This window comes from Bradyrhizobium sp. NBAIM18 (genome assembly GCF_020193825.1).
In the GTDB taxonomy this organism is placed as follows: Bacteria; Pseudomonadota; Alphaproteobacteria; order Rhizobiales; family Xanthobacteraceae; genus Bradyrhizobium; species Bradyrhizobium yuanmingense.
In genome coordinates this window covers 113988-171047 of record NZ_JADYVO010000009.1, presented here as the reverse complement: position 1 = coordinate 171047, position 57060 = coordinate 113988, and the positions used below count along the sequence as shown (strand labels likewise).

At 64.4% G+C, this 57060-nt stretch carries 50 protein-coding genes (2 of these 50 running past the window's edge); 19 read left to right on the top strand and 31 right to left on the bottom strand.

Annotation, left to right across the window (positions count from 1 at the left end):
• From I6F17_RS21330 to I6F17_RS21290, 9 genes are all read right to left on the bottom strand, one after another.
• Positions 1–367 carry the 5' end (the start) of a methyl-accepting chemotaxis protein gene (locus I6F17_RS21330; RefSeq protein ID WP_225124365.1) on the bottom strand. 1715 nt of this gene lie to the left of the window's left edge, so only the first 367 of its 2082 coding nucleotides appear in the window; its start codon is at positions 365–367; its stop codon lies beyond the left edge, outside the window.
• Positions 368–477: 110 nt separating this feature from the next.
• A complete protein-coding gene (locus I6F17_RS21325) occupies positions 478–1248 on the bottom strand; it encodes an enoyl-CoA hydratase (RefSeq protein WP_036041669.1) in 771 nt (256 codons plus the stop codon).
• Positions 1245–1712, bottom strand: a complete 468-nt coding sequence (locus tag I6F17_RS21320) for a MarR family winged helix-turn-helix transcriptional regulator (RefSeq protein ID WP_036041670.1) — start codon at positions 1710–1712, stop codon at positions 1245–1247. Before I6F17_RS21320 ends, I6F17_RS21325 begins: the two co-directional genes overlap by 4 nt.
• Positions 1713–1760: 48 nt before the next feature.
• Positions 1761–3422: a tannase/feruloyl esterase family alpha/beta hydrolase gene (locus I6F17_RS21315; RefSeq protein ID WP_036041714.1), complete on the bottom strand. Its 1662-nt coding sequence runs from the start codon at positions 3420–3422 to the stop codon at positions 1761–1763.
• Positions 3423–3563: 141 nt separating this feature from the next.
• On the bottom strand, positions 3564–4808 hold the full coding sequence (gene serA / locus I6F17_RS21310; RefSeq protein WP_036041671.1) for a phosphoglycerate dehydrogenase: 1245 nt from the start codon (positions 4806–4808) through the stop codon (positions 3564–3566).
• Between the two features lie 126 nt (positions 4809–4934).
• The gene (locus I6F17_RS21305) at positions 4935–6167 is read right to left on the bottom strand and encodes a rhodanese-like domain-containing protein (RefSeq protein ID WP_225124364.1); all 1233 of its coding nucleotides are present in this window, start codon (positions 6165–6167) and stop codon (positions 4935–4937) included.
• A 76-nt stretch (positions 6168–6243) separates the two neighbouring features.
• Entirely contained in the window at positions 6244–7440 is a 1197-nt protein-coding gene (locus I6F17_RS21300; protein WP_225124363.1) for a PepSY-associated TM helix domain-containing protein, read from the bottom strand.
• A gap of 2 nt (positions 7441–7442) precedes the next feature.
• Positions 7443–9776 (bottom strand): TonB-dependent siderophore receptor, encoded by a 2334-nt coding sequence (locus tag I6F17_RS21295; RefSeq protein WP_225124362.1) that lies wholly within the window; start codon positions 9774–9776, stop codon positions 7443–7445.
• Between the two features lie 200 nt (positions 9777–9976).
• On the bottom strand, positions 9977–10861 hold the full coding sequence (locus I6F17_RS21290) for a dihydrodipicolinate synthase family protein (RefSeq protein WP_036041715.1): 885 nt from the start codon (positions 10859–10861) through the stop codon (positions 9977–9979).
• Positions 10862–11026: 165 nt separating this feature from the next.
• Between I6F17_RS21290 and I6F17_RS21285 the strand changes: the two genes are divergently transcribed.
• Positions 11027–12439, top strand: coding sequence for an FAD-binding oxidoreductase (locus I6F17_RS21285; protein ID WP_036041677.1), 1413 nt, complete (start codon positions 11027–11029; stop codon positions 12437–12439).
• Positions 12440–12446: 7 nt separating this feature from the next.
• Complete coding sequence (locus I6F17_RS21280) at positions 12447–13112, top strand: GntR family transcriptional regulator (protein ID WP_036041678.1); 666 nt, start codon at positions 12447–12449, stop codon at positions 13110–13112.
• A 6-nt stretch (positions 13113–13118) separates the two neighbouring features.
• Here I6F17_RS21280 and I6F17_RS21275 read toward each other — a convergent pair whose 3' ends face one another.
• The 6 genes from I6F17_RS21275 to I6F17_RS21250 form a co-directional block, all read right to left on the bottom strand.
• On the bottom strand, positions 13119–13256 hold the full coding sequence (locus I6F17_RS21275; protein WP_162131255.1) for a hypothetical protein: 138 nt from the start codon (positions 13254–13256) through the stop codon (positions 13119–13121).
• A 160-nt stretch (positions 13257–13416) separates the two neighbouring features.
• Entirely contained in the window at positions 13417–14982 is a 1566-nt protein-coding gene (locus I6F17_RS21270; protein ID WP_036041680.1) for an ABC transporter substrate-binding protein, read from the bottom strand.
• 25 nt (positions 14983–15007) lie between these two features.
• Positions 15008–16036 carry an oligopeptide/dipeptide ABC transporter ATP-binding protein gene (locus I6F17_RS21265; RefSeq protein ID WP_063710677.1) on the bottom strand — a complete coding sequence of 343 codons (1029 nt, stop codon included), beginning with the start codon at positions 16034–16036 and terminating at the stop codon, positions 15008–15010.
• The gene (locus tag I6F17_RS21260; RefSeq protein ID WP_225124361.1) at positions 16033–17022 is read right to left on the bottom strand and encodes an ABC transporter ATP-binding protein; all 990 of its coding nucleotides are present in this window, start codon (positions 17020–17022) and stop codon (positions 16033–16035) included. Before I6F17_RS21260 ends, I6F17_RS21265 begins: the two co-directional genes overlap by 4 nt.
• Complete coding sequence (locus tag I6F17_RS21255; RefSeq protein WP_081493808.1) at positions 17019–17906, bottom strand: ABC transporter permease; 888 nt, start codon at positions 17904–17906, stop codon at positions 17019–17021. The genes I6F17_RS21260 and I6F17_RS21255 overlap by 4 nt, the downstream gene beginning before the upstream one ends.
• 20 nt (positions 17907–17926) lie before the next feature.
• On the bottom strand, positions 17927–18868 hold the full coding sequence (locus I6F17_RS21250) for an ABC transporter permease (RefSeq protein WP_036041720.1): 942 nt from the start codon (positions 18866–18868) through the stop codon (positions 17927–17929).
• A gap of 204 nt (positions 18869–19072) precedes the next feature.
• On the opposite strand from I6F17_RS21250, the gene I6F17_RS21245 reads away from it, so the two are divergent.
• The 6 genes from I6F17_RS21245 (at position 19073) to I6F17_RS21220 (ending at position 27280) form a co-directional block, all read left to right on the top strand.
• Entirely contained in the window at positions 19073–20107 is a 1035-nt protein-coding gene (locus I6F17_RS21245) for a LacI family DNA-binding transcriptional regulator (protein WP_225124360.1), read from the top strand.
• Between the two features lie 2 nt (positions 20108–20109).
• On the top strand, positions 20110–21522 hold the full coding sequence (locus tag I6F17_RS21240) for an amidase (RefSeq protein ID WP_225124359.1): 1413 nt from the start codon (positions 20110–20112) through the stop codon (positions 21520–21522).
• Positions 21523–21606: 84 nt separating this feature from the next.
• Positions 21607–23628: a YgiQ family radical SAM protein gene (locus tag I6F17_RS21235; RefSeq protein ID WP_225124358.1), complete on the top strand. Its 2022-nt coding sequence runs from the start codon at positions 21607–21609 to the stop codon at positions 23626–23628.
• Positions 23629–24319: 691 nt separating this feature from the next.
• The gene (nhaA, locus tag I6F17_RS21230) at positions 24320–25660 is read left to right on the top strand and encodes a Na+/H+ antiporter NhaA (protein ID WP_225124357.1); all 1341 of its coding nucleotides are present in this window, start codon (positions 24320–24322) and stop codon (positions 25658–25660) included.
• An 8-nt stretch (positions 25661–25668) separates the two neighbouring features.
• A complete protein-coding gene (locus I6F17_RS21225; RefSeq protein WP_225124356.1) occupies positions 25669–25902 on the top strand; it encodes a hypothetical protein in 234 nt (77 codons plus the stop codon).
• A gap of 130 nt (positions 25903–26032) precedes the next feature.
• Positions 26033–27280: a glycosyltransferase gene (locus I6F17_RS21220; protein WP_225124355.1), complete on the top strand. Its 1248-nt coding sequence runs from the start codon at positions 26033–26035 to the stop codon at positions 27278–27280.
• Between the two features lie 177 nt (positions 27281–27457).
• Here the strand turns inward: I6F17_RS21220 and I6F17_RS21215 are convergent, their stop codons facing one another.
• From I6F17_RS21215 to I6F17_RS21205, 3 genes are all read right to left on the bottom strand, one after another.
• A complete protein-coding gene (locus I6F17_RS21215) occupies positions 27458–30175 on the bottom strand; it encodes a cation-transporting P-type ATPase (protein ID WP_346656986.1) in 2718 nt (905 codons plus the stop codon).
• 50 nt (positions 30176–30225) lie between these two features.
• Positions 30226–30375, bottom strand: a complete 150-nt coding sequence (locus I6F17_RS21210; protein ID WP_225124354.1) for a hypothetical protein — start codon at positions 30373–30375, stop codon at positions 30226–30228.
• A gap of 179 nt (positions 30376–30554) precedes the next feature.
• Complete coding sequence (locus tag I6F17_RS21205; RefSeq protein WP_225124353.1) at positions 30555–31382, bottom strand: universal stress protein; 828 nt, start codon at positions 31380–31382, stop codon at positions 30555–30557.
• 695 nt (positions 31383–32077) lie between these two features.
• Here I6F17_RS21205 and I6F17_RS21200 point away from each other — a divergent pair.
• The gene (locus I6F17_RS21200) at positions 32078–33124 is read left to right on the top strand and encodes a lytic transglycosylase domain-containing protein (RefSeq protein ID WP_225124352.1); all 1047 of its coding nucleotides are present in this window, start codon (positions 32078–32080) and stop codon (positions 33122–33124) included.
• Positions 33125–33242: 118 nt separating this feature from the next.
• Here I6F17_RS21200 and I6F17_RS21195 read toward each other — a convergent pair whose 3' ends face one another.
• Positions 33243–33944 carry a formylglycine-generating enzyme family protein gene (locus I6F17_RS21195; protein ID WP_225124351.1) on the bottom strand — a complete coding sequence of 234 codons (702 nt, stop codon included), beginning with the start codon at positions 33942–33944 and terminating at the stop codon, positions 33243–33245.
• Positions 33945–34014: 70 nt separating this feature from the next.
• The gene (locus tag I6F17_RS21190; RefSeq protein ID WP_225124350.1) at positions 34015–35133 is read right to left on the bottom strand and encodes an aldo/keto reductase; all 1119 of its coding nucleotides are present in this window, start codon (positions 35131–35133) and stop codon (positions 34015–34017) included.
• A gap of 194 nt (positions 35134–35327) precedes the next feature.
• On the opposite strand from I6F17_RS21190, the gene I6F17_RS21185 reads away from it, so the two are divergent.
• The 5 genes from I6F17_RS21185 (at position 35328) to I6F17_RS21165 (ending at position 41367) form a co-directional block, all read left to right on the top strand.
• Positions 35328–36203 carry an AraC family transcriptional regulator gene (locus tag I6F17_RS21185; protein WP_225124349.1) on the top strand — a complete coding sequence of 292 codons (876 nt, stop codon included), beginning with the start codon at positions 35328–35330 and terminating at the stop codon, positions 36201–36203.
• A 242-nt stretch (positions 36204–36445) separates the two neighbouring features.
• Entirely contained in the window at positions 36446–38539 is a 2094-nt protein-coding gene (locus I6F17_RS21180) for a response regulator transcription factor (RefSeq protein ID WP_225124348.1), read from the top strand.
• Between the two features lie 187 nt (positions 38540–38726).
• Positions 38727–39587, top strand: a complete 861-nt coding sequence (locus I6F17_RS21175; protein ID WP_225124347.1) for a L,D-transpeptidase — start codon at positions 38727–38729, stop codon at positions 39585–39587.
• 238 nt (positions 39588–39825) lie between these two features.
• The gene (locus I6F17_RS21170) at positions 39826–40290 is read left to right on the top strand and encodes a hypothetical protein (protein ID WP_225124346.1); all 465 of its coding nucleotides are present in this window, start codon (positions 39826–39828) and stop codon (positions 40288–40290) included.
• Between the two features lie 54 nt (positions 40291–40344).
• The gene (locus I6F17_RS21165) at positions 40345–41367 is read left to right on the top strand and encodes an LLM class flavin-dependent oxidoreductase (RefSeq protein WP_225124345.1); all 1023 of its coding nucleotides are present in this window, start codon (positions 40345–40347) and stop codon (positions 41365–41367) included.
• Between the two features lie 199 nt (positions 41368–41566).
• On the opposite strand, the gene I6F17_RS21160 is transcribed toward I6F17_RS21165, so the two are convergent.
• The gene (locus I6F17_RS21160) at positions 41567–42886 is read right to left on the bottom strand and encodes an aminotransferase class V-fold PLP-dependent enzyme (protein WP_225124344.1); all 1320 of its coding nucleotides are present in this window, start codon (positions 42884–42886) and stop codon (positions 41567–41569) included.
• A 491-nt stretch (positions 42887–43377) separates the two neighbouring features.
• On the opposite strand from I6F17_RS21160, the gene I6F17_RS21155 reads away from it, so the two are divergent.
• The 3 genes from I6F17_RS21155 (at position 43378) to I6F17_RS21145 (ending at position 44912) form a co-directional block, all read left to right on the top strand.
• Positions 43378–43722 (top strand): DUF1236 domain-containing protein, encoded by a 345-nt coding sequence (locus I6F17_RS21155; protein ID WP_036026829.1) that lies wholly within the window; start codon positions 43378–43380, stop codon positions 43720–43722.
• Between the two features lie 72 nt (positions 43723–43794).
• Entirely contained in the window at positions 43795–44172 is a 378-nt protein-coding gene (locus I6F17_RS21150; protein ID WP_225124342.1) for a hypothetical protein, read from the top strand.
• 239 nt (positions 44173–44411) lie between these two features.
• Positions 44412–44912, top strand: coding sequence for a hypothetical protein (locus I6F17_RS21145; protein WP_036041710.1), 501 nt, complete (start codon positions 44412–44414; stop codon positions 44910–44912).
• A 112-nt stretch (positions 44913–45024) separates the two neighbouring features.
• Here I6F17_RS21145 and I6F17_RS21140 read toward each other — a convergent pair whose 3' ends face one another.
• Positions 45025–45303 carry a hypothetical protein gene (locus I6F17_RS21140; protein WP_225124341.1) on the bottom strand — a complete coding sequence of 93 codons (279 nt, stop codon included), beginning with the start codon at positions 45301–45303 and terminating at the stop codon, positions 45025–45027.
• A gap of 43 nt (positions 45304–45346) precedes the next feature.
• Here I6F17_RS21140 and I6F17_RS21135 point away from each other — a divergent pair, with 43 nt between their 5' ends.
• Positions 45347–45775 carry a hypothetical protein gene (locus I6F17_RS21135; RefSeq protein ID WP_128264962.1) on the top strand — a complete coding sequence of 143 codons (429 nt, stop codon included), beginning with the start codon at positions 45347–45349 and terminating at the stop codon, positions 45773–45775.
• A gap of 87 nt (positions 45776–45862) precedes the next feature.
• Here I6F17_RS21135 and I6F17_RS21130 read toward each other — a convergent pair whose 3' ends face one another.
• The 7 genes from I6F17_RS21130 to I6F17_RS21100 all read right to left on the bottom strand — a co-directional run bounded on the left by I6F17_RS21130 (position 45863) and on the right by I6F17_RS21100 (position 54742).
• Positions 45863–46321, bottom strand: a complete 459-nt coding sequence (locus I6F17_RS21130; RefSeq protein ID WP_036014019.1) for a hypothetical protein — start codon at positions 46319–46321, stop codon at positions 45863–45865.
• A gap of 10 nt (positions 46322–46331) precedes the next feature.
• Entirely contained in the window at positions 46332–46550 is a 219-nt protein-coding gene (locus tag I6F17_RS21125) for a hypothetical protein (RefSeq protein WP_036014021.1), read from the bottom strand.
• Positions 46551–46661: 111 nt separating this feature from the next.
• The gene (locus I6F17_RS21120; RefSeq protein WP_225124340.1) at positions 46662–48221 is read right to left on the bottom strand and encodes a hypothetical protein; all 1560 of its coding nucleotides are present in this window, start codon (positions 48219–48221) and stop codon (positions 46662–46664) included.
• 56 nt (positions 48222–48277) lie between these two features.
• A complete protein-coding gene (locus I6F17_RS21115; protein WP_225124339.1) occupies positions 48278–49441 on the bottom strand; it encodes a cellulase family glycosylhydrolase in 1164 nt (387 codons plus the stop codon).
• A gap of 2 nt (positions 49442–49443) precedes the next feature.
• The gene (locus I6F17_RS21110; RefSeq protein WP_225124338.1) at positions 49444–51603 is read right to left on the bottom strand and encodes a GumC family protein; all 2160 of its coding nucleotides are present in this window, start codon (positions 51601–51603) and stop codon (positions 49444–49446) included.
• 200 nt (positions 51604–51803) lie between these two features.
• A complete protein-coding gene (locus tag I6F17_RS21105) occupies positions 51804–53414 on the bottom strand; it encodes a gamma-glutamyltransferase (RefSeq protein WP_225124337.1) in 1611 nt (536 codons plus the stop codon).
• Positions 53415–53434: 20 nt separating this feature from the next.
• Complete coding sequence (locus tag I6F17_RS21100; protein ID WP_225124336.1) at positions 53435–54742, bottom strand: aspartate aminotransferase family protein; 1308 nt, start codon at positions 54740–54742, stop codon at positions 53435–53437.
• A gap of 101 nt (positions 54743–54843) precedes the next feature.
• On the opposite strand from I6F17_RS21100, the gene I6F17_RS21095 reads away from it, so the two are divergent.
• Complete coding sequence (locus tag I6F17_RS21095; RefSeq protein ID WP_225124335.1) at positions 54844–55707, top strand: LysR family transcriptional regulator; 864 nt, start codon at positions 54844–54846, stop codon at positions 55705–55707.
• A 30-nt stretch (positions 55708–55737) separates the two neighbouring features.
• Here I6F17_RS21095 and I6F17_RS21090 read toward each other — a convergent pair whose 3' ends face one another.
• Positions 55738–56781 (bottom strand): zinc-binding dehydrogenase, encoded by a 1044-nt coding sequence (locus I6F17_RS21090; protein ID WP_036041741.1) that lies wholly within the window; start codon positions 56779–56781, stop codon positions 55738–55740.
• 13 nt (positions 56782–56794) lie between these two features.
• Positions 56795–57060, bottom strand: the final stretch of a protein-coding gene (locus I6F17_RS21085) for a class I SAM-dependent methyltransferase (protein WP_212259583.1). 400 nt of this gene lie beyond the right edge of the window; only the last 266 of its 666 coding nucleotides appear in the window; the start codon falls outside the window, past its right edge — the gene reads right to left on this strand; the stop codon is at positions 56795–56797.

Below are 57060 nucleotides of genomic sequence, written 5' to 3'. Positions count from 1 at the left end.
CGGCCTCGCTCCAGCGCTGCTTCAGCGTGCTGGCGAGCTCGTCGCGGCGGGCGAATTCGACGGTGGAGAGCGCCGCGCTGATGGCGTCGAAGCCGGCCTGTTCCGCCTTCTCGGCAATGCCGAGCTTGGCGCGCGGGTCGTCCTCGACGAGCAGGGCGCTCTGGGCATCGCCACGATTGCTGCGCAGGGCAACCACGCCATGGAAGATCGACTTGTCGGCATTCGCGAGCCGCTCGGTCTCCAGACTGTCGCTATAGCGGCCGAAAGCCCCGACCATCTGGATGGCCGTGCTGGTCAGCGCGCCGGCCGCCAGCAGCGTCATCAGGACCAGGAGAAGCGTGCTTACCGATTTCTTAAAAATGGACATGGGTCAAGGGGCCTAACTCTCCGGAGAGGCCACCTTGCACCGCCACGTGCCAATGTTTCGTTAAGGTTTGAGTTGAATCGAAACGATCCAACCTGCACGCATTCGGAATACTATCCTATTCTGGTGAAATCCGGCGGGCGGCGCTCCGCAAACGCCGTAAACGCCTCGCGCGCTTCGGCGGTGCGCAGGCGCTGCGCGAACTGCTCGCCTTCGGCCTGCATCTGCGCGACCAGCGCCTCGCCGTTGCGCATCAGCCGCTTGGTCGCGATGAGAGCCCCGGCCGGCTGGCGGGCGAGACGCTGCGCCAGCGCAAGCGCTTCCGCATCCAGCTTGTCGAGCGGCACCACACGGTTGGCGAGGCCCCATTCCAGCGCCGACCTGGCCGGCACGGTTTCGCCGAGCGCGAACATCTCGTAGGCGCGGGCGTAGCCGATGCGCGCCGGCATCAACAGGCTGGAGGCGGCTTCAGGCACCAACGCGAGGCTGACGAACGGCGTCGATAATTGCGCGTTGTCGGCGAGCACGACGAGATCGCAATGCAGCAGCATCGTGGTGCCGACGCCGACGGCACGGCCCTGCACGGCCGCGACCAGCGGCCGGGTGCAGCGCGCCAGCGACTGGATGAAGCGCACCACGTTGCGGCTGCCTTCGGACTTGCCGGCCGCGACGGCCGCGAACTCGCCGACGTCGTTGCCGGCGGTGAACATGTCGCCCTCGCCGCGGATCAGGATCACGCGGGCGGATGGGTCGAACTCGGCGGATTCGATCGCGTCGGCAAGCTGGCCGTACATCGCATCCGTCAGCGCGTTCTTCTTGTCGGGGCGTGCCAACGTGAGGGTGAGAATTCCGCCGCTGTTCTCGATCCGGACCTGCTCGGTCATTGGTCTGCTCCGTTTTGTTCGTCTGAACGTCTTGGAAACTTGTCCTGAATGCTCGTCAGCCAGCGTGCGACGATGTCGATTTCCGCGGCCGTGAAACCTTCCGTCAGCGCCGCATTGACCTCCGCCGCGCTGGTCTTGGCCTGCGCCAGCGCGGTGCGCCCCTTCGGCGTCAGCCAGATGCGAAAGGCGCGGCCGTCCTCGCGATCGGCCCGCCGCTCGACCAGCTTCGCAGCCACCGTCCGGTCGACGAGACCGGAAATGCCGGCCGGTCCCATGTCGAGCGCCGCCCCAGCCTCGCCCATCAGCGCGCCATCCTGCTTGCCGAGAATGAACAGCAACCCCGCCTGCGCCGGCGTCACCGCGCTCTCGGGCCGCGCCGCCATCCAGCGCTGCAGCCGGCGCTGGGCGACACTCAGCAGGTAGATCAGCCGATGGTGCCGCGCGTCGTCCGTTTTATTTCGCATGCGAAATAGATAATCGAGCGCAAGCGCGTTGTCAAACGGCCCTCCTCGTTATGGCGCGCAGGTAAAGCTCGCCGCTTCCGTCACCGGGCCGCTCTTGTAGTGCGGCCAGGCCGGCCAGCGGCACAGCGGCAGCGCGCGCGTCGCTGCAAACGAGGGCGCCTCGACCTTCTGCTCCCTGACCTCTAAGTCGCCGGGCGCTTTGCCGTGCTCGACCCAGTCGACCAGCACGCTCAGCATGTCGACATTGGCGGGCGCGCCGGAGCCGACATGGTCGACGCCGGGCGCGGTGTAGAGGCGCGCGAACTCCGCGGTCTCGGCCTTGCCCATCTTGCGCTCGACGCTCTCGAAATAACGGATGCCGGCATAGGGGCTCTGGGCGTAGTCGGCCATGTGCTCGAGCACGATCAGGCGGCCGCCCCGCGCCCGGAACCGGCTGAGATCGGGATCGGTGGAATCCATCAGGTTGGACACTTCGAGCAGCCTCGCCTTGTGGTCCTCCACCTTGTAGGTGGTGACGTCGAGCTTCGGATCGCGCGCGAAGACATATTGGATGCCGCCGGCGCCGTAGATCCAGGCGATGCCGTTGTTCGGCGCGGGCGGCTGCGCCGGCGGCGCGGTGCCGAGCCACCAGGAGACCCAGCCGCCGGTCGGCCCGACCGCGGGGATGTCCTCGCCGGAGACGCCCCAGCCCGGATAATCGTCGAGACCATTGGCGAGCGCGAAGGGGAATTTGTAGGTGGCGTGCAGCGTGTTCACCGCCTTGATCTGTGCATCGGTGAGACACTGGTCGCCGCTCTGCCCGGCCGCGCAGCGCAGCGTCTCGACCTTGAACGCCGCCTTGCAGCCGACGGGATCCTGCACCAGCGCATCGTCGGAGCCGTCGGCCTTGTCGCAAGCCGCGCGCACGGCCTCGCCCACGAGCTTGACCTGCGCCGGGTTGATCCAGCCCTCGCTCATGGTGACGAGACCCGAACGCGTGCCGGCATGCTGCAGCCCGACCCAGTTGATCACGGGCACGCGGGCGAAGATGCCGTCGAAATCGTCGGGATAGCGCTGCGCCATGGTGAGGCCTTCGCGGCCACCCTCTGACGAGCCCATGAAGTACAGCTTCTCCGGCTTCCTGCCGTAGGCACGCTGCATCAGCCCGACCGCGGCGTCGCGCACCTTCTTGTAGGCGCGATGGGCGAAATTCTCGAACGCCTCGTCATTCAGCGCAAACACCTGCGGCGGCTCGCCCTGCTTGGTCTCGTGGCCGGAGTCGGTGCCGTAGGTGACGAAGCCGCGCGCCAGCGGCGAGGGCCTGTCGAAGGGATAGGCCGGCGGCAGGGCAAGGCCCGTGATCAGCACACCGTTGAAGCCGCCGCCGCCATATTGCAGCGAGCGCCCGTTCCATTCGACGGGAAGGTTGACCTGGAATTTGATCGGTGGCGCCTTGGGATCGGTGGGATCGATATGGCCGTGCACCTTGCAGAAGCGCGGATTGGCCGGCGTGATGCGTGCTGACGGCGTCGGCCCGCGCTCGGCCACGGCCAATTGCGACGGCGCCTGCAGGGTCGCGGAATCGATCTTCACGGCGTCAGCGCCGCCGAGGAGTCCCTTGCAGACGGTCTCCGCGTCTTCCGTCAATGTCGCGGCGCACGCGGCGTTCGCGCTCAACGCAGCTGCGGTCCCCACGAGCCATGCGCATAGCCTCGCCCTCGTCAGCGTCATCGTTTCCACCCAGCTTTTGTTAGTTCGATCTGTCCGGAGATCGCATTGAATGCGACCTCCCGATCGCCGTCAACAACGCAGGTTTGTCGTCTTGACGCGTTTTCTAGATGCGAACCGGTATCCCCTTCGCTCGAGAACGCTTCAGTGCTCGAACACCAGCCGCGCGCCGACCGTTCCCTCGAGGCCGCGGATCTGCTGCAGCAGCTCGCCGGAATCCTGACCACCGAGATCGGCGTCGAGCACGACGTAGCCGAGGTCGCCGGCGGTCTCCAGATATTGGGCGGCGATGTTGATGTCGCGCTGGAGGAAGACCTCGTTCAGCCGCCGCAACATGCCCGGCACGTTGCGATGGACATGGCTGAATCGTGCGCCGGAGGGACGAAGATGCAGCTGCACCTCCGGGAAGTTGACCGCGCCCATGGTCGAGCCGGTAATGAAATAGTCGACCAGTTTTCGCGCGACTTCCCCACCGATGCGCTCCTGCGCCTCCTCAGTCGAGCCGCCGATATGGGGGGTGAGGATGACGTTCTCGATGCCCTGAATGGGACTATTGAAACGATCGGCATTCGACGAAGGCTCGACGGGAAAGACGTCGACGGCCGCACCGGCGAGATGACCGTCGCGCAAGGCGCGCGCCAGCGCATCGAGATCGACCACGGTGCCGCGGCTGTTGTTGATCAGAAACGAGCCCGGCTTCATCGCCCGCAGCTCCCTCTCGCCGATCATGCCCGCAGTCTCCGGCGTCTCCGGCACGTGCAGGCTGACGACGTCGCTCTGCGCCAGCAGATCTTCCAGCTTCTCGACCGGCTCGGTGTTGCCGTGGCGAAGCTTGTCGGTGCGGTCGAAATAGATCACGCGCATGCCCATGGCTTCGGCCAAGGTGGAAAGCTGCGAGCCGATATTGCCGTAGCCGACGATGCCAAGCGTGCGGCCGCGCACCTCGCGGCTGCCGGTCGCCGACTTGTCCCAGCCCCCGCCATGGGCCGACACCGAGCGCGGAAAGATCCGGCGCAGCAGCATCACGATCTCGCCGATCACGAGCTCGGCGACGCTGCGCGTGTTGGAGAACGGAGCGTTGAAGACGGGAATACCGCGCTTGCGCGCCGCCGAAAGATCGACTTGGTTGGTGCCGACGCTGAAGCAGCCGACCGCGAGAAGCTGGCCGGCCGCCGCCAGAACCTCATCCGTGATCTGCGTGCGCGAACGGATGCCGAGCAGCGACACGCCCTCGAGCGCGTGCCGCAGATCCGCGCCGTCCAGCGCCTTGGTCAGCCGTTCGACATTGGTGAAGCCGGCGCTCGCGAACAGGTCGACAGCGCTATCATTCACGCCTTCGAGCAGCAGCGCCTTTGCGCTTCGCTCAGGGCTTTGGCCTGGGGCGGACATGGCATCTCCTAAAAATGGCGGCTTTGCCGCAGCTCATAGACCGCGGGCGACACGCAGCACAATAGGGAACGGATACGGGGAGAAGACGGCCGGAGCCGAGGATGCGCTTGGCATCCCAGAGCTCGGTCAAATCACATAGAACCCGTGCGTGCCGTCACGGCGGAGCTGCTCGACGAGGCCGTATTCCCAATCGAGATAGGCCTGCATCGCAGCTTCGGCCACATCGGTGCCTTCATAGGGCCGCCGGTAGCGGTGTGCCGGATCCGGCTTCGGCAAGACGTGCGGCGGGCCGACATCGAGCGCGCCGTCATAGCCGCCCTCGAGCACATAGACTTCCCAGCCCATCTGCGCCAGCCAGGATGCCGTCATGTCGGCGCGCACGCTTTTGTCGTCGGTCAGGACGATGCGCGCGCCGCGCACGGGCGCGGCCATGTCCGTTTCCTGCACGAGCTGGCCGCCAGGATAATGGCGGAAGCCGGGGAGATGCCCTGCTGCATAGTCCTCGGCATCGCGCACGTCGAAGCGATACAGCGTGCGATCGGTCTCTGCGACCAGCGCAGCCATCTCGTTCGGTCCGATATGGCGGACACCGGCGCGATAGGCGACATCGCGGGCATTGGCCAGACCGCCCTCGAACGGGCCGATCCCGCCGCGCCTGTCGGCGCCGTGATCGAGCCCGTGGCGCGCCAGCGTCCAGCCGATGGTGCCGTTGCGCAGCGCCCGCACCTTGTTGGGCACGCCGGCATTGATCAGCGATTGCGTGCCGATGATGGAGCGGGTGCGGCCGGCGCAATTGACGATGATCGTCGTTTCAGGATCGGGCGCGGCCCGGCCTGCCCGCAGCACCAGCTCCGCGCCGGGCACGCTGACCGAGCCCGGGATGTTCATGGTCGCGTATTCGTCGAAGCGGCGGACGTCGAGGATGGCGATGTTGGCCTTGTCGGCGATCAGCTTCGCCACCTCATCGGCACTCAGCGAGGGCGTGTGGCGACGCGACTCGACCAGCTCGCCGAAAGCCTTGGAATAGGAATTGACGTCCTCGAAAACCTCGAAGCCCGCATCGCGCCACGCCTTCAGCCCGCCCTCGAGTGCGCTGACATTGCTGTAGCCGAGTGCAGCCAGACGCTCGGCGCCGGTCGCAACCAGCCCCTCGCCGTCATCATAAAGCACAATCGCCACGTCCTTACGCGGCAGCCGCACCTCGGCCTCCACTGCGATCCGGTCCGCGGCCATGTTGGCCGCGAACAGCGGATGGCCGATGGCAAAGGCAGCCTCGTATCGGAGATCGAGCAGCGCGATTTCTTCGCGCAGGAGCAGCGCGCGGCGGATATCGGCGGGGGTGACGATCGGAAGCTTCATGGCGAAAACCTGACAAGGACGTGCCACGGGCTTTTGAACGATTGTCGAGGTGTTGGCTAGCCTCTTCGGCTGCAACTCACTCGCCCGGAACGAGCCGCCCAAGCGGCGCCTGCGCCGGGCGCCGCAGCTTGCGGCGCGACAGATAGAGCAAAATGCCGGTGACCGAGAACAGCGGCATCAGGGCCGCGGCAATCATGAAGGCGAGCTTGCCGGGCCAGCCCAGGACCGCGCCGCGATGGATATCGAGCATGTTGGCGATGATCTTCTCGCCGAACGTCTTGTCGGCGTAACGTTCGGCGGAGGCGACCTGACCGGTGACGGCATCGATCCGGAATTCATCGCGCGTGGTGTCCAGCGTCGAATCCTTCCCCCACGACCGGATCCGTATCGCCGTGCCAGGCTCCGGCGGCAGCGTCAGCAGAGCCCTGGCAAAGCGGTCGCCCTCCTCACGCCGGAACGTCGTCCATGCCAGGTCGAACCCGATCGGCTGAGCCGACTCGGAACGAGCCGCCGCACGCGGCGCCTTCGCGGACATTCTTGGCTGCATCTTCGCGGCAGAGACTTCTGGACGCGACAGCAGCCAGACGACGCCGTCCTTGTACCAGTCGAACGAGTACCACAGGCCCGTGAGCGTCATCACCAGATAGACCGGAAGAACCCAGGTGCCGATCACCGCATGCAGCGAGCGATGCAGCCCGCGTCCGCTGAGACCGAGATTGGGTTTGAGCCACATCTTCACGCTGCGCACGCGGCGGGGCCAGCGCAGCACGAGGCCCGAGACCAGCATGACGATCAGGCCGAGCGCGGCCACACCGGTGATCTGGCGTCCCCAGCCCTTGGCATCGCCAGGGATCAGCAACCAGCGATGCAGCTTCCGAACCGTCGCGAAGAACGCCTCGCCACGCGGCGCACCCAGCACGCGCGCATCATAGGGGTCGACATAGAGCGAATTCGGCCGCTCGCCCTGCTCGTCGCGCGCGAAGCGGACCCGCACGGCCGCAGTCGGATCGCTCGACAACATGACGGCCGAGACCTGACCGAAATTTTGCCCCGCCCCCAGCCGCGCGACCAGCTCGTCCGGCATCAGCGCCGGCATCTCGCGCGGCACGACGTGCAAGATGCCGGCGTTGAGATGATCGACGATCTCGTCCTCGAAACTCATGATCGCGCCGGTCAGCGCGATCAAGGCTAGCAGCAGCGCGAGCACCAGGCCTGCGATGGAATGGACCTGGAGCAGGACAGTTTTGATCATGTGCCCGGGCCGCGCGGCCATGGCTAGAACTTCACCGTCGCCGAGAGAGACACCCGGCGCGCGTCGCCGATAGCGACGTTTAAATTATTCACGGCTGAGGGATAGTAGACCGTGTCGAACAGGTTCTTGACGTTCACCTGGTACACCACCGGAAACTGCTCGTGTTTCGTCTCGTAAGTCGCAAAGAGGTCTGCGACGACATAGGACGGCAGGAAGAAGCTGTTGATCGAATCGCCGGGACGGTCGCCGACATAGCGCGCGCCGCCGCCGAGACGGAGCTGGCCGGGCAAGGCGGTGCTGAAGTCGTAGACCAGATAGAGCGAAGCGGTGTTCAAGGCGACGTTTTGCAGCTTCTTGCCGAGCAACGTCAGATCCTCGGAGGCCGTCACGCGGGCGTCAGTATAGCCATAGCTCCCAATCAATGCCCAACCGTCGATGAGCCTGCCGGTGACGTCGATTTCGAGGCCGCGCGAATGAGCGCGGCCGACGGTGTGAAGCTCCACCACGCCCGCGCTGTTCGTCTTCGTCGTTTGCACATTCTTCTTGTCGAGGTCGTAGAATGCGACGGTCCCGGAGATGCGCTGGTTGATGTCGAACTTCACGCCGGTCTCGTACGACACACCCTCCTCGGGCGCGACCCTGGAGTCGATCACCACGCCGATCGGCGCAATCGTCGAGTTCGGCTTCAGCGATTCGGTGTAGCTCGCATAAAGCGAGATCTGGTCGGTCAGCTTGAAAATCGCGCCGCCAAGCGGGAGCACCTTGTCTTGCGACACGTTTGTGTTGGTGTTGAACGGCTTTCCGCGTCCGGCGATCTGATCGTAGTCCATATAGCGCACACCACCGACCAGTGCGAACCGCTCGGTCAGATGCAGCGTGTCCTGGAAGAACAGCGACCACTGGCCAAGCTTGTCGGTCTGGGCGCTGTCGGGGTTCGACACCCTGGTTCCAGGCCCGATCAGCCCATAGACAGGATCGTAGACGTTGAAGGCGGGAGTTGTCTGCCGGATCAAGACGTCGCGGTAGATCGTGCGATACTGACCGTCGCCGCCGAATAGCACCTCGTTGCGCATGTCGCCGAGCCAGAAGCCGCCCGAGACATAGGATGTCCCATAGCTGACATTGCTCAGCGAGCTTCCCGTGCCGTCATTGCTGCGCGTCTCGACGCCGGTCGTGAAATTGATGCCGGTGATGCGGAGCTGGTTGGCGCTGAAGGTTTCGGTGTTGTAGCTGTAGCCTGCGTAGAGCTTCCAATCCTGGTTGAAACGGTGCTCGACCGAAGCCTGGATCAGATCGGACGTGCCCCAGGTGTTGTTGAAAGACTCATCCAGTCGGCGCGTAGCGGGCACGGCCAGCGGCGCCTTCGTCACCGGATTGAACGCGGTGCCGCGGTCGAACGGATAGATGAACTCGCGGTGCTCGTAGTTCAGCTGCACCGTGGTGTCCTGGCCGTACCACGCGAGCGAGGGCGCAACCAGCATCTCGCGGTGACGACCGAAATTCCGCCAATAATCCTCGCTGACGCCGTAGCCGATGAAACGATAGGCGAGCCCCTGGTCGCCGATCGGACCGGTGACGTCGAGCAGGCCGTCGGCACCGGTCTTGGAGGCACTGAAGGCCGAGCCGAGCAGCGTGACCGAGCCGTGCTGATAGAGCTCGGGCCGCTTGCTGATGGTGTTGACGATGCCGCCGGGATCCATGATGCCGTAGAGCAGCGAGGCCGGGCCTTTCAGCACCTCGACGCTTTCGACCGCAGGATTGAGACTGCGGCCCTGCACCAGCGGCATGCCGTTGCGCATGATCGATCCGTCGCGGTTGTCGCCGAAGCCACGGCGGATCACCGCGTCCTGGCTGCCGGCGAGCGTGTTGGTCTGGGTGACGCCGGAGACGTTGCTCAGCGCGTCGTCGATGTTGCGCGGGAGCTGGTCTTTCAGCACCTGCGCGGGCACAACGTTGACGGCCTGCGAGGTGTCGAGCGGCGAGGCGCCGCTGCGTAGCGTAGTCGCACTCGGCATCGCGCGGTAGCCGAGCTTGGCGGCTTGCTGTGCGGCGGCTTCGGCAGCGGCGCGCTCCGACAGCGTCGGCGCCGCGGGTGCGGGATTGCGGCTGGGCTGGCGGCGCGCCGCCGTTTGCGTGCGGCGTGACGACTGCTCCGATGCACGTGCCGGCTTCGGTCGTGGCACCGGCGCCTCCACCGTCACCGGCGGCAGAGCCGATTGCGCCTGTGCGCTCGTCGTGATGGAGGGATATTCGATGAGCAGCACCGCTGCTCCCATGAGAAGACCTGCACGGCTCTTGCCGGCACGAGTTCGATGGCCGTTGTCACGTTGGCCATCCACGAAGGCACGCACTTTCATTCCACTTCAAGTCAGGAGCATTGAAGTGTGCGCCTGTAACAGCCGCCGCGATCAAGGAGAACCGTAGCCGAGCTTGAATCGCTCTAGTGTTGAATTGTTCTAAGAGGAGGCGGATGCTGGACAGCAATCATGAATTGCCGGTACACCGCGCATGACACGCTGCACGCGAAATCGCGAGAGCGTGGCCCGATATTTCACGATCACGCGATGGCGGGAGCGATCAACTCGTCGAGCTTCCGCTTGAACGCACTGCCGTCCGACAAAGCGCGGAGCGGCGGACGCACGCGCAGCCAACCTGCATCGCCGGTCTGCGCCGCGAGGATCGCCTTCAGCGTTGCGACCAGGGAGGGCGTCTTCAGCACGACGTCGACCGCCGCCTGCATGCGCGCTTCGACGTCCTTGCCGTCGAGCATGCCCTTGACCAGCTCGGGCACGACGTTGGCCATGCCGCAGATGGTGCCGGCGCCGCCCGCGGCAATCGCGCGAGTGATATCGGCTTCGTTGCCGACGGTGATGGCGAGCTCGGGCGCGGCGGCACGGAATGCCTTGAACTGCTTGAAGTCGCCGCTGGAGTCCTTCAGGCCGGCAACCACTTGGCCGTAGCGCTTGCGCAGGCTTGCGGCGACTGTCGTCGGGATCGCAACGCCCGAGACTTGCGGAATGTGGTAGAGCGAGGCGCGCAGACGATCGTCGGCAACACCGTCGATGACGGCGGCAAAGGCATCCTCGATGCCTTCAGGCGTGACACTCCGATCGAAATAGGGCGGCAGCAGCAACACGTGGCGCAGGCCGAGGCCGAGCACGGCGCGCGTCAGCGCAATGCTGTCCGTGATGGCAGGAAAGCCGCCGCCGATTCCGATGCGCTCCGCCGCGATCCCGGCCCTGAGCATCGCCTCGATCGTCGCGATCCGTTCGGCGGCGTTGAATGAGGTCCCCTCGCCGGTGGTGCCGAACAGCACGACGCCGTCGACGCCCTTGCCGAAGAGGTGCTTGGCGTGAGAGGCGAGCTTGGCGGCGTCCACACTGCCGTCCGTCGCCAGCGGCGTCGCCGACGCCACCCAGAACCCGCGAATCGCCTCGGTCATCACACCACCCTTTGCTGCCGCCCCCGGCTAAGCCGCTGATCTTCAAAGATCTTCCGGACTTGTCGAGGCCTTGTTTTCACTTTACTTTCGCCCTTGTACCTTACATACAACGTTGATGCAAATTCTCCGCGCCATGTGCGCGGCCAGATCTTGAGGAGGTCTCGCATGGACATGGTGACCCCCACCGGACGCCCCGACCAATTGCTCGGCGTGTTGCGCGACAGGCTCGGCGCGGCGGCGGTGCTTGTTGGCACAGATGTGCCGGCGCGCAATTGCAACGACTGGAGCGCGAGCCTGCCGCAGACGCCGCGCGCGGTGATCCGCCCCGTCGATGCGCAGGGCGTTGCCGACGCGATTGCGACCTGCCGGCAGGCGCATTTGCCGTTCGTGCCGCAGGGCGGACTGACCGGACTGTGCCGCGGCGCTTCGCCGGAAGCTGGCTGGGTCGCAATCTCGCTGGAGCGCATGACCGGCATCGAGGAGATCGATCGCGCCTCGATGACGATGACGGTGAAAGCCGGCACGCCGCTGGAGACGATCCAGAAGGCGGCCGACGAAGCCGGCTTCTTCTTTCCGCTCGATCTCGGCTCGCGCGGCTCCTGCGCGATCGGCGGCAATCTCTCGACCAACGCCGGCGGCAACCGCGTGATCCGTTACGGCATGACGCGCGAGCTGGTGCTTGGTCTCGAAGTGGTGCTGCCGGACGGCACCATCATCACCAGCCTCAACAAGCTGATGAAGAACAATGCAGGCTATGACCTGAAGCATCTGTTCATCGGCTCGGAAGGCACCCTCGGCATCATCACCCGCGTGGTGCTAAAACTGTTCCCGAAGCCGCGCTCGACCATGGCCGCGCTGTGCGCGCTGAAGGATTATGCCGCGGTGATCGCGCTGCTCGACGCCGCGCGCTCAGGGCTCGGCCCGCTGCTGTCCGCCTTCGAAGTGATGTGGCCGGATTATTGGGACGTGATCACGAATCGCGCCGGCGTGAAGCCGCCGGTCGCCCCAGGCCACGGTCTCTACGTGCTGGCGGAAGCGCAGGGCACCGACGAGAGCGTGGATGCGCCGCGCTTCCAGAGCTGGCTCGAGGAGCTGATGGAGCGCGGGCTGCTGGCGGATGCCGCGGTGGCGCAATCGCTGGCGCAGACGCAGAGCTTCTGGCGCGTGCGCGACATCTGCGCCGAGTTCGGCCAGGTGCTGGGGCCGCACATCTCCTACGACATCGGCCTTGCGGTGGCACGGATGGACGAGTTCGTCACACGCTGCAAGGCCGCGCTCGCTGCAGGCATCAAGGGTTGCGAGAGTGTCTATTACGGCCATATCGGCGACGGCAATCTGCATCTCGTCGCCTGGGTCACCGGCCTTTCCGTCGCGCAGCAGCCGAAGGAGGAGATGGACGCGATCATCTACGGTCTGGTCCGCGAGCTCGGCGGCAGCGTCTCCGCCGAGCACGGCATCGGCACCTTGAAGAAGCAATGGCTGGGCCATGCGAGGGGCGAGGCCGAGATCGCGCTGATGCGCACGCTCAAGGCGGCGCTCGACCCCGATCACCTGCTCAATCCCGGCAAGGTGATCTGAACGCACCATGCGATCGCTCAAGCTCGATACGCCGAAATCGCTGTCGCAGCGGGTGATGCTGCGGCTGCGCCAGGCCATCATCGACGGCGAGTTCGCGTTAGGCGCTGCCATCTCCGAGGAGATGGTGGCCAACTCCTTCGGCGTCAGCCGCACGCCGGTGCGCGAAGCCATGGGCCAGCTGCAGGCGCAGGGACTCGTGGTGATCCGACCCCAGGTCGGCAGCTTCGTCTTCACGCCGAGTGCGGACGACATCCATGCGCTCTGCACCTTCCGCATTGCGCTCGAGCCCAAGGCCGCCGAGCTCGCCTTCGGCAATGACCGCGACGGCGCGATTGCGTCCATGGGCGCCGCGATCGCGGCGATGGAGCCGGCCGTCGCGGCAAAGGACAACATCGCCTATGGCCGCGCCGACACCGCTTTTCACGAGGCGCTGTTCGCCCATTGCGGCAACCGCTATCTCGCCGAATCCTATCAGCTCGTCTCCGGCCGCGTCGCCGCGCTCCGCACCAATCTGACCTCGCCGATCGACGTGCGCACCCGCACTTCCTTCGACGAGCACCGCAAGCTGCTCGATCTGTTCGCGCGCGGCGAGTTCGCCGGCTTCGAAGGCCTGATGACGACGCACATCACGAATTCGGGAATGGTCTATGCCACGGCGCTGAAGGTGGATTGAGCGCGTCTACCGCTTCTCCTTCGATCCCGGCCTGTCCAGAAAATCCAGAGCGGTGTTGATCTGCTCGAGCTGGTGCTCGATTCGGTCGCGATCCTCCACCGATGGCGCCGTTTCGAGCTGTTCGACCAGCTTCTGCTTCCGCATCAGCAAGTTCTCTATGACCGTACCCACGATTCCCCCATCGCCAGAGGCGACGTCACGAGCGCCGAAACGATGGAGGCGCGCGCAACCCGGGCCCGCGTCGAACCCTTCATCTGAATGTTGCTGGGAGCGATTGGTTCCTCCGGCGCCGTGCCGGATCGCACTACTTCTTGGTGATATTCCAGTAGACCGGGACCGCCCCCTTTACGAGGCCGTCAACGTTGCTGCGTACCGCCCGCACTAGATAGAGCTGTGCAGCAGGCCAATACGGCACATAGTCGACGGCGCGGAGCTGGAGGTCGGCTGCGATCTTCTTTTTCTGCTCGGGATCTGTCGCCAACGCGAATTCGTTGCGCAGCTTTTCGATCTGCTCGTCGCAAGGCCAGCCGAACCAGGCCTTGTCGCAGTTTGCGCGCAGCCCCAGGTGGCCGACCGGCTCGAACATGTCGGCGCCCGTCGGTCCCGACATGAACAGCGACCAGCCGCCCTTGTCGACGGTTTCCTTGGACGCGCGGCGTCCGACCAGCGTGCCCCAGTCCATCGCCTGCGGCTCGACCTTGAGGCCGATCTGGCGCATCATCTGCTCGGCGACGAGGCTGAACGTATTCGTCGGTCCGCTCTCGGTCGCGTGCAGCACCACGACCGGCGTACCATCATAACCGCTGTCGGCGATCAGCTTCTTAGCCTTTTCGATATCGGGCTTGGTCCAGCCGGCAGCCGTGAAATAGGGCGACGAGCACATGTAGAAGCTCGGGCAGCTCTTGTAGAGCTTGGGGTCGCTGACATAGGCTCGCGCGAACTTGTCCTGGTCGATCATGTAGCTGATCGCCTGCCGGACCTTTGGATTGTTGAACGGCGGGACCGAAATGTTCATGCGGAACACCATCTGCATGCCGAGCGTGTCCTGCGGCATCGTCTTGATGTCGGGATTGCCGGCAAGCGTCGGCAGGAAGTCCGGCGGCACCTCCTCGAAAATGTCGATCTCGCCGGCCTGGAGTGCATTGAGCGCGGTCTGCGCATCCGGGATGTAATGCCATTCGACCCGGTCGACCTTGGCGAGCTTACCGCCGGCAAGCCCGCTCGCCGGCTCCGCGCGCGACTTGTAGGACGGGCTCTTGACGTAAACGACCTTGGAGCCCGGAACCCACTCGTCCTTCTTCATGATGAAGGGACCCGAGCCGGTCGCATCCGTGATGGCGGTATCCGCCGGCGTCGCAGCGATCCCCTTCGGCATGATGAAGGGCACGTTGGAGCTCGGCTTGGAGAGCGCCTCGATCACCAGCCCCCACGGGCGCTTGAGCTTCAGTTCGAAGGATTTTTCGTCCCTGACCGTCAGGCTGTCGCTGACGGAGGCAAGCTGTTGGCCAAGGCCATCGCGCTGCCACCAGCGCTTCAGCGATACGACCGCATCCTCCGCGGTGACCGGCTGGCCGTTGCTGAAGGTCAGGCCGCCGCGCAGCGTGAAGGTGTAGGTGAGTTGATCGCTGCCGATCGCAAAGGACTCCAGCATCTGCGGCTGCGCGACGAGCTTCTCATCCAGCGAGAACAGCGTGTCGTACACCATATAGCCGTGGTTACGAACCATATAGTCGGACGTGATCACGGGATCGATCTGCTTGAGATCGCCGAAGGGGCGGATCTTGAGCACCGTCTCCGCAACGGCAGGCGATATTGCACCCAGCCAGCCTGCCGCCATCATGACCGCAAATATTCCGTTCGGCGATCTCATTTGATACTCCTCCCGTTTTCTGTTTCTAGGCAACTGCGTCGGGGGCTACTGCCCGGCCCGGACCCGGCGCGTCGAAGCGTGGCAGCGATCCTGCGTGATGACAGGCGACGGCATGGCCGGGCGTGACTTCAGTCATCGCCGGCGCCGCTTGCGCGCAAATGTCCGTCGCGAACGGACAGCGCGTGCGAAAGCGGCATCCGGACGGCAGCGAAGCGGCGCTCGGCACCTCGCCTTCGAGAGCCGCGCGGCGGCGCCGGTTGCGCGGGTGGACCGCAGGGACGGAATCGATCAACGCCCGCGTATACGGATGCACCGGTGCAGCGAACACGGCTTTCGCCGGCCCCTGCTCGACGATGGCGCCGAGATACATCACCGCCACGTCGTCCGCGAGATAGCGCACCACGGCGAGATCATGCGAGATGAACAGATAGGAGATCCCGATCTCGCGCTGGACATCCTTCAGGAGATTCAGGATCTGGGAGCGGATCGACACGTCCAGCGCCGCGACCGCCTCGTCCGCGACGATCAGCGCGGGATCCGCGGCGAGCGCCCGCGCGATGCCGAGGCGCTGCCGCTGTCCGCCCGACAGATGATGCGGCAGACGTGCGCGAAAATGTTGGGGCAGGCCGACCTGGTCGAACAGACGCGCGACCTTCCGCCGTCGCGACACCACATCGCCGATGCCGAAATTCTGCAAGGGCTCTTCGACGATCTCCGCCGCGGTCATGCGCGAGTTGAGGCAGGCGAAGGGATCCTGGAACACCATCTGCACCTGCTGGCGCTTCCTGCGCAGCGTCTCGCCGGAGAGATTGCCGAAGTCCTCGCCATTGATGTGGACGGAGCCGGCCGTCGGCCGCAACAGGCGCACGACCATGCGGCCGATCGTGGTCTTGCCGCAGCCGCTTTCACCAACGAGGCAGAAGGTACGTCCGCGCGCGACGACGAAGCTGACGTCGTCGACGGCGCGAAGATCGCGCCGGCCGAACAATCCGAACGGCCCCTGCCGTGAGGTGAAGATCTGGGTCAGACCTGAGACCTCGAGGACGGCGCTCATGCCGGCACCATCGCGCCGGCCTTGCCCAGCCAGCATGCCGTCAGGTGCTCGTCAGCGCCCGACAACAACGGCGATTCCGAGTGACACACCGGCATCGCCGCGCCGCAGCGCTGGCGAAAGGCGCAGCCCGTGCCGAGCGAGACCGGGCTCGGCACGCTGCCGGGAATCTCGGCGAGACGATCGCGGGTGCCGCTGTTGAGCTGGCCGATCGCCCCAAGCAGGCCGCGCGTATAGGGATGGGCCGCGGCATCGAAGATGCCGTTGACGCCGGCCTGCTCGACGATGCTGCCGGCGTAGAGCACGACGACCCGGTCGGCCATTTCCGCGACGACCCCGAGATCGTGCGTGATCAGGAGCACGGACGTGCCGAACTCGCGACGCAGATCGTCGATCAGGGTCAAGACCTGGGCCTGGATGGTGACGTCGAGCGCGGTGGTCGGCTCGTCGGCGATCAGCAATGCGGGGCGCAGGGCGAGCGCCATCGCGATCATCACGCGCTGCCGCATGCCACCGGAAAGCTGGTGCGGAAATTCGGAGGCCCGTCGCCGCGCATCCGGAATGCGAACGAGATCGAGCAATCCGACCGCCTGCCGCCGCGCGTCCGCCTCGGACACGCCACGATGCTCGACGATCACCTCCGCGATCTGCTCGCCGACCCGCAGCAGCGGATTGAGCGACGTCATCGGCTCCTGAAACACCATCGCGAGACGGTCGCCCCGGAGCTTGCGCAGTTCCTCGGCCCCGAGCGTGACGAGATCGCGCCCCTCGAAGAGGATGCGGCCGGAAGCGACCTGCATGACACTTCGGTTGAGCAGGCCGATGATGGAGAGCGCGGTCAGGCTCTTGCCGCAGCCGCTCTCGCCGACGAGGCAAAGCGTTTCACCCGGATCGATCGCAAACGAGACGTTGCGGACGAGCGGCACCGGGATGCCTCGGGTGTTGAGCGTAATGGAGAGGTTCTCGACGGAGAGCAGCGGCGTACTCATCGCATCTCGCCCCCGGCAAAGCTCGGATCGAGCAGGTCGCGAAGCGCATCGCCGAGCAGGTTGGCGGCGAGCACCGTCATCGCCAGCATCAAGGCTGGGAAGCCGAGGATCCACGGCGCGATCTGCAGAAACTGCCGTCCCTCCGACATCATGTTTCCCCAACTCGGCACGTCGGGCGGCGTGCCCGCAGCGAGAAACGACAGGATCGATTCCAGGATCATCGCGGAGGCAAAGACGTAGGTCGACTGCACCATGATCGGCCCGGCAGCGCCGGGCAGGATGTGACGATGCAGGATGGTCACGGGACGCCCGCCGCAAGTGATGGCGGCCTCGACATAGACGCGTTCGCGCAAACTGAGAACGCTGGCGCGCACCACGCGCGCCATGCGGGGAATTTCCGGGAGGCTGATCGCCGTGACGATCACGACGGGCGAAGCGCCAATCAGCGCCACGAGTGCGATCGCGAGCAGGATCGCGGGGATTGCCATCACCGCATCCATCGCGCGCATCACGATCTTGTCGACGCTGCGGAAATAACCGGCGATGACACCGATGCACACGCCGATCAGCGTGGTGAGAACAGCAACGGCAATGCCGACCGACAGCGAAACCCGCGTTCCCACCAGCGCGCGGGCAAACACGGAACGTCCGACTTGGTCGGTGCCGAAGGGTTCCGCCGGCGACGGCGGTTGAAGCCGGTTCAGCGGGTCCAGCGCGGCGGGATCCGCAGTGATCCACGGGCTCACGACGGCCGTCACGCCAAAGGCGAGCAGCAGAACGCAACTCAGAGCCAGTATCGGCTGGCGAACCGGCAGGCTCGCGATCTGCGCAAACCGGTTGACACCGATGTCCGGCGCATCGAGCCCTTCTGCTGCGTGGGTCATCGCCATCGGCTCGTCCTGCATCAGTACCGGATCCGCGGATCGACGACGGCGTAGAGAATGTCGACCACGAGATTGACGACGACATAGACGAAGGCGAACAGCAGGATCAGGGCTTGCACCACCGGATAGTCGCGCCGGAGAATGGAGTCTGCGGTCAGCCTGCCGAGGCCGGGAATGGAAAACACGGTCTCGGTAACGACGACGCCGCCAAGCAGCGCGGCAAATCCGATGCCGACGACCGTGATGATCGGGACTGCGGCATTGCTGAGCACGTGCCGTACGATGATTTTGCGGGCCGCGAGCCCCTTGGCATGGGCGGTGCGGACATAATCTTCGCGCAGCACCTCCAGCACCGCAGCGCGCGTCACCCTCGCGATCAAGGCGATATAGAGGAAGCTCAGCGAGATCGCGGGCAGCACGAGCGAATGCAGGCAGGCCAGCACGCCCTGCGACAGCGGCTTATAGCCCTGCACCGGAAACCAGTGCAGGCCGAGTGCGAGCGTATAGACAAGCGCGAAAGCGACGACGAAGACCGGCAATGAGAAGCCGAGCACCGCCCCCGCCATGGTCAGGCGCGCGACGAGCCCCCTCGGACGATAGGCGGCGACGAGGCCGAGCGGCACGGCTACGACGACCGCGATCGTGATCGTCATGAGAGAGAGAAGCAGCGTCGGCTCGATCCGCTGCGCGACGAGCTGCGAGACCGGGATGCGGCTGAACAGCGACAGGCCGAAATCGCCGCTCAGGATGCGGCCGGTCCATGCGAGGAAACGCGGCAGCAGCGGCAGATTGAGTCCGAGCGCCTGGCGCACCGCCTCCACCTGTGGCGGCGAGGCGAAGTCGCCGGCGATCAGCACGGCGGGATCGCCCGGCACGAGGCTCAGCAGCAGAAAGACGAATACCGCGACAGCGAGCAGCACGGGGATGGCCGCGAACAGCCGGCCTAGCACATAGCCGGTCATGCCGAGCGCCTGCACATGCGGACCGGCGATCGCCGGACGCCATCCAGCCCACGCAACATTGCCTCCCTGGTCCTTAATTAAACGTTTTTCTAATGAAGCACGGAAGCTGGTCTATCGCAACGATCTTGTACATTTCTTATGCGTCTTTTGGCTTGCCTCCAGTCAGTCCAACCAATACAAAAACGTTTAACAGGAGAATGGTTGATGCCGGCAGCGCCGTTGCCCACTATCCACGAGGTCGCCCGGCTCGCCGGTGTCTCCGTGGCCACCGTGTCGAAGACGCTCAACCGGTCGGGCAAGGTCAGCGAGCTCCTCCAGGCGCGCGTCAATGCGGCAGCACGCAAGCTCGGCTATGCACCGCATGCCAGCGCCCGCAGCCTGCGCAGCGGCGCCACGCGCATCCTCGGGCTGCTCGTGGCAGACCTCGCCAATCCCTATTTCCTGAGGCTCGTCGAGAGCATCGAGCGGCTGTCGAGCGCCGCGGGATATTCCGTCATTCTCTGCAACAGTGCCGAAGACCCCGAGCGCGAGGAGCGGCATCTTGCCATGCTGCTGTCGCAGCGCGCCGACGGCGTCATCATCATCCCGACCCGGCGCGGCTGGAGCGGACGCCAGGCCGCGCTGGCGGACTTGCCGATGCCGGGCATTCTGGTGGACCGACGCATCGAGGGGCTCGAGCTCGATTCCGTCACGACCGACAACGTTGCGCTGGGACGGCTCGCGGCCGAACATCTCGACGATCTCGGCCATCGCCGCATCGCCGTGATCATGGGATCGCCCGAGCATCAGATCGCGCGCCACCGCCTCGATGGCCTCAGAAGCGGCCTGGCCTCGCGTGGCACCACCCTCGACGAACGGCTGATCGAGAAGGACAATTTCTCCGAGGCCGCCGGCCATGCCGCCGCAATGCGGCTCCTGCGGCATGCGCAGCGACCGACCGCGATCTTCGCCACCAACAATCATCTTTCGCTCGGACTGCTTCGCGCCATTGCCGAGCGCGGTCTCTCGATTCCCGACGACCTCTCCGTCATCGCGGTCGACGAGCCTCCGTGGGCCGGCTTGGTGCGGCCGGGCATGACCATCGTGACGCAGCCATCCGAGGCGATTGCCCAAACCACGATCTCGACCCTGCTGTCGCGAGTTTCGGAGGGACGTTCCGGCGTCGAGGGAGAGGCGAGATCGATCCAGCTTCAGCCGGCGCTGGTGGTGCGCGGGTCCACCGCCGCGATCCGGACATAGAGATGAGTGATGCGCCCAGCCTTGCGCCTTCCACCGGCATTCTTGCGCTGTCCGCCGTCGACGCCATTGCCGAGATTCGCAAAGGCCATCTGTCGCCGCTCGACGTGGTCGATGCCGCGATCGACAGGATCGAAGCGACGGATGCGGGAATCAACGCGATTCCGGTTCGCTGCTTCGAGGCCGCACGGGGTGAAGCACGGCGGCTTATGGAGAGAAAGGCGGCCGGTGAGGACTGGCCCCTGCTCTGCGGGCTTCCGCTCGCGGTCAAGGACAACACCGATGTCGCAGGCGTGCCGACCAGCGGCGGCAGCGCGCTGGCGGCCCGCGGCGCCCCCGAGATATCGAATCCCGCGATCTATCGTCTCCAGCGCAATGGCGCCATCGCCGTGGGCAAGAGCAATCTGTCGGAGCTCGGCGGCGCCAACACCACCAACGCGCTGTTCGGCGCGACGCGCAATCCGTTCTTTCCTGCGCTGACCGCGGGCGGCTCCTCCGGCGGATCGGCAGCGGCGCTGGCCGCGCATCAGGTCTATCTCGCCCATGGCAACGATGTCGGCGGCAGCCTGCGCACGCCGGCCGCATTTTGCGGTGTTGCGGGGCTGAGGCCCACACCGGGCCTCGTGCCAAGAAAGCCGCTCTCCGATCCGTTCGACACCGTTTTCGTCGAGGGACCGATGGCGCGGACGATTCCCGATCTTGCCTTGATGCTGGATGCGATGGCCGGCTTCCATCCGCCCGATCTGTTGTCGCGCGAGCATCCCGCATCGTTCCGCAACGCCGCCGCACGACCCGGATGGGCGGGGCGAATAGCGGTGTCCGAGGATCTCGGCCTGCTGCCGGTCGATCATGACATTCGTTCCGCCTTCCGCGGCGCGATCGACCAGCTCCAACCCGCCGGCTGCAGGATGAGCGAGACCGCCCCTGATCTCGCCGGGCTGCCGCGCGTGATCCGCGCGCTACGTGGTCTCGCCTATCTTGCCACCTGGGGCAGACTTTGGCCGCAATCGCGCGAGCGCTTCACGCCCGAGGTTGCCAGCGACATCGCACATGGCGAAAGCCTGTCCGCGCGAGGCATCGCGTCCGCGATGGAGCAGTGGGCGGCCATCTACCGGCGCATGCAGGACTTCTTCACCGACTTCGACATCCTGATCTGCCCGACCACGCAGGTCGCGCCGTTCCCTGTCGAGATCATGTGGCCGGCCGAGATCGAGGGGACGGCATCGAAGATCTACATCGACTGGATCATGATCACCTATGTCTGGTCGATCCTCGGCTGCCCTGCGCTGGCGGTGCCCGCCGGCCGCGATGGGGCCGGCATGCCGGTCTCCTTGCAGGTCGTCGGCCCACCGCACAGCGAGGAGCGCCTGATCTCCTTCGCGGCGCGGATCGAGCAGGCGTTTTCCTCGCCATCCTGAGGGAAAGGCCATGTCCCGCGGAACCTGATCTTTCACGCGCCCGTCGGTTGAATTCATGGCCTCGGAGCCCTATGCGTAGGCGCCATGGACACCCAGATGATCACCGCCGAAAAGCCGCTGATGGCTCAGGCGCGCCCGCGCAAGCCGGCGCCGTTCCTCCCCATGAGCCGCGCCGAGATGAATGCGCTCGGCTGGGACGCCTGCGACATCGTGCTGGTCACCGGGGATGCCTATGTCGACCATCCGAGCTTCGGCATGGCGATCATCGGCCGGCTGCTGGAGGCGCAAGGGTTTCGGGTCGGCATCATCGCGCAGCCGGACTGGCATTCGGCGGAGCCGTTCAAGGCGCTCGGCAAGCCAAGAGTGTTCTTCGGCGTCACCGGCGGCAACATGGATTCCATGGTGAACCGCTACACCGCGGACCGGCGCATCCGCAGCGATGACGCCTATACGGCGGGCGGCGAAGGCGGCAAGCGGCCGGACCGCTGCACGATCGTCTACGCCCAGCGCTGCCGCGAGGCGTTCAAGGATACCCCGATCGTGCTCGGCGGCATCGAGGCTTCGCTGCGCCGGATCGCGCATTACGATTACTGGTCCGACAAGGTGCGCCGCTCGGTGCTGCCGGACGCCAAGGCTGACTTGCTGCTCTACGGCAACGCCGAGCGTGCCGTGGTCGAAGTGGCGCACCGGCTCGCTGCCGGCGAGGCGCCGCGCGAGCTCGACGACATCAGGGGCGTGGCGCTGTTCCGAAAAGTGCCGGACGATTACACCGAGCTGCACGCCGACGATCTCGAGTCCGCCGATGAGGGCGCATCGCGTCAACGCGGGCCCACCGTGATCCGCCTGCCGGCGCTGGAGCAGGTCGAGCAGGACAAGGAAGCCTATGCGCGCGCCTCGCGCGTGCTGCACCGGGAGAGCAATCCCGGCAATGCACGGCCGCTGGTGCAGCGTCACGGCGACCGCGACCTCTGGCTCAATCCGCCGCCGATCCCGCTCACGACGGAAGAGATGGACGCGGTCTACGATCTGCCTTACGCACGCGCGCCGCACCCGTCCTATGGCGATGCACGCATTCCCGCCTGGGAGATGATCAAGTTCTCGGTGACGATCATGCGCGGCTGCTTCGGCGGCTGCACCTTCTGCTCGATCACCGAGCACGAGGGCCGCATCATCCAGAACCGCTCGGAGGGATCGATCCTGCGCGAGATCGAGCGCATCCGCGACAAGACGCCGGGCTTCACCGGCGTCATCTCCGACATCGGCGGCCCCACCGCCAACATGTACCGGATGGCGTGCAAGGACCCGAAGGTCGAGGCGGCATGCCGCCGTCCTTCCTGCGTCTTCCCCGAGATCTGCCCGAACCTCAACACCTCGCATGACGACCTGATCCGGCTCTATCGCAAGGTGCGCGAGACCAAGGGTATCAAGAAGGTGATGGTCGCCTCCGGCGTGCGCTACGACCTCGCGGTCGAGAGCCCCGAATACATCAAGGAGCTCGTCACCCATCACGTCGGCGGCTACTTGAAGATCGCGCCTGAACATACCGAGCGCGGCCCGCTCGACAAGATGATGAAGCCGGGCATCGGCGCCTACAACAAGTTCAAGCGCATGTTCGACGAGGCGGCCGAACGCGCCGGCAAGAAATATTACCTGATCCCCTACTTCATCGCGGCGCATCCAGGCACGACCGACGAGGACATGATGAACCTCGCGCTGTGGCTGAAGAAGAACCGCTACCGCGCCGACCAGGTGCAGACCTTCCTGCCCTCGCCGATGGCGACCGCGACCGCGATGTACCACACCGGCGTCAACCCCTTGCGCGGCGTGCGCCACGGCGGCAGCGACAGGGTCGAGGCGATCAAGGGCCTGCGCCAGCGCCGCCTGCACAAGGCCTTCCTGCGCTACCACGACCCCGACAATTGGCCGCTGCTGCGCGAGGCCTTGATCGAGATGGGCCGCCGCGACCTAATCGGCTCGCAGCCGCATCAGCTCGTGCCTGCGCACCAGCCTCCCGGCACCGGCAAGGCCGCCGGCACCAGGCGGCCAATGCGGCCCGGCGGCAAGACGCAGAAGTTTACGACCAAGGGCCTGCGGGTGATGAAGTAGCGCGCGAGCCGGATGAGGCGCGGGTCGGGGGCGCTTTCGCGCTCTCCCAAACAAAAGTTCGAAAACAACCCCATGCACAGTAGGCAGGGGCAGCAAAATCAACAGCTTAGAGCGCCACGAGATCGGATGGCGCGTCACTCGCCTTTAGCTCGTTGATCGAGCACAATTTTTTCGAATAGTTGCTTCTGATTCTGCTGATCAGACGAAGCCGTTGCTCCGTCGGGCAAAACAGGAGCAGAATGCCAGCATCGGATGTACCGGGATCGGGAGCCCCTTCCGTTGTTGAGCACGGGTGTCGTCGAGTTCACGACCGCGTCGTGCGCGCAGTTCGTTCCGCGGCTCGACGTGCTGCAGGCGGCGGCGCTCATGATCGCTTGATCGCCAGCAGCCCAGCGGGAGGCTGCGATACCCGCTGCCGGCTTTACCGCGCTCGAGGTGCTCGCGGCTTTTGGCCCAGCGGCGAAGTTGCGTGGGGTCTGACGGAAGTCCACTGATCGCGTCAGAGCGGACCAGATTGACGAAGCCTTAGTTCTTCGCGTCTTGACCCTTAGTGGACTCCAGACCTGTCGCCGGCCCTTGTTTCGAGGTTGAATTGCCACGATCGCTCTGTATAACGACACATGGGTGCTCGTTGCATTGAGCAGCGACAGGTCGAGCGATGGTCGGGCCGCCACGCGGATTGAGTGCGCCCATGCATAATAGACCAACGTTCGACGATGTGCCCAAAGCCCAGCGGCTGGCAGAACAGGCCTTCAGCACTCTCCATCGGTTTTTGCATGTTGAGGCTGTCAGCGGCGTTGCGCTTCTCGTGGCCGCCGCAGCGGCGCTGTTTTGGGCCAATTCTCGATTCGATCACAGCTATCACGATTTCTGGAACCTTCAGCTCTCAATCGGCTTTGGGGACTACGTCTTTTCACGGTCGCTGCATTTCTGGGTCAACGACGTTCTGATGACCATCTTCTTCCTCGTTGTGGGAATGGAGATCAAACGCGAAATCCATGAAGGCGCCCTTAGTCGGTTCGACCAAGCCATTCTGCCACTGATCGCCGCGGCCGGTGGCGTCATCGTCCCGGCGCTGATCTATCTAAGCCTCAACCACGACCCGGCGGGCGTGCGAGGCTGGGCCGTGCCCACCGCAACCGATATCGCTTTCGCTGTCGGAGTACTTGCCCTGCTTGGGCGCAAAATCCCAGTCAATGTGCGTGTCTTGCTGCTGGCTCTCGCGATCATCGACGACATCATCGCAGTGATGATCATCGCCTTGTTCTACTCCACTGGCCTTCAGCTTGGCGGATTCGCCATCGCGTCGATCGGCGTTCTCGGGGTCTTAGGATTACAGCGGATTGGGATCGGTTCTGCACTCTTGTACGTGCTGCCCGGCTCTTTGGTATGGATTGGCTTCATGGTGGCGGGAATCCATCCAACCCTTGCAGGCGTTGTCCTCGGACTGATAACTCCCGCACGCGCTATACCGGTGCGTGAACCACCGCTGGAGGTGCTGTCGCGAGTACTAAAGCAGTTGCGAAGCAGCGATGCAGTGAACGCGAAAGATCCGCACCGGTTAGAGCGACCGCTGCGAGATCTTCGCGTCGCTCACCGCGAAATTTTGCCGCCGGTTTCCCGAGTGCAGATGGCACTACATCCGTGGGTGGCTTATGGCGTCATGCCGGTCTTTGCGCTGGCGAACGCCGGAGTCGGCATCACCGGCGCTGATCTCGCTTCTGGGGGGCAATTGGTGATGATGGGTACATCAATTGCCCTGGTCGCCGGCAAACCGCTTGGAGTCGTCGGCGCGAGCTGGGTTGCGGTACGACTGAGCTGGTGTCGCCTTGCTCCCGATGTTTCTTGGGGCGGCGTCTGTCTGGTCGGCCTGCTGGCTGGCATCGGTTTCACGATGTCCATTTTCATTTCAATGCTGACCTTCTCCGATGAAGCACTACTGAGGGCAGCGAAACTGGGCGTACTCCTCGGCTCGCTTGTTGCCGCCACGCTGGGCCTCGGTTGGGGCGCCATCTACGCGCGATGGCGGTGAGCAGATCAATGGCCTTCAAAGCTCAACACGTATCGTTCGTATCATTCGCCGTTGAGGTTCTATCAACGGGGATCACCCAGGTGATGATCGTCGAAACCGGTTTGCATCTGAATCCGAAGCATCCTTTGTACAACAAAACCGCCGTGGAAGATCTCATCTCGGCCGCGCAAGAATATGTTCGCTCCAACGTCGAGCGGCATGCCGCCATTCGGCTTGTTTCGACCCAGAACGGGGAGATCTAACTGTGGACTGGGAAAAGGGGCAAACACCTATCGGGCGCCAGCGGTTTGATCCTTCCCGGAGGTCAAAGGGTCATCAGAAGCTTTTCTGAGCAGCGGTTGTCGCCCGAATCCATTTCTCAATGGTAGAACCATGAGGGTCGCAATCCATACACTCGGCACGCGCGGCGACGTGCAACCCTATCTCGCCTTGGCGCTCGGTCTGAAGGAGGCCGGGCACCAGGTACTGATCGCCGCGCCCTCGCAGTTCGAATCGTTCGTCGCAAGCCGCGGCATCGCGTTCGCGCATCTGCCGAGTGAATATCTTGATCTTATGGAGACCCCGGTAGCCAAGGCGGCGATGACGGGCAGTGCCGGTTTCACGGCTGGCTTTAGGATGATGAAGCAGTTTAGGCCGATTGGCCGCAAACAGCTCACCGCTGAATGGCTAGCGGCCCGGCAATTTCGCCCAGAGCTGATCATCTATCACCCGAAGGCCATCGCGGCGCCGCACATCGCGGAAAGGTTATCCTGCAATGCCGTGCTGGCTTCTCCCCTTCCGGGCTTCACACCTACAGCAATGTTCGCAAGCCCGCTGGTGCCTTTCCGCTCGCTTGGTCCGCTCAACAAGCTCACCCACAGCCTGATGGCACACGGCGCCTACGCTCTGTTTCGCGGGATGATCGGGGAATGGCGGGCCACCGAACTCCATCTCGGAGAGACGCCGGAGAAGAGGCTGCGGCCCAGCGCCACGCTCTACGCCTATAGTCCGCACACCGTAGCGGTTCCGCCGGACTGGCCGGATACCGTGGCCGTGACTGGGTACTGGTTCCTGGGAGGTGACGAGGCCTGGCAGCCTGATCCGCAACTCCACCGCTTTATAGAGGGCGGGGACCGGCCTGTTTATGTGGGCTTCGGCAGCATGCCGGGTATCGACCCGATGTCCTTGACGAAACTCGTGCTTGAGGCTCTGGCCAAGGCTGGGAAACGCGGCGTCCTGGCAACCGGCGGCGGTGCACTTCAAGGCGACCTCGGGGGCAGTCACGTCCATTTCATAGAGAGTGCGCCGCACACGAAGTTATTCCCGCTCATGTCAGCCTGCGTCCATCACGGTGGCGCCGGCACTACGGGGGCTGCGCTTCGCGCCGGCAAGCCGAATGTCATATGTCCCTTTTTTGGCGACCAACCGTTCTGGGGAAGGAGGATCGATGATTTGGGCGTCGGACCAACACCAATAGATGCGAGGAACCTTTCAGCCGACTGTCTGGCCGCCGCCATCGCAGAGGCCACCGGAAGTCCGTCGATGCAACAACGAGCGAACAAGCTTGGCGAAGCGATCCGTATCGAAGACGGCGTGGCCAGCGCGATTGGCTTTCTGAGAAGACGACACCTTCTGAGTTGAGGGTCGGATTGCAAACGCCGACAAGCCCCGCTCGCTCCTCCTTCTCGGGCGTTCATCATGCCCATCGCGGTTCGAGGGGGTGCTTGCGCTAAATTGGGATCACCACCTCCCGATCATCTGCGTGCTCGCCACCGCAGTGCAGGACCTTGGCCAATTCAAGACGTGAAAGGCCGCCCGTCATGAATACGGGGCTTGCTCGGTCCTCTGGAAGACAATTCTTAGCTGCTTCTCTGCCTCGATCACCGCGAAGAATACTGCGCCGACCGCCACGATGAGCATCCCATCGAACAAGGGTACCGGTTGCGTGCCGAACACCTGCTGGAGCGGTGGAAGATAAGTGACAGCGAATTGAGCCAGGGTGATTGCGATCACGCAAATCCACACGACGCGCGTTCCCCGCACCGCTTTCAAGGTCAATGACGTGCCGTAGATGTTGCGGATGAAGAAGAGATGGAAGATCTCCAATACCACAAGCGTGTTCAGGGCGATGGTCCGGGCGAGGTCTGGCGCATGTCCTTTGTCGATTGCATAGGTGTACATGCCGAAGACTGCCGCAAGGAACAGTGCGGAGACGAGAATGATGTGCCAGATCAGCGCGCCAGTCAGCAATGGCTCCTTCCGTGACCGCGGCGCCCGCTTCATCGTGTCTTCTTCGGTCGGCTCGAATGCCAGCGCAATGCCGAGAGTGATCCCGGTGATCAGATTGACCCACAGGATCTGCACCGCTGTGACGGGCAGCGCCATGCCGAGAAACAGCGCGGTGATGATTGTTGTAGCCTCCCCCGCATTGGTGGGCAGCGTCCAACTGATGACCTTCTTGATGTTGTCATAGACCGTGCGCCCTTCGCGGATCGCGACGGCGATGGATGCGAAATTGTCGTCGGCGAGGACCAGATCGGAAGCTTCCTTGGCGGCTTCGCTGCCTTTCTGCCCCATGGCGATACCAGCGTCGGCGCGCTTGAGTGCGGGCGCGTCATTCACTCCATCCCCGGTCATGGCAACCGTCAGTCCGTGCGATTGAAGCGCGGTCACCAGTCGCAGCTTGTGCTCTGGGCTGGTTCTCGCGTAGACGTCGGTATCGACGACGACGGCCGCGAGCTCGGCATCACTCATTGCCTCGAGATCGGCACCGGTAAGCACCTTGCCGGGGTGCTGAAGGCCGACCTGGCGCGCGATTGCTGCTGCGGTGCCGGCATGATCGCCAGTGATCATCTTGACGCCGATTCCCGCGCCATGGCACTCCGCAACGGCGGCGATGGCTTCCGGACGAGGTGGATCGATCAGGCCGATCAGTCCGACAAGCACCATATGGCCGTCGAGATCGGCAGTGTTCAGGACAACGTGATCCGGCGCCGTTGAACGTGCGGCAAGAGCCAGGACGCGCTGGCCCTGCGCGGCAATGTCGTCCATCCGCTTGCGCCAGTAGTCCGCGTCGATCGCGTGAGTGCTCCCATCTGATGTCCGCTGAACGGAACACATGGCAAGGATCCGTTCCGGAGCGCCCTTGACGTGGATCCAGGCATGCCCTTCATGATCGTGATGGAGGACGGCCATGTACCGATGCTTGGCGTCGAAGGGGATGGTGTCGGTTCGCGTCCAATCGGCGAAGGCCGCAGCGCCCTGGCGCGTAATCTTGCCGGCCAGAGCCTTGAGCGCGCCTTCCATCGGATCGCCCACGACCTTCCACCCTTCGTCATGGCTGTGCAAGGCCGCATCATTGCAGAGAGCACAGGTTCGGGCGAATTCGAGCAGCAGCTCATGCTCCACCGGGTCGACGTCCGCATCGGCGAGTCGGATAGCGCCTTCGGGCGCATACCCGTCTCCCGCGACCGAATAGATGTGATCGGCGCTGGCCAGGGTTGTCACCATCATCTCATTGCGAGTGAGTGTTCCCGTCTTGTCGCTGCAAATCACGGAAACAGACCCAAGCGTCTCGATTGCCGGCAGGCGGCGAACGATGGCGTTGCGGCGAGCCATCGCCTGGACACCTACGGCCAGCGTGATGGTCAGTACGGCTGGTAGCCCCTCCGGAATTGCAGCGACCGACAGCCCGACGACGCTCATAAACAACTCGGCGAAGGGCAGGTGTCCTACGAAATAGCCGTAGACGAGCAGCACGCCGCCGATCAGCAGGATCAGGATTGTCAACCATCGCGCGAACCCGTCCATCTGTCGAACCAGTGGCGTGGTCAATGTCTCGACTTGGGAAAGCATGCCGCTTATGCGGCCAATTTCGGTTGACGCTCCGGTGGCCACGGCCACGCCGCGACCGGCGCCGCCGGCAACGAGCGTCCCGCTGAAGGCCATGCACGATCGGTCGCCGATCATCGCTCCGCTTGCCACAGGCTTCGTTTCTTTGTCTGTCGGTACGGATTCGCCGGTGAGGATTGCCTCCTCGATCCGGAGGCCGGTCCCCTCTACCAGCCGCAGGTCGGCAGGAACTCTCTCGCCTGCCTCCAGCAGCACGATATCGCCCGGAACGACCGAGGCGCTATCGATGCTGTGCCGTTCGCCATCGCGCATCACGGAGGATTTCGGAGCTAGCATCTGGCGGATGGCATCCATCGCCTGTTCCGCGCGCCCTTCCTGAATGAAGCCGATAATCGCATTGGCAATCACCACCGCCAGGATGACGCTCGAGTCGACGAGATGCCCGAGAGCGGCAGTGATCGCTGCCGCGCCCAGCAGCACATAAATCAGGAAGTTGTGGAAGTGGGAGAAGAAACGCAGGATCGCACTGCGTCGAGGCGGTTCCGGAAGCCGGTTGGCTCCGTACCGGCTTAGGCGCCGCGCCGCCTCGGGAGCAGAAAGCCCGCTCGCATGGGCCTCGACAGCGGCGAGGACCGCTTCCACGGACATTGCGTGGTAGTGTGCTTCGCGCTCGTTCGTGCTCAATTGTGAGACCTGGAATTGTGTTTCGGTTGAGCTTGCTATCCGCTACGTTGTCAGGGCGAGATCGCCACTTCGAGGACGTGCTCGCGCTGGTTGGCGCATACGTCGTAAGCCTCCTCGATTTGCTCAAGCTTGAAGCGGTGCGTCGCGCCCCGGCGCGTATAGAGACGGCTCGACGCGATCACCGCGATGAGGCGACACATGCATTCCTGCCCGCCTGGGCTTCCGCGGCCGTCGTGATGACGGGAATATTCATGATAGCGGTGCTGTACAAGCCGGAGACACGGGTCCGCGGCACGGTCGGTTGGGTTATCATCGCCCGATTTGCCGTGTATCTGTTCGGTGTGTAAGGCGCGTACCTGCACGGGCACGGACGCCGGTTCTAGTGGAAGAGGAACAGGGGACAAGGCGGCCGCTCGACCAGTCGCCGCGTCGTCGAGCCAAACAGGGCATTACTCCAGCCGCGATGACCAAATGCGCCCATCACCAGCAGACCAATGCCCCGATCAACGACTTCAATTCGGATCGCCTCGGAAGGGTCCACCCTTGTCTCGATCGGAACGACTGTACAGTGTACGTCATGGCTACGTAAGAAGTCGGCCGCAGCATGAGCGCGTCGGGTAGCAAGCTGCAATTCCGCTGCGATAGACGTCACGTGCACGCGGGCCTCGCGCCACAGTCCCAGAAGTGCGTACATTTGCAAGGCGCGCATGGCGGGCAGACTGCCATCATATGCCACCAACACGTCGCGCGGACGGCGATACTCGTCGCCGCAGACGACGACTGGCCGTGGCGAGAGCAACAGAAGGTTAGACAGCAATTCCGGCAACGAGGCAGCCCGGTCGACCGAAAAGGTCGTATCGTGACCGGTGACGATCAAATCTCGCGTCTCGGAAGCAACGCGGAAGGCCTCAGCCGGATCACCTTCGAAAGAGAGCCAGGAGAACTCGACGCCCCTCGCATCACATGCTTCAGCATATGACGCGTGTAGCCGCGCGTTATTCTCGCGCGCTTGCCGCCCCCGCGTCTCCTCGAGCTTGGCTTGATATGCCGACGCGCCAATCCCGCCAATCATTGGAACAGTGAGGGAAGACAGATCGATACCAGAGAGACCGGAAACAGATAGTCCGCCAGGACGGGCGAGATCGAATGCAAACTCCCGGGCGCTAAGCGAGGACTCCGTCTCGCCGAGAAGAAGGAGAATGCGCATTGATCCCTCCGGTGATTTGGGCCGCAACTCTGCTTGTGAACCGGTAGGTAGTCTACAGGAACATCAAGCAAGTTTCATGATGCAGATCAACGAGCATTCACATTTCAAAGTCGGTTACGAACCGCCAGCATAGCCAAGTAACAGTGCGACCCAGATATTTCGGTGGGTGTTCCTCTAATCTCAAAATCTAAACCTCGCGCTCGGGCCGCTGAACGCTCGCTTATGTGCCGCGAGTGGAAGGCGCCGCCGATTGGCTTCTCTGGTACAAGGTGCATCTGTCCCGACCCCGGACATTCCGACCTGATGTCGCTCGGATGCAGGATCGTGGGGTAGCCGGTACGGCGAGAAATAGGAGGTGTGGCTAGTGTGATCCCAACGTATCCCTCCTGTACGCGCCCCACTTCTGGCCCGTAGCCGAAGATCCCGGTGGTTGTCGGCGCGTCGGTTGCGGGGTGTAGAGAGGAAGCCGCAAAGATCGGGTCCCATTTGCAGCATATGCGCCCCTGGCCGCCCCCACGAGCGTCCTCCGCCAGGAAACGCTTGTGACTCAAAGGGGGGACTCATCGGGTGCGAGGCAGAAAGCCCGCTCTCGTTCACCACATTTAAACCTTAAGTTTCTACGAAGAGTACTCACCCACAGGCCGCAGGACCATGCGAACAACCTTCCTACAGAAGCCATTGGTGGACTTCGGGCAATGAAGGTCTGGCAGACCAGCTGCATCGTGGCTGTTCTCGCATCCGTGGGACTCTTTCTGGCCGCCGGTAACAGACCGTCGGCGACGGTGCCCGATGTCATGTCGCAAGCGGCAGCGAGCATACCGGCTGCAGCGAGCATGGCGGCTCCCACGAACGTGGTGACGACGGCCGCCTACGCAGAGGCATCCGCCAGACTTGCGGCAGCACTTCGGGCAGAACGAGCAGAGCCGGGCGCGGTGATGTCAACAGCTCCGGCGCCGCCACGCACCGAAACCGAGATCGTCGATCAACCCGTCGCGCCGAAATTGGCGTCGTTGGGACAGGATGTCGTCCAATCGCTGCCGCCGGAACGCGATGCGTCCAACGGTGCTTCGAAGGCGGCGCCGACGCAGGATTTCCGTCATCTGGCCTACTACGTCTGGTCCGAACTGCCGCCCGCCGAGAAACCGGCGGAGATCGTCTTGCGTGCGTTCAGGGACATTCCGCTGGGAACGCCGACCGAAGAGATCAAGCGCGCTGCCGACGCGTTTGGTCTCGATTTCAATTTCATGATGGCGGTTGCCAAGATCGAATCCGGTTTCAACCCCAATCAACGCACCGGGTCCTATATCGGGCTGTTTCAGCTGAGCTATTATGAGTTCGGAAAGTTCGGCTTCGGGCAGATTCGCAGTCCGCGGGATAACGCCGTCGCCGCCGCCTACAAGATCATTACCGAGGGCGTCCTGTTCGAGTGGATCACCCACCGTAAGCCGGACATGAGCGATCTCTACCTGATCCATCAGCAGGGCTGGGAAGGCGCCGCCGAGCATATCAGCAAGCCCGCTCGCGCCGCATGGAAATCCATGTGCGCCACCAGCGAAGGCAAGGAGAAGGGTGAGCGGTGGTGCAAACGCGCGATTTGGGGCAATGCACTTCCGGCCTTCAAGCGCACCTGGAAATCGGTCGACAACGTGACGTCGGAGGCGTTCGTCGGCATGTGGCGCGGCCGGGTCGCCGAATTCTACACAAAGTATGTGGCGACTGCCGCTGCGGCGGCAAGCCAATGATTGCGTCGTGGCAGCGCCGCGCTCGCTTGGTCTTTAGCCGCGGTGGAGGAACGGCCCCAGCTGGTAGACCAAGTCCGCTCTTGGCGCGGGTGCTGTGTTGGACCCTCAGCTGAACGGGCTATTGGGCCGTGTAAACGCAACGAAACCCAATGTACACCGCATGAAAGTCGGCCGATTTCCACTGTACGGCTGACGCTTTTGTCTTGTCCGCACCGTACCACCACGACCCGCCGGCCGTCAGTGCCTCATCGCCCCGCCGATCCGCAAGCCATTCCCAGACATTGCCACCCATATCGTACAGACCGTTGACACCCCGCGCGGTGGTACCTACCGGCGCATGCCGCGGCCAGCGATCTCTATCGGATGTGTTCATGCCGTCAGGTCTATCGCCGACAGGATAAGGATAGGTGCGTCCACTTGCGAAATCGTCGGTAGGATTCGCACGCGTTTCGGTATAGGCGGCTCTCTCCCATTCTTCCAGTGTCGGCAAGCGTCCGCCCACGGCTAAGCAGTACTCACGAGCTTCGCTCCACGACACGTGCACCGCCGGCTCATCTTCGCTGCCCGGTTCTCCGAACGGAGTCGCCCATGTCCAGCCGCTGCGACGGATCCAGCCGTCCGCGAATTCGTGTCCGCCTCCTTCCTGTTCGGCCGCGGTCTTCAGAGCTTTGTCAGCAGCGAAATTGCGAAACAGGCCGATCGTGACCTCGGTCCGGTCGATGGCAAATTGGCCCAGATTCTCGCGTTGGCCAGGCTCGGCGAATGCAACGCCGCTAACGGCCATCAAGCCACATCGCAAAGCAATCGAGCACCATTTCATGTGCGAACGTCTCCTGTATTGCCTCCAGGTGAGCGTGGCAGGCGCCGACCCAACGCCTGCCATTCACCGATCAGCTCATGCGCTGACGCAATGCCGCCTGCGAACGGCGGATGACGCCCTGGTACATGCTCTGCTTGTCAGGATACCATTGCATTGACGCGAGATTGGCGAAGCCGGGAATGCTTTCCATATGCCGTGCCATCCGCTGCCGCATGGATTGATCCGGCTGAGGACCGCGCAGCGCGCCGACATTCTCGGCCGCGTGATCCGGGTTCGATGTCGCGGCAAGAACGGTCGTCACCGCCGGATGGCCCATGACCCATTTGATGAAGAACTGCGACCAGTTCTCCGCAGCGATGTCGCGGGCAAAATCGGGCAGCGGCCGGCCCTCGACGATCTTGTGCAAGCGGCCTTTTTCCAGCGGCATATTTGTCAACACGCCGACGCCCTTGTCGCTCGCCGCGCGAAGGACACGCTCCTCGGCGTGACGATTGAAGATCGAATAGTTGACCTGGATGATGTCCACCAGATGCTTGTCGATCAAGCCTGCGAGAACGTTGTGATAGTCATTCTCGTGGACCGAGGCGCCGACATAGCGAATCCTGCCCTCTCTCTTCCATACGCGCAGCAGTGGCACGATCGCGTCGACATTGACCAGGCTGTGGCAGTGGAGCACGTCGATCTTGTCGCGCCACAGCCGAAGCCTCGATTGCTCCATGCTGGCCAAGGCGTGGCTTTCGTCGGCCAGGTAGTCGCCGGTCGACCAGATCTTGTTGCTGATGAACATCTGGTCCGTCACGCCCATCGCGCTGAGAAATCCACCGACGCTGACCTCGCCGGTACCGTAGAGCGGCGATGTATCGATCACCCGGACGCCGGCATCTATATATTTCCTGGTGACCTCTCGCAGCGCGTCGCGATTGCTGCCGGGCAGCTGGTCAAACGTCAGAAACGTTCCCAGTCCGAGCGCGGGCAGACTTTCGTTGGTGCGGCCGATCGTTCGGGTGAGTACCGGCCCCGCCGCAGGCGCGCGCGATGCAGTGCCGGCTGGCGCTTGCGCACTGGCGCTCGAAACGCCGACTGCAGTTGCGTGAACAGCTGTCGCCGCGATGGCGCCCATCGCGGTGGCGGCGCCGAGAAACTGGCGGCGATCGGTCGCCGTCGGCCAATCCTGTGGTGTCTTATCCATTGCAAATCTCCGTGATTTCGCCTGCGGCACTTGTCGCCTGCCAATAGAAAGGATCGACCTCTCGCCTTGTCGCGCGCGATTCTGACCAAATCACTCGGATCCTGACGCGACGATGCTCCCTTTCCGGCCTGCAGGGAATTGCGGTTCCAAGCTTGTATGTGTATTCAGACGACGTCGCTGCGCAGGAAGTCACGATGCAACGTGTCATTGAGAATGCGTCGACAATCGATCGCTTGAGTTCCCGGCCGGATGGCTGGCGGCGCACCCAATGGGCGAACGGCGCATTCGAAACAGCGTATCGGCCGATGACCTCCATCGTCGAAGGACGCATCCTATCGCCAAATCATCTCATCATGGCGACCCTGTCCGGCGGCGCCGAGCGACATGAGATCTCGGCCGATGGCGGGCATCGCTATGACGGCCCCGATCTGCCGTCGACTGTTTCATTTCTCCCGGCCGGCTGCGAACGACGGCTTCGGCTTCACAATGTGGCTTGGCGATGGGCAGCGATCGCCCTCGACCCCGCCAAGATTTCAGCAATCGCCGGCGCATCGATCGAAGGACTGGGCCCCCTGTCGGGCTCGGAAGACAGCTTTGTCTGGAACATGCTCGCGGAGTTCGAACGAGTTGACGCGCTGGAGGGAGGTCTCGACGCGATCTATTGCGACACGATGAGCCTTGCTCTCGTTGTATACCTTGCACGCCGATACGGTGGTGCAAGAGTGAACGATACATCGATCAAGCTGCCGGCGTGGAGGCTACGGCGCGTCACCGAATTCATCGACGCGCATTTAAGCGCGACAATTCGGATTGCCGATCTCGCTGATCTTGCGCAGCTCTCGGAAGGCCATTTCCATCGCGCATTCAGGGCAGCGACCGGGCAGACGCCGCTGGCATTCGTCCATGCGCGGCGGGTCGCGATGGCAAAACAACTGCTGGCGAGCAGCAAGCTTTCGGTTGCGCAGATGGCGCTACGCGTCGGTTTTCTCAGTCCCGCGCATTTTGCCCGCGTCTTCCGGTCAATGACCGGCCAGAGCCCATCCCAATATCGACGCTCATTCCATCTTTGACAGGGGAAAGTAACGCCTGACGGCCTGGTTTCGCGAGGCTTATGAATACAGGTGGCGACCACGTCCGTTGTTGGCCCATCGCTTCCGTCAGGGGCCTGGCGGCGAGTTCGTGGAACCAACGAGGGTGTCACGCGTTGCCGCGCTGCTCTTGAAGGTGACGCGGCTGAGGCCGGGCCGCCTTTGCTGGGCCAATCAAGACGGGAAAGCCGGGCGAGCCAAACCAGATGCGTCGTATCCGACTCGTGATCGCAGATCGCCGTCCGATCGTCTTGCAGGGTTTTGCCACGCTATTTGCGACCGAACGTGACTTCGAGATCGTTGCGTCCTGCATCAATGGAGCCGATTGCCTCGAAGCTATCAGGACGTTGGCGCCGGACGTCGCGCTTGTCGAGGATGGATTTCCCGATCTGACGGCCGCAGCCATGCTGGCCGCCGTCAACGCCGAAAGCCTTCGCACACGGCTGGTCTTCTACACCGCATCGATCGCACGCGGCGATCTCGCTGCCGCCGTCGCAGCGGGTGCCTGCACCGCCATACCGATGCGCGAGGAGCCCGAAAACCTGTTGCAGTCGCTGCGGCTGGTGGCGCCGAACGCACTCCCGGCGGCCCGCAAGGCAGGCAATGGCGCGTCTGGCGAGAATGGCTTGGCAGCGCTGACCGACCAGGAGCGCAGGATCATGCGTCTGGTCGCCAGCGGTATGTCGAACAAGGAGATTGCGCGCGAGCTCAAGCTCGCCCCAGGCGCCATTCAGGCTCGGATCGATCGCATATCCGCGCGGCTCGACATCAAGGGCCGGACGGAGCTCGCAAGCTTCGCCCTGACGCGCCTCTATGGCGGGGTCGGCGCGCTGGCAGCTCTGATTTGGGCGGCGCTCGAGGACGTTCGATCCGCCAGCGCGACCGAAGGCGATACTGTGGATGCCGACACTGTCACGGTCTTGACCGCAGATGGCACCGGCGCGGTCGTGACGATCAAGATTGCCCCCCAAAGGGCGAACGCTGCTTCGGGCAAAACAGCCAAAGCCGTCCGCGTCGAGAATTCGCTTGCCGACACGCCGACGCGGGGGAGCAAGCTCATCGAATCCCGAGCCGATATCGTCGCCAACACGATCATAGTGCCGCCACTCACCCCTTCAAGGGCGGGCTTGAGCAGCGCCGGCACGTTCATGATGACGGCAGTCGGAGTCTCGCTTTACGAACTCTTCAGCAATCACGCGCAGGCGTTCACGGTTTCCGACGGCCTGAGCGACGTCTTTGCGTCGGCTTCCGCAGACACCAGCGCGTTCGCCGCCCTCAACCCCGTAAGGCCGGATGCGAACCTCGACGGCTTCGACAAGCTGCCCTGGCCCGATCCCGAACTACACCATGATTCATTCGCCTTCGCGGCTGCCCGGGGCGAAGCCTTCGCCAGAGGCGACGAAGCTCGGATCATCGATGCGGCCGCGCGCGAGGACGGCTTCGGCGACAACGGCAACCCTCACATCGGATCCGGCGCCATCGACGCTCTGAGCGATCATGGCGGCTTGGAACAGGCGACCGCAACGGGCGCGAGGAATGCCGAACGCGGCACGACACAGGCAGCGGCGATCGACGCACGCGATCATGGACAAGCGCAGCGCGATTTGCACGCTTCGGAAGACGGCGCAGCAGCCGACAAGCCGAATGCCGAGCACGGGCCGCCGGACCACGCATCAAGCCAGGGGCAATCGCACGCTTCGGAGAACGGCGCAGCAGCCGGCAAGAAGCACACCGAGCTCGGTCCGCCGGAAGGCGATTCCGCTCGTGGACAATCGCAGCGTGATTTGCATGGTTCGGAAAACGGCGCACCGGCCGGAAAGCATCATGACAAGCAGGGCTCGACCGGGCACGACTCCCATCATGGACAATCGGATCACGCTTCGGAACCCGGTTTCGCAGCTGCCAAGCAGCTTGCCGACGATGACGGACCCGCAAGCCATGCCAATTCCGGCCAATCGCAGCGTGACTTGCACCAGGCGCATCCAAACGCGTCTCAAAATCCGCATGCAGAGGCGGGCCAAAAGGCTGACGGCCACGACCCGGCGAACCACGGCGCCGGTGCAGCACAAGCGGCTGCCGCGCCCGGGGCCGGAGATTCCTTTCATTTCAGGAACGATATGCCATCGGCCAAGGGTTCGGATCATCGCGAGAGTGGCTATGGCACCGACACGGCAGAACACGGCCCGCACCGCGCCGGACATCCCGAACTGTCGCTGATCCCAGATGCAGACCTGATTGGCCATTCCCACGCAGAGCAGAGCGCGGTCGATCGCGCAAAAGGCGTTGAGCACCATCCAGTGCATGATTGGTTTGTCTAGCTGACCAAGCAGGAGCTGCCAAAGCAAGAGGAGGAATGACGCCTCTTCGTTCGACGGCCGCCCTCGCGACCGCCGCGGCTCAGCTGGCGTTAACCATCGCGGACGGTTCGGGGCCCAGCCAACTCGCTTCGAAGTTTCTTAAATCTTGCTGGGTACTCCTCCTGGGCGTGGCGACCTGGGAGAAGACATGAGCAAGCGGGCCAAACGCCGGAAGGTCGAGACGATCGCACTGCCGATGGCAGCGAGAGTCGGAATTGGCGCCGTGGCCATCGCAGCATTGGGGTATGGCCTGCTGGGCGCCCCGGGAAACGTGCAACCGGTGCGGAAGCCGTCCGCGCCCCAGGCCAAGGCATCGTCAACGCCGGTCTACGTGGCACCGCAGGTTCACGCAGCAGCGCCCGCGCCGCCCCCGGTTCCTACTCCGGCGCCGCTGGTCGAACCGCCCAAAGCCGACGCCGAAATTCCCGGAGCCTTGGTCCGGCAGGTGGTCGACTATGCCAGCCGCCAGACGCCGGGCACCGTGATCATCGATACCAACAACACGTTCCTCTATCTCGTCCTGAGCGACACGCAGGCGATGCGCTATGGCATCGGTGTGGGCCGCGAAGGGTTTGCGTGGTCCGGTGAGCAGACCGTGGCACGCAAGGCAGAATGGCCGGATTGGCGCCCGCCTGCGGAGATGGTCTCGCGTCAGCCCTATCTGCCGCGGTTCATGGCGGGCGGGCCCGGCAATCCGCTCGGCGCCCGCGCGATGTATCTCGGCGAGACCGAATATCGAATTCACGGCACCAACAAGCCCGAGACGATCGGCAAGCGGGTGTCGTCCGGCTGCATCCGCCTGACCAACGAGGACGTCGTCGACCTCTACGAGCGGGTGAAAGTCGGCGCGAAGGTGATCGTGCTTCCGACGAATGCGGGCCGCCGACCGTCCCAGGGCGCGCCCGACGCCGCATCCCGATCGCCGGACCCGGCCTCGCCGTCGAACCGGCCGTCGGCAACGAGCGCACAGGTGCCGTCAGCCGGACCGAGGATCGCCCAGGTGCAGTAGTTCGGTCCTTCCTCCTGGCTCTGCCCCGAGGACAAAGAGCAATTCAAGTCGTCACTTCACGTCGGTAGCCACGGCCGAACAGACCATCTTGCGCGACCAAAGCCGGTCTGCGTTGGCAAGATGCGGCACCGAATTAACCCTATCGACAAATGATTGCCGTTGGGCGGCGGCCGCCGGCAAAGTTGCCTCATTGACGCGCAGAATTTTCAGCGGCGCTAACCTGGGTCAGAGGCGCGTTATGCTGAGAATGGCGTTGTTGGGCCTCCTCATCCTGTTGAGTGTGGGAATGCTGTCGGCCATGGAGCTGAGCGCTCCACCGCGTCGCATCGCCGCCACGGTCCAGCCGCCTGCCGAGCAGAACGCAAGCATCCCCGCTTCGCACGATGCGCTGGCGAAGGCCGATCGCCTCGAGGTTGCCGCTGAGAGCCGCGCGATGCCGACACAGACCGCTTCGGTGGATAACCCGGTTGCTCCGCAGGACGTGCATGTCCGTTCATTCGCGCCGACGCCGGTCGTCCGTCCGCGAAGCAAACCGAAACGGATCGCGACCGCTGAACCTCCCAAGCCGAAGCTAAAGGCATTTGGCGTCAAACGAGCCGCCACTGTTCAGCGCGCAAAGGCCGCCAACGAGACCGAGCAGTGTCGCCTCAAGGCGTTCGGCGGCCTGCTCAAGGCTTTGAACTTGACCGGCTGCGAAATCTGAGGCCGCCTCCAGGAACGTCTCGCAAACTCTTCCGATCAGCCATATGTTGCCCGCATGAAAAAGATCGGATTTCTCTCCTTCGGGCACTGGACGCCCTCGCCGCAATCCCGGACGCGCTCGGCGGCGGATACGCTGCTGCAATCGATCGAGCTGGCGGTCGCGGCCGAACAGCTCGGGGCCGACGGCGCCTATTTCCGCGTGCATCATTTCGCGCGACAGCTGGCCTCGCCGTTTCCGCTGCTCGCGGCCGTCGGCGCCAAGACCAGTCGAATCGAGATAGGCACGGCCGTGATCGACATGCGCTACGAGAACCCGCTCTACATGGTGGAGGACGCCGGCAGCGCCGATCTCATCGCCGGCGGACGGCTGCAGCTCGGCATCAGCCGCGGCTCGCCAGAGCAGGTGATCGACGGCTGGCGTTATTTCGGCTATCGGCCGGCCGATGGCCAGAGCGATGCCGACATGGGGCGGCGCCACGCGGAGGTCTTCCTCGACCTCCTGCGCGGCGAAGGATTCGCCGAGCCCAATCCGCAGCCGATGTTTCCCAACCCGCCGGGGCTCTTACGCCTGGAGCCGCATGCGCCGGGCCTGCGCGAACGGATCTGGTGGGGCGCCGGCTCGAACGCCACCGCGGTGTGGGCGGCGCAGCTCGGCATGAACCTGCAGAGCTCGACGCTGAAGAACGACGAGACCGGTGAAGCCTTTCACGTGCAGCAGGCGGCGCAGATCCGAGCCTATCGCGCAGCATGGAAGGAAGCCGGCCACAGCCGCGAGCCCCGCGTCTCCGTCAGCCGCAGCATCTTCGCGCTGATGGACGAGCGCGACCGCGCCTATTTCGGCGGCGAGCGCGGCAGCGAAGACCAGATCGGCTTCATCGACCCGCGCACGCGCGCGATCTTCGGGCGGAGTTATGCGGCCGAGCCCGACGTGCTGATCGAGCAATTGCGCCAGGACGAGGCGATCACCGAAGCCGATACGCTGCTGCTGACGATCCCGAACCAGCTCGGCGTGGATTATTGCGCGCATGCGATCGAGGCGGTCCTGATGCATGTCGCGCCGGCGCTGGGGTGGCGGTGACACGAACGGCAATATGTCCCAGAGGAATCACATTTGAACCCCTACGAACGATCGTCATGCCCGGGCTTGTCCCGGGCATCCACGTTTCTCGGTGCCGCGCGACCAGGCGTGGATGGCCGGGACAAGCCCGGCCATGACGATGTGGGGACTATCGTGCCTCAAGCAACCTCACATGCAATAGCCCGGGCCCTACCCCGCCTCACCCCGTCTTCGTCCCCGTGATGACGGCCAGCGCCTCGACGAGGCGGTCGAGATCGGCATCGTCGGTGAAGAGCGCCGGCGTCACACGGATGCACTGGCCTTTGGCGACGCCGGCGCGGCGCACCGTCATGATCCGGTAGCTGTCCCGAAGCTTCGCAACGATGGCCTCGTTGTCGGCCTTGCTGGTCCTGCCGGCGAGGCGGAACGACGTGATCGCGCCATATGAGCCGGCTTCATCCGGCGTCAGGATCTCGATGTCCTTGAAGCCGCGGACGCGGCTCACCCAATAGTCGCGCAGATGGCGCAGGCGCGCCTGCTTGGCCGCGCCGCCGATCTCTTGATGCAGCGCCAGCGCCGTCGGCACTGTCAGCACCGTGGCGAAATTGACCGTGCCGGTATGCACCCGCGAGCGGATGTCGCTTTCTGGAAAATCCTCGTCGCACATGTTGCGGTCGATGGCGGCGAGGCGATCCTTCCTGATGTAGAGGAAGCCGACGCCGAGCGGCGCGCCGATCCATTTGTGCAGATTGAAGCCGACGAAATCGGCCTCGAGCTCCCTCACCCGGAAATCGAGCTGCCCCCAGGAATGGGCGGCATCGACGATGGTGTCGATGCCCTTGGCCTTGGCCATGCGGGCGATCTCGGCGACCGGCATAACGAAGCCGGTGCGGTGGCTGACATGGGTCAGGAGCAGAAGTCTCGTCTTCGGGTTGGCCTCGATGGCGCGGGCATAGGCGTCGAGCACAGCCTGGCGGGTGGCGGGCTCCGGCACATCGAACTTGACCACTTCGACGCCACGGCGCGCCTTCAGCGCGTTCATCGCATATTGCATCGAATCATAATCGAGATCGGCATAGAGCACGCCGTCGCCCGGCTTCAGCCTGTTGTAGCCGCCGATGAGGAGCTGAAGCGCTTCGGTGGCGCCGCGGGTGAGCGCGATCTCAGCTGGAAGCGCGCCGACCGCCTCCGCCACCTTGGTGCGCACCGCCTCGAAATCCGCGCCCGCACGCAGCCGCGCGTAATAGGTGTTCTGATAATTGACCATGTCGGACTGGCGGATGAACTCGCGCCGCACGGGCTCGGCCATGATGCCCCAATAGCCGTTCTCGAAATTGAGGATGTCGGGCGTCACGGCATAGAGTCCCTTCACGGCCGCCCAATAGGATTTGTCGGTGGCGATGGCGGCCACTGAGCCGGTCGGCTGCGGCGGAAGGCCCTCGGCGGCAAAGGCCGGCCCCGCAAGCGGCGCCACGGCTGCTGCCGCGAGGCCCTTGAGCATCGCGCGGCGGTCCGCTGAAATGGTCCTGATCAGTTGCATGTCAGCTCTCCCCAGAGCGTTTTCGAGCGAAGCGGCGTCGGAATTGCATCGCGAAAGCGCCAAACGACGATCCAGAGCTCCGTTCCGACGTCACCGGACGAAGCAGGCTCTGGCGCGCGGGACAAGAGCAACGGACGATGCAGCGGAGATGACCGGAGCATGACAATGCGATGATCGGAAGCCGATGGCGACGGAGTGGCCGGAGCACCGGCCTCGACGCGCGCGAGCGGATGTGGAGTCCGGTTTCTTCCTTTGTCCAGAAACCGGAACCTTCACATTCAGTGCAGATAGCCGATGAGATAGATGCCGCCGCCCAGGACGATGAGCGCGGGCACCGCCCAAAGAATCAACACAGGCATTTTCCTCTCCTCCAGTTGAATCCTCCCCGGGGGAGAACGGGAAAAATCGGCAAACGTTCCGGGTTTCTCCGGAACGGCGCAGCTGATGGCGAGTTCATTGCAGCGCCGCATGCAGCGGCGAGGGAGAACGCAATGAAGAAGCTCATGTTGATTTCGGCCGCCGCTCTGCTCGTGTCGACGGGCGCGATGGCACAAACCACCGTCACCACCACGACCGGGGCCGGGCACGGCGCGGCCGTGCAGATCGAACCGGAGTACCGCACCAAGATCCGGTCCTACGTCACCGAGCGCAAGATCCGTCCGGTCGAAACGCGCGAAAAGATCGTCGTCGGTTCGCCCGTGCCGAGCGACGTCGAGCTCGCAGCCGTGCCGAGTGACTGGGGTCCCTCGCTCACCAAGTACCGCTACGTCTATTCGGGCAACCGCGTGATGTTGGTCGATCCCGGCAGCCGCATGGTCGTCCAGGAGATTGACTAAACCGCCGCACGGCGGGTCGTCGCGGCGGCCCGCCCGTGCATTCTTTCGACAGCTCGTTTGCGGTAGCGCCTGATGCCGATCGTTCGATATTTCGTGTTTGCAAGCATTTTAGCCGTGGCGTTGCTCTTCTTGTTGGATCGCTCTCTGCCGCAGGCCGCGGAGCGCGCTGCCGGCCCGGACGTCGCGCGAACCAGCATTCGCATCCACTCCGCACGGGCCTTGCCAGAAAAAATCATCCTCGACACGTCCACTCAGATCGCCACCACGGTCTCCACTCCCCTGCTCGCCGCCGAGTCGCCGGATCCCGGTGCAAGCAACGCGTTGGCGATGCTTGCGACGAGAAAACCGGAGGTCACACCGGCATCTCGACGCGGCACGGCGCGAGCAGCCGGTCTGCATTCAAATCGGAATGCCGCGCAGCTTCCTCTCGCCTCTCCACGCGTCTGGTGACGGTCGGAGCATTCTGAGAGCTGGAGCCTCGCGATCGCAGCTAACAGGAATCTACAGCTGTGGCGCGCGGCAGAGATGAACGCCAGATGAATGAATGACCATGCGCCGCGCGTCGCGGAACTATCTCAGGTCGTATCAACACGTCAACGTGTCGGACACAAGGAACGTTTGCGCGATTGCCAATTTATCCCGTGCCTGATTGGCGATTTGATTTTTGGAAACCCTGGAGGAAAATGGAAATGAGGATCCTGAAGCTCTCTGCGGCTGCGGCCGCGCTGCTGGCCGGCACGGCGCTTGCCGTTGCGCAATCGAGCTCGACGATCGGCACCGGCGGTTCATCGGCCGGCGGCGGCACCAGCTCTTCGACGGTGGGCACCGGTGGCTCTTCAGCTGGCGGCAGCGGGTCGGGCTCTGCATCGACGCTCGGCACCGGCGGCTCGTCGGCCGGCGGCGGCACCAGCTCTTCGACCGTCGGCACCGGCGGATCGGCGGCCGGCAGCGGCTCGGGCAGCGGCTCGGCCTCGACGCTCGGCACCGGGGGTTCGTCGGCGGGCGATGGCAAGAGCTCATCCAGCGTCGGCACTGGCGGCTCGGCTGCGGGCGGCTCGACCGTTGGCCAGTCCGGTTCGTCGAAATCGCCCGGCATGGGCGACGGCAAGTCCGGTAGCCACGCCAGCGACATGGGCCTCGAAAAGGGCAAGGGCCATAACAAGGACGAGTGGAAGAAGGACAAGAACTAGTGCCTTGACCAGGAGCGGCAGCGATGCCGCTCCTTCGTCTTTGTTGGAGGAGAACTCGCATGAACAGATCAATCATTGCGATCGCAGCGTTGGCACTGACGTTTAGCGCAGCTCAGGCGGCTACCATGGAAAAGACCGGCAAGACGGCGTCGGGCGAGACCTGCAAGGTGACGGTGGTGAAGCATGCGGACGGCAGCATCACGGCGGCGGGTGCATCGGGTTCGAGCACGACGGGCTCGACCGCATCGAGCGGCTCGCTGTCGAGCTCGAGCTCGGCCGGCGGATCGTCGGTCCATGTGCAAGCGGGCGGCGGCCACGTCTCCAGCTCCTCGTCGACGGCGGGCGGGCCTGGCTCCACCAGCGCCAGCACCATCACCGTCAACGGCTGCACGATCTCGACCTCGTCGCCTTAAGGCATAGAAAGGATTGAAAACATGAGAACGCTCGTTACGACCTCGGCGGTCGCGCTTTTGCTTGCCGCCACTTCACCATTGCTGGCGCAGACCAGCATCACCGGCGGCAGCGGCGGCTCGGCTGCAGCAGGCGGCACCTCCGCCTCCACCGTCGGCACCGGCGGCACGTCTACCTCGGCGACAGGCCGCACCGGCTCCTCGATCGCCGCCGGCGGAAGCGCGGCTGCCGTCGACGGCAAGACCAAGACCGGCGTCAGCATGAACAAGGGCAACGGTCCGGTGATGAACTCCAACGCTCGCGCGCAAGCCCATGATGGCGGCACGTTCAGCCGCTCGCACACCCGCACCAAGGTCAAGGCCGGCGAGCAAGTCGGCTCGACCACCAAGACGATGTCGCATGTGCCGGGCTCGAAGCCGACCATGTCGAGGACGACGACGACGGCGCGCTAGAATCGCGCGGCTCTATTCCTCACCACCTGCTGCCCGGCTTGGCCCGGGCAGCTTTTCCGTTTGCGACTTTCCGTCTTGCGAGCCGGCTCAGCCACCACGCAGGCTGTGGCTGATCCGGGTGACGACGGCATCCCATCGCCGCTTCTGGGCGGCCGGATAATTGATCAGAACGCAGTGCACATAGCCGCGCGCGAAATTGCAGCGGTTGTACCAGATCTTGTCGCGCTTGATGCTCGAGACCACGAAGAAGTTCGAGCTGATCCGCTTGTAGATGATCCCCGTCGGCGGATTCTTGCTGGCGAGGAATTCGGCCGGCGACAGACCTTGCCGGTTCTCGATGGCCTGAACGGTGAGATCTGCACTGCCGTCGGAGCTGCGAAACTGCTGCCCATATCCGTCTGGCTTGCCAGCCGGCTCGGCGAAGATCGAGGCGGGAATGTCGACCGTCGTTCCGGATTCCGGGATGCGGTAAGTCCTCCAGCCGCTTGCCGAGGCGATCGAGGATGTCGCACAGAGCGCGATGATTGCGGCAAGCAATGTCTTCATGTCCGCCTCGTCACTTGCGCGGCGCCAGTTGCAGCTCCATCAAGGCAATCCTTTGCAGGTGGGCGACGTTCCGCTCGCCAGCGCCGGCGGTGCGCAGGATGGATTCGGCGAGCGCGTTGACGTGCGAGGAATGCACGGGATCCGGCAGGGTCGCAACGGCAGCTTCCAGCGCGGTCGTCATGATCTCGATCACCTCGGGAGAAAATTCGGCGTTGGAAAAATTCTTCATCGCGTGCGTCGGCCGTTTGTGCGCATCGTGTTCAACGCCGGGAAAAAATGGAAGTTCCTGGGCGAGGCGGGGGAAGTGTCAGGTCGAAGAGACCGTTGGCTCGCCAGCCGCTTACGTCACGGGCTGGTAGCCGGTGAGCCGAGCGGGCTCGACCTCTTCATTTACATCGCTCTGCATCCTCGCATGGCTGCCGATGACGAGACCGGCGAGCGAGAGCATCAGGCCTAGCGCGAGCGGCGCGAACAGGGCCTCTTCCTGAAATAATCCGTTGAGCAGAACGACCAGGATTCCGAAGCCGGCGAGGCCCTGCGTCAGATATCCCGACGACGCGTAGAGGCGCCAGGCCTTGAGCGCCATGGCGAAATAGAAGGCCAGCGGCACGAAGGCCGCGATGCCCATCTGGTACAAGAGGACGCCGATCGCGCTTTCGACCGCGCCGTCGATCGTGCCGGCCGCCTGCGCAGCGCTCCAATCGATCGAAAAATAGCTGTCCGACAAATTGCCGCCGATGCCGAGGCCCCGGCCGTAAGGTCTCTGCACGAATCCGTCGAGGCCGCCCATCAGGCCGATGACGTGATAGTCGCCGATCTGCAGGCCGATGCGGATCGCCAGGATCGCAAAGGCGATCATGCCGGCGAGCCCCAGCAACAATGTCGCTACGGCACCGATGAGGCGAGTCCCGATCCAGCCTGCACCCACGAAGACGACGGTGATGAGCGCTCCCTTCACGCTGCAGAAGACCAGCAGCGGCAGGGCTGCCAGGGCGAGCAGCGGGCGTCCGACCGAGAACAGGAACAGGGCCAGAAAGCCGATCCCGTAGGCGAAGCTGATCGGGTGCATGTTCGGGCCGTGAATGCGCAGCATCTTCGACAGGCCGAAGCCTTCGAGCAAGGGCGTGTTCAGGAAGTCGAAGCTGAAACGATCCTTGAGTGTGACGGGCACGTTGCCGGTCTGCCGCATCTGGGTTTCCCAGACGCCGGAATGGGTCGCCTTGAGCTCGTCGAAGCCCCAGAACGTATGGCCGTTGGTGACGGCCAGCCAGACATCGCGCAAGACGAGCTCGACATAGCCGCACAGCATGAGGATGACTGCGAGCGCGACCAGGAACGGCGTGATGCGCACCTCAAAGGTTGCCGCGGTCAGGAGCGACAGCTGAAACAGAAACAGCGGCAGAACGATGTTGCGCAGATAGACCGCCGCCGGCTGTCCGTCCTGGACGAAGCCGATCGCGAAATAGAGCGAGACGACGGCGAGGGTGACGACGCCCCAGCGCATGATCTGATTGATTTCCCTCGACTGACTCCTCTGGCCCAGCACGTAAAGCCCGAACGTCGCCAGCCACATCACGGAGCAGACCAGGAAATTGTAGCCCTTGATGAAGTCGAGATCAGACGGCAGCGGCACCAGCGGCGACAGCACGGAGACGAACAGGTTCTGGAAAAACAGGACGAAGATCGCGACCGCCGGGGCCCAGGTCGGGACCGCAACGACGATGGCGATGCCGATCAGGACCTCGATGATGATGGCCAGGGCGGGATTGGCGAGGTGCAGAACCGGCGCAGAGCCGATCGTCGCGATGGCGATGCAGAAGGTCGCGGCCAGCTCGCGCCAGGCCGGAGGCGACGGCGCAACCTGCACGCTCTGGCCTTGCGGTGAGTACCCGGCGCTCATCAATCGTCCTTTGCCATCGCGCCGGACACGATAGCCGCGCGAGGGGTAAGGATCCGTTAACGATCGCGGCGCGCAGCGCGAGCCCGTTCAGGCCGGCCGGGCGCGCCGAGCAGCGCCCGCATCACGTCCGGATCGGGCCTGCCGGTTGCGGCATCGACGAGGCCAAAGCCTTGCTCCAGTTCCCAATGCGCCCAGCCCCAGCAATGCGCGCGGGCATAGGCGGTGACCTCCGCCAGCCAGCGCAACCGGCTCCGCCGGGGGGCGCCAGCTTTCAACACGCCGAACTCATTGACGATGATCGGCCGCGAAAATTGCTGCTGCCATGCGAGCGCGGGCGCGAGCCAGCGACCGGCCCCCGGCTTGTCCCTGGCGGCGGCAATCGCGGTATCGAGCATGGCGAGCGCCTTGACCGCGGCCCTAGCCTGCAAATCCTGCCGAAGCGCCTGAACCTTGGGATCGCCGGCATTGATCGGATAAGGCAAATCCATGATGTCGTGCAGCGGATCGCGCGCGTCCCAATGGCCCTGATGGGTGAACACCATCGGATCGTAGAAATGGATGGCATAAACGACGTCAGGGTCCGCCAGCGGGCGAAACCGCGGCAGCGAGTCCGCGCGCTGCCAATTGACAGGGCCGACGATTAGGGTGGTCGCGGGCAGCAACCCGCGAACGAAGGCGGCGAGCGCCTCGACCTCCTTTTGCCATCTGTCCGCTTCAATATCGGGTTCGTTGAGCAGCTCGGCGAAGACTAGATCGGCAGGATAGGACCGAATGACCCCAGCAAGCGCGCGCCAGGCCTCCTGCATCTCGCCCATCGCCGCATCGGGATCATCCTTGTGCAGGCGATTGAAGCGCTCGCCCGGATGAAGGTCGACGGAGCTGGAATAGCCGAGCGAGGTCAGCTGCTTCAACGCGCCGTCGAGCACGCGCAGCGTCGCCTCGCGCTCGTCCTTTGCGGCAAAGCGCGGCATCACGCGCTCCGCCGGCACCGGCAGGCGGACATGGCTCATGCCCGCCTTGCGCAGCTGCTGCAGCAGCGCGCGGCTCGGCGGCGCACCGTTGATCCAGCCGTCGGCGTTGAAGCCGCGCGAGAGCGCGGCAAGCCGCCCGGGCGAAACCGTCGACGGCAGGGGCACGCAGTCCTCGGCGAATACCGGACGGCCGACCGCGATCGACAACAGCATCGCCGCAGCCAGCAGACGGCGGCGCAAGGCTGTCATCGTCACACCGCAAGGCCCAAAGCGCCACCGTCGGGCTGAGCCACCATCGAATCGGCGGGCACGTGATTGACGACGAGGCCGGTCGGCACCGCCGCGTATCTCGGCAGCGCCGCGGTCACCCTGCGCATCGCCGACGAGTCGAGCTCGCCGGCGCGCGCCACCAGGACGATCAGGTCCGCATGGGCAGCCAGCGTAATGGCGTCGGGCTGCAAGGCGAGATTGCCGGCGTGGACCACGATCAGGTCGAACTCCGAGCGGATATCGTCCTCGGGCCGCGCATCGGGCTTCCGGCCGGCACTGAGCAGCTCGTCGATCGACTGAAGTCCCGCCGTGGTCGAGCCGTCCTGCCATTCGGTCACCGGCGGCTGAGTGCCTGCAAATTCCGGCTGGAGCCGGATCAGCACGCTCATCATGCCGCGGTTGACGGCGGCGCGATTGAGGGCGCGCGCCACGGTGTTGCCGCCGGCGCTCTTGCCGACCGACAAGACCAGCGCGACCTTGCAGCCGCGCACCGGCACGCGGTCGATGCGTTCGAGCAACGGCCGTAAGTGGGGGCCGAGATCGAGCTCGGCCGACGCGCTGACCGGTCTTTGCCAGACCGTGTTGATCCCGCCTCCGTTGATCCCGGTTCCTGGCGCCAGCTCGGGGATGCGGGCCCAGACAGGAAGGCGGGGCATCGCCTCGGCTGGGCGCGCGGCGGCGGCAGGAGGGGAAACTTGCCGGTTGGGCGTCTCCTCCGCTTCACGTGAGACAGGCGTCTGAACGGATTCGGGCTTGTCGGCGGACAGGCTGGTCGTCACCGCAACGGCTGCGGTCGACGTCAGCAGCGAGCCGATCGCCAGCGCCGCGAGCAGCAAGGCGAGCGGCGGACGCGTCGAGCGCAACGGCGGAATAGCAACCGATGCGATCTTGGTCTGGGACGCCTGCAGCTGACGCTGCTCATTGGTGGTCTTGAACCGCGACAGGAACTGCTCGTAGATGTTGCGGTTGGCATCGGCGTCGCGCTGCAGCTCCTGCAGCTTCACCAGCGCCTGGCCGTCGCGCAGCATCTTGGTCTCGACCGCCTTGAGCTGCTTTTCCAGCGCGTTCTGCTGCTCCAGCTGGGCCTCATATTCGGACTTGGCCGTGTCGATGTTCTTCTTGCGCTCGATCTCGATCTGCCGGTTGATGTCCGCCAGCTGGCTGTAGGAGATCGCAAGATCCGGATGGCGGTCGCCATAGACCGCCTTCTTCTGCGCGATCTGGTCGTTCAGCGCCGAGCGCTGCGCGCGCAGCATGCTGAGGAGATCCTGCTTCACCGGCCCTTCGACATTGGCCTTGACGTCGCGCTGCACCTGCTCGTAGCGCGCCTTGGCCTCCTCGGTGCGGGCGCGGGCGGCGGAGACCTGCTGGGTCAAGTCGGTCACCCGCAATTGCTGCGTGGTGGATTCCTTGCCGGCATTGACGATGTTGTGCTCGAGCCGGAAGGCGGCGACGGCGTCTTCGGACGCGCGCAGGCGCTCGCTCAGCGTTTTCAGCCGGTCCTGGAGCCAGCCGGCCGCCTCGTCCGTCGCCTCGGTGCGGACGCGGCCCTGGCTGGCGACGAAGGCCTCGGCGATGGCATTGGCGTAGTAGGCGGCGCGATCCGGCCGGTTGGAGGTGAAGGAAATCGCGATGACGTAGGTCAGCCCGCGCCGGGTGATCTCGAGGCGGTTGCGGAATCTTTCGAGCAGGCGCGTCATGTCGGTATAACCGCCCGCGATGTCCTCGTCGTCCGCGATCTTGAGCTGCTCGATCAGGGGGCGGAGGAAGCCGTCGGATTTGGCGATCTCGATCTGGCTCTGCAGCGCCGCGGCATCCTGGCCGATGCCGGGCAGCACATCCTGCTCCGAGGTCACGCGCAGCTCGCGCGGATCGAGCACGACCAGGGCCGTCGCGGCATAGCGGACCGGAAGCACCATCAGGGCGACGACGCCGAGGGCGAACAGCGCCAGCGCCAGCGTCAGAATGCGCCGGCCGTTCTCGCGCAGAAAGGACAGCGTACCGGAGACGGTCAACGATCCCTTGGTCAGTCCCGGCGAGGCGCCGTCAGGCTTCGCCTTGCCAGCGCGCGGCGCTTCCCACGAAGCCGCTTGCTCCGTCGGGGCGATGCTTCGCGGAGATGCGCGGCTACCGAACGCCATGGGTTGGACTCGAAATCAACTGACAGTCATAGCTCAGAGACTTGCTACACCGTAAATATCCATGGTTAACCGGCGGTTACGGCTGGGCCGGGCTGGGATGGTCTTGGGCGGTGAACGATTCGTTAACGCGACGCGGCCAGCCATTCAGGCGCGGCGCGCGTCAGCGGCGCCTGCCTGCGCTCGCCTCGATGTGCGACCGCTCACAAGGCGATGACATACCCGTCCCGCCGGGGATCGGCGGCACCCGTCATCACGCCGGTGACCGGATCGAGCGCGACGGCCTGCATGCCTCCGCAGAGCATGGTCCATCCGGTCTCCAAAATCTCGATCTCGTGGCCGCGGCGCTTCAGTTCGGCGATGGTCTCCGGCGCGATGCGGTTCTCTGCCTGAATGAAGCGGCCGTCCCACAGCCGTGAACGCGGCGCCTCGATCGCCTGCTGCAGCGGAAGGCCGAACTCGATGTGCTGCACATAAGCCTGGGCCTGGGTTTGCGGGATGCCGTAGCTGCCGGGCGTCCCCAGCGCGAGCACCGGACGGCTGCCGCGCGTCGCAATCGACGGTGCCAGCGTCACCGGCAACGCATCGCCCGGCTTGGCGAGGTTCGGGCTTCCCGGCTGCACGTCGGCCCAATGCAGGTGATTGTTGAGGCAAACGCCGGTCCCCGGCACCACGACGCCGCTGCCGAACGGGCTGCCGAGACTTTGCGTCATGCAGACCAGATTGCCTTCGGCGTCGGCGATCGAGAACGAGGTGGTGTGGCCGGGATCGGCACGATCCTGCGGCATCCATTGCTCTGTCGGGCCCGTGATCGGGCGGCCGTCGCTCACACGCTGGCGAAGCCGCGCGATCGTCGCGTCGGACATTGCTGCAGCGGCTTGATCCGGTCCCAGATTGCCATGGGCGATGCGCTCGGCGGCGGCGAGACGGATCGCGCGATAGACCGTATCGAGATGATCGGCGCCGTCCTTCGGCAGACGCCCGAGGTCAAAGCCTTCAAGGATCTTGAGGGTCAGGGCGAACTGGAAGCCGCCGCATTGCTGCGCCGGGACGTGAAGCTCGAGCCCCCGATAGGACACGGTCAGAGGATCGAACCAATGCGGCTTGACGGAGATGACATCGTCCAGCGTCAGGCTGCCGCCGAGCGTGGCCAGATAGTCCACGATCCGCCGGCCGAGCTTGCCGCCATACAGATGCTCGGGCCCCAATTCGGTGATCTCGGCAAGAGTCTGCGCGAGATCAGGCTGCGCAACGATGCTGCCGAGCTTCACCGGCATTCCATGCGGGAGATAGTTCCTGACCAGTGCGGCGTGCAGCTCCGGCCAGGGTTCGAGCAGTGGCACCTGCTCGTTGATCTCATCAACACCGAAGTCCGAGAGCGCAAAGCCGCCCTGCGCCAGCGTGATCGCCGGCGCAAAGACATCTGGAAGCGATTTGCGTCCATAGCGCGAGAGCAGCTCGCACCAGCCCGCGAGATTGCCGGGCGTCGAGGCCGCCTGCGGACCGCGCTCGAGCTCGAATCTGCTGGTGTATCTGCCGACCGGGAAGCTTGCGGGCATTGGCGGCGCGAAGTCGAGCACGCGAATGCGCTGCTCGCTTGCGACCCAGACCGTGGCCAGTCCAAACCCGGCAAGCCCCGACATGAACGGCTCGACCACGTTGAGGGCGGCCGCCGTGGCGACGGCCGCATCGAACGCATTGCCGCCCTGCATCAGGATTCGTGCACCGGCCTGTGCCGCGAGCGGATGCGCGGCGGCGACCATGCCGTGCCGCGAGAACAGCGTCGGACGCCCATGTATCCTGGCGAGTTGCATCCGGTCAGGCCTTTCGCCGATCAGTGCTTCGTCGCAGCCTGGATCGCCTCCGACATGATCTCGAGACCGCGATCGATTTCGGCCTCGGACACTGTGAGCGGCGGCGCGATGCGGAATACGCCGCCCATGCTGGGCAACTTGACGATGTTCATGCTGAGACCGCGACGCATGGTCTCCTCCATGATCCGCGCGCCGAGTTCAAACCCCGGCGTCCTGGACTGCCGGTCGACGACGATTTCAAGACCAAGCAGAAGCCCGCGGCCCCTGACGTCACCGACGCATTCGAACTTTTGCTGCAGCGACAGCAATCCATCCCGGAGCCTGTTGCCCCTGGCGGTTGCCTGCGCCACCAACCCGTCGCGCGCGACAACGTCGAGCACCGTGACGCCGATCGCGGCGGGCAAGGGATCGGAGACATGCGTGGTGTAGAACAGGAAGCCGCGCTCGAACGCGGTCTGCTCGATGGCCTTTGTCGTCATGACCGCGGCGAGCGGCAGACCGGCGCCGAGCGTCTTCGACAGCGTGAGAATATCAGGCACCACGCCGTCACGCTCGAAGGCAAACATGTGCCCGGTGCGGCCGATTCCGGTCTGAGCTTCGTCGAGGATCAGCAGCATGCCGCGCTGCTCGCATTTTTGCTTCAAGGCCGCGAGATAGCCGAGCGGCAGTTCCAGAATGCCGCCGCTGGAGAGGATCGGCTCGGCGATGAAGGCCGCCAGACTACCGGTCGACTGGCTGTCGATCAGTGCGAACGCATCGTCGAGCTCGGTCTGCCAGTCGTTGCTGCCGTCGACGTTCCTGAAGCGCGGCCTATAGGCGTTCGGCGCGGGAATGACGAACGATCCGACCGCGGCCGGCCCATAACCGCGCCGGCCCGCGCTGTAGGTCGCCGACGCCGCCGCGCCGGTCATGCCGTGCCAGCTTTGCGCGAAGGCGACGATTTCGTGCCGGCCGGTGACGAGCTTGGCCATCCGGATCGCCGCTTCATTGGCTTCCGCGCCTGTCGTCAGCAGCTGCACGCGGTCGAGACCGGGCGCAAGCGCAGCGAGACGCTCGGCCAACGTCACCACCGGACGCGAGAGCATGCCGCTGAAGAGATGAGCGACCGCACCCATTTGCCGTGCGACCGTGGCGACGATGTCGGGATGCGTGTGCCCCAGCACAGCGCTCATCTGACCCGAGGTGAAATCGAGGATGGCGCGTCCGTCGGCGTCGTAGACGAAACTGCCGGCCGCACGCTCGATGATGACGGGTTCGAAACTCGGCCCATAGCGGGTCAGATGCGTGTTAGCGGACGCCCAGAAATCGGGATCGGCATTCAAGGTCATGACAGCCACCTCTCGCTTGGGGGACGTCCGACCTCTAGTCAAGAATTTGACTTCAGGCTAATTGATATAATTCAATCTAGATATCAATCTTCTTGATGTCGATGCTGGATCTCAACCTTCTGAGGAATTTCGTCGTCGTGGCCCGCACCGGCTCGATCAGCCTGGCGGCCTTGCAGATTGGCCGGACACAGTCCGCGCTCAGCATGCAGATGCAACGGCTGGAACAGACGATCACGCAGCCGCTGTTTCACCGCAGCGGATCCGGCATGAGACTGACCGCGGCCGGCGAGAAACTGCTCGCCCACGCCGAGATGCTGCTGGCGCAGCACGACGAGATTCTCGCCGACATGAGCGGCGAGAGTCTCAAAGGGACGCTGAGCCTGGGCTGCCCGGAGGACTATTCGATCGCTTTCCTGCCGGCGCTGCTGAAGGGGTTCTGCGCGCTGCATCCCAATGTCGAGCTGCGCATGGTCTGCGCACCGACCTCCGAGCTGCGCCCGATGCTAGCGCGGCGCCAGATCGAGATGGCGCTGGTCTCGCTGTCCGATGCCGGAGCGCGCGAGGTGATCCGAGAGGAGCGCTTCGTCTGGGTCGCGAACGAGGCCGAACCGAAAATACTGACGCAGGATGTGCTGCCGCTGGCGCTGGCGGCGCCGATGAGCCTGGACTACCGCGCCGCCTGCGCCGCGATGGACGCGGTCAATCGGCGCTACAGGGTCGCCTACGCGAGCAACAGCCTCGCCGGCCTGATCGCGATCGCGCGGTCCGGTCATGCGATCAGCGTCCTGACACGAACCGCCGTCCCGTTCGATCTTCACGTCGTCTCGGCCGGACTGCCCCTGCTTCCGACCATCGGCATCGCCCTCGAATTCTCGGAGGCGAGGCCCTCGCTGCTGGCGACGACGCTGGCCGAGCACGTCCGCACCGTGCTGCCCGGACTGAAGACCAAGGCGGAGATCGATTAGTGACCTGCGCGTGGGCGGCGAGCGCAACGCTCAGCTGATGTTCAGGAGGATCCGTCCCGATGTGCCGCTGCGCATCAGATCCAGGGCGTCGTTGATGTCGTCGAGCGCGAACTCGTGGGTGACGATGCCGCGGTAGCTCACCTTGCCGGCGTCGCTGAGTCGCACCAGGCGCGGGATATCGCGCGCGGGCTGGCATTGCCCGCCTTCCGAGCCCTTCAGCACCTTCTCGAAGTGCAACGGCAGGGTATAGATCTCGGCCTTCTCGCGGGGCACGCCGACGAGGATGCAGCGGCCCTTCTTGGCGGTGATCTCGTAGGCGAGCTCGATCAGGTTCTTGACGCCGGTGGTCTCGACGACCTTGTCGGGGCCGTCGGCCCCCGTGACGGACCGGACCTCGGCGGCCACATCCTTCACGGTCTCGGAATTGATGATGTGGGTGGCGCCGAAATCCTTCGCCATGGCCAGCTTGTTGTCGAGGCGATCGATCGCAATGACCGGCCATGCGCCGACCATCGCGGCGAATTGCACGATGTTCAATCCGACGCCGCCGACGCCGAATACGACGACGGCTTCGCCGATGGCGATCTGCGCATCGTTGTTGACGACGCCGAGCGCGGTCGTCACCGCGCAGCCGAGCAGCGGCGCACTGGTGCGGTCGATCGTATCAGGAACGGGCGTGACGCGATTTTCCGACACCACGGCATATTCGTTGAAGGTGGTGACCCAGCCCGCATTGAGGCGCTTGCCGCGCCAGGAATAGACCGGCGTGTTGGACTGGATGCCCTTGCCCGGCCGCCAATGCATGACGACGGTATCGCCCTGCTTGCAGGAGACGACGCCGGGTCCGGTTTCGACGATGGTCGCCAGCGCCTCGTGCCCCAACAGGTGCGGCAGGAACTTGTCGACGCCCTTGACGGCGTCGATCTCGTTGATCTGTGCGCCGCAAATGCTCGACGTGTGCACATGGGCGAGCACCTGACCGTGCTCGAGCCTGTCGGGCAGATTGAACTCGTCGACGATCAGCGGCTTGCCGGATTCGACGAGTATCGCGGCCTTTGCGGTCTTGATGTCCATGGGTCGCGCCCGGTCACTCGAAATAGATGAATTCGTAGTCGCCGGTGTAGCCGAGCTTGCCGTAGAGCCAGATCCATTCCGAGGTGTGCAGGATGGATTCCGCCGTCAGCGCCCAGCATTCGAGGTTGTGCAGCTCGGCGACGTTCCGGTAGCCCTCGACCATGACGTATTTGTTCTTGCCGACCCGCTCGATCTCCTTGAGCGCGGCCTCGAGCTCGTAGAGCCTGAGATTGTGCAGGGTGCCGAGCGAGATGACGAGGTCGAAGCTGTCGTCGCCAT

What these genes read in the sequence shown, in the direction of transcription:
- I6F17_RS21325 (WP_036041669.1), bottom strand. Translation starts at nt 1,248, where the DNA reads ATGACCGAGCAGGTCCGGATCGAGAACAGCGGCGGAATTCTCACCCTC.
- I6F17_RS21320 (WP_036041670.1), bottom strand. Translation starts at nt 1,712, where the DNA reads ATGCGAAATAAAACGGACGACGCGCGGCACCATCGGCTGATCTACCTG.
- I6F17_RS21315 (WP_036041714.1), bottom strand. Translation starts at nt 3,422, where the DNA reads ATGACGCTGACGAGGGCGAGGCTATGCGCATGGCTCGTGGGGACCGCA.
- serA (WP_036041671.1), bottom strand. Translation starts at nt 4,808, where the DNA reads ATGTCCGCCCCAGGCCAAAGCCCTGAGCGAAGCGCAAAGGCGCTGCTG.
- I6F17_RS21305 (WP_225124364.1), bottom strand. Translation starts at nt 6,167, where the DNA reads ATGAAGCTTCCGATCGTCACCCCCGCCGATATCCGCCGCGCGCTGCTC.
- I6F17_RS21300 (WP_225124363.1), bottom strand. Translation starts at nt 7,440, where the DNA reads ATGGCCGCGCGGCCCGGGCACATGATCAAAACTGTCCTGCTCCAGGTC.
- I6F17_RS21295 (WP_225124362.1), bottom strand. Translation starts at nt 9,776, where the DNA reads ATGAAAGTGCGTGCCTTCGTGGATGGCCAACGTGACAACGGCCATCGA.
- I6F17_RS21290 (WP_036041715.1), bottom strand. Translation starts at nt 10,861, where the DNA reads ATGACCGAGGCGATTCGCGGGTTCTGGGTGGCGTCGGCGACGCCGCTG.
- I6F17_RS21285 (WP_036041677.1), top strand. Translation starts at nt 11,027, where the DNA reads ATGGACATGGTGACCCCCACCGGACGCCCCGACCAATTGCTCGGCGTG.
- I6F17_RS21280 (WP_036041678.1), top strand. Translation starts at nt 12,447, where the DNA reads ATGCGATCGCTCAAGCTCGATACGCCGAAATCGCTGTCGCAGCGGGTG.
- I6F17_RS21275 (WP_162131255.1), bottom strand. Translation starts at nt 13,256, where the DNA reads ATGCGGAAGCAGAAGCTGGTCGAACAGCTCGAAACGGCGCCATCGGTG.
- I6F17_RS21270 (WP_036041680.1), bottom strand. Translation starts at nt 14,982, where the DNA reads ATGAGATCGCCGAACGGAATATTTGCGGTCATGATGGCGGCAGGCTGG.
- I6F17_RS21265 (WP_063710677.1), bottom strand. Translation starts at nt 16,036, where the DNA reads ATGAGCGCCGTCCTCGAGGTCTCAGGTCTGACCCAGATCTTCACCTCA.
- I6F17_RS21260 (WP_225124361.1), bottom strand. Translation starts at nt 17,022, where the DNA reads ATGAGTACGCCGCTGCTCTCCGTCGAGAACCTCTCCATTACGCTCAAC.
- I6F17_RS21255 (WP_081493808.1), bottom strand. Translation starts at nt 17,906, where the DNA reads ATGACCCACGCAGCAGAAGGGCTCGATGCGCCGGACATCGGTGTCAAC.
- I6F17_RS21250 (WP_036041720.1), bottom strand. Translation starts at nt 18,868, where the DNA reads ATGACCGGCTATGTGCTAGGCCGGCTGTTCGCGGCCATCCCCGTGCTG.
- I6F17_RS21245 (WP_225124360.1), top strand. Translation starts at nt 19,073, where the DNA reads ATGCCGGCAGCGCCGTTGCCCACTATCCACGAGGTCGCCCGGCTCGCC.
- I6F17_RS21240 (WP_225124359.1), top strand. Translation starts at nt 20,110, where the DNA reads ATGAGTGATGCGCCCAGCCTTGCGCCTTCCACCGGCATTCTTGCGCTG.
- I6F17_RS21235 (WP_225124358.1), top strand. Translation starts at nt 21,607, where the DNA reads ATGGACACCCAGATGATCACCGCCGAAAAGCCGCTGATGGCTCAGGCG.
- nhaA (WP_225124357.1), top strand. Translation starts at nt 24,320, where the DNA reads ATGCATAATAGACCAACGTTCGACGATGTGCCCAAAGCCCAGCGGCTG.
- I6F17_RS21225 (WP_225124356.1), top strand. Translation starts at nt 25,669, where the DNA reads ATGGCCTTCAAAGCTCAACACGTATCGTTCGTATCATTCGCCGTTGAG.
- I6F17_RS21220 (WP_225124355.1), top strand. Translation starts at nt 26,033, where the DNA reads ATGAGGGTCGCAATCCATACACTCGGCACGCGCGGCGACGTGCAACCC.
- I6F17_RS21210 (WP_225124354.1), bottom strand. Translation starts at nt 30,375, where the DNA reads ATGTGTCGCCTCATCGCGGTGATCGCGTCGAGCCGTCTCTATACGCGC.
- I6F17_RS21205 (WP_225124353.1), bottom strand. Translation starts at nt 31,382, where the DNA reads ATGCGCATTCTCCTTCTTCTCGGCGAGACGGAGTCCTCGCTTAGCGCC.
- I6F17_RS21200 (WP_225124352.1), top strand. Translation starts at nt 32,078, where the DNA reads ATGAAGGTCTGGCAGACCAGCTGCATCGTGGCTGTTCTCGCATCCGTG.
- I6F17_RS21195 (WP_225124351.1), bottom strand. Translation starts at nt 33,944, where the DNA reads ATGAAATGGTGCTCGATTGCTTTGCGATGTGGCTTGATGGCCGTTAGC.
- I6F17_RS21190 (WP_225124350.1), bottom strand. Translation starts at nt 35,133, where the DNA reads ATGGATAAGACACCACAGGATTGGCCGACGGCGACCGATCGCCGCCAG.
- I6F17_RS21185 (WP_225124349.1), top strand. Translation starts at nt 35,328, where the DNA reads ATGCAACGTGTCATTGAGAATGCGTCGACAATCGATCGCTTGAGTTCC.
- I6F17_RS21175 (WP_225124347.1), top strand. Translation starts at nt 38,727, where the DNA reads ATGAGCAAGCGGGCCAAACGCCGGAAGGTCGAGACGATCGCACTGCCG.
- I6F17_RS21170 (WP_225124346.1), top strand. Translation starts at nt 39,826, where the DNA reads ATGCTGAGAATGGCGTTGTTGGGCCTCCTCATCCTGTTGAGTGTGGGA.
- I6F17_RS21165 (WP_225124345.1), top strand. Translation starts at nt 40,345, where the DNA reads ATGAAAAAGATCGGATTTCTCTCCTTCGGGCACTGGACGCCCTCGCCG.
- I6F17_RS21160 (WP_225124344.1), bottom strand. Translation starts at nt 42,886, where the DNA reads ATGCAACTGATCAGGACCATTTCAGCGGACCGCCGCGCGATGCTCAAG.
- I6F17_RS21155 (WP_036026829.1), top strand. Translation starts at nt 43,378, where the DNA reads ATGAAGAAGCTCATGTTGATTTCGGCCGCCGCTCTGCTCGTGTCGACG.
- I6F17_RS21150 (WP_225124342.1), top strand. Translation starts at nt 43,795, where the DNA reads ATGCCGATCGTTCGATATTTCGTGTTTGCAAGCATTTTAGCCGTGGCG.
- I6F17_RS21145 (WP_036041710.1), top strand. Translation starts at nt 44,412, where the DNA reads ATGAGGATCCTGAAGCTCTCTGCGGCTGCGGCCGCGCTGCTGGCCGGC.
- I6F17_RS21135 (WP_128264962.1), top strand. Translation starts at nt 45,347, where the DNA reads ATGAGAACGCTCGTTACGACCTCGGCGGTCGCGCTTTTGCTTGCCGCC.
- I6F17_RS21130 (WP_036014019.1), bottom strand. Translation starts at nt 46,321, where the DNA reads ATGAAGACATTGCTTGCCGCAATCATCGCGCTCTGTGCGACATCCTCG.
- I6F17_RS21125 (WP_036014021.1), bottom strand. Translation starts at nt 46,550, where the DNA reads ATGAAGAATTTTTCCAACGCCGAATTTTCTCCCGAGGTGATCGAGATC.
- I6F17_RS21120 (WP_225124340.1), bottom strand. Translation starts at nt 48,221, where the DNA reads ATGAGCGCCGGGTACTCACCGCAAGGCCAGAGCGTGCAGGTTGCGCCG.
- I6F17_RS21115 (WP_225124339.1), bottom strand. Translation starts at nt 49,441, where the DNA reads ATGACAGCCTTGCGCCGCCGTCTGCTGGCTGCGGCGATGCTGTTGTCG.
- I6F17_RS21110 (WP_225124338.1), bottom strand. Translation starts at nt 51,603, where the DNA reads ATGGCGTTCGGTAGCCGCGCATCTCCGCGAAGCATCGCCCCGACGGAG.
- I6F17_RS21105 (WP_225124337.1), bottom strand. Translation starts at nt 53,414, where the DNA reads ATGCAACTCGCCAGGATACATGGGCGTCCGACGCTGTTCTCGCGGCAC.
- I6F17_RS21100 (WP_225124336.1), bottom strand. Translation starts at nt 54,742, where the DNA reads ATGACCTTGAATGCCGATCCCGATTTCTGGGCGTCCGCTAACACGCAT.
- I6F17_RS21095 (WP_225124335.1), top strand. Translation starts at nt 54,844, where the DNA reads ATGCTGGATCTCAACCTTCTGAGGAATTTCGTCGTCGTGGCCCGCACC.
- I6F17_RS21090 (WP_036041741.1), bottom strand. Translation starts at nt 56,781, where the DNA reads ATGGACATCAAGACCGCAAAGGCCGCGATACTCGTCGAATCCGGCAAG.